Annotated in this window: 55 protein-coding genes (2 of these 55 only partly in view); 39 read left to right on the forward strand and 16 right to left on the reverse strand. The window is 63.1% G+C overall.

The genetic code is table 11. The features are described 5' to 3' along the window. On the reverse strand, nt 1-56 hold the start of the coding sequence (locus FSY59_RS22505) for a ParD-like family protein (RefSeq protein ID WP_003053294.1). It extends 208 nt beyond the left edge of the window; only the first 56 of its 264 coding nucleotides appear in the window; it begins with the start codon at nt 54-56; the stop codon falls past the left edge of the window. Nucleotides 57-442: 386 nt separating this feature from the next. On the opposite strand from FSY59_RS22505, the gene FSY59_RS22510 reads away from it, so the two are divergent. Then, a complete protein-coding gene (locus tag FSY59_RS22510) occupies nt 443-1822 on the forward strand; it encodes an NAD(P)/FAD-dependent oxidoreductase (protein WP_003053296.1) in 1380 nt (459 codons plus the stop codon). 1 nt (nt 1823) lies between these two features. Here the strand turns inward: FSY59_RS22510 and FSY59_RS22515 are convergent, their stop codons facing one another. The 3 genes from FSY59_RS22515 to FSY59_RS22525 form a co-directional block, all read right to left on the reverse strand. After that, nucleotides 1824-3494: a phospholipase D family protein gene (locus tag FSY59_RS22515; RefSeq protein WP_148729724.1), complete on the reverse strand. Its 1671-nt coding sequence runs from the start codon at nt 3492-3494 to the stop codon at nt 1824-1826. Between the two features lie 22 nt (nt 3495-3516). Beyond that, a complete protein-coding gene (locus FSY59_RS22520; protein ID WP_148729725.1) occupies nt 3517-5124 on the reverse strand; it encodes an alkaline phosphatase in 1608 nt (535 codons plus the stop codon). A gap of 85 nt (nt 5125-5209) precedes the next feature. Then, entirely contained in the window at nt 5210-6187 is a 978-nt protein-coding gene (locus FSY59_RS22525) for an NADPH:quinone oxidoreductase family protein (RefSeq protein ID WP_003053302.1), read from the reverse strand. A gap of 123 nt (nt 6188-6310) precedes the next feature. Here FSY59_RS22525 and surE point away from each other — a divergent pair, with 123 nt between their 5' ends. The 32 genes from surE (at nt 6311) to FSY59_RS22685 (ending at nt 40282) form a co-directional block, all read left to right on the forward strand. Then, nucleotides 6311-7096, forward strand: a complete 786-nt coding sequence (surE, locus tag FSY59_RS22530; protein WP_148729726.1) for a 5'/3'-nucleotidase SurE — start codon at nt 6311-6313, stop codon at nt 7094-7096. Further along, nucleotides 7093-7878 (forward strand): protein-L-isoaspartate(D-aspartate) O-methyltransferase, encoded by a 786-nt coding sequence (locus FSY59_RS22535; protein ID WP_003053306.1) that lies wholly within the window; start codon nt 7093-7095, stop codon nt 7876-7878. The genes surE and FSY59_RS22535 overlap by 4 nt, the downstream gene beginning before the upstream one ends. A gap of 13 nt (nt 7879-7891) precedes the next feature. Beyond that, on the forward strand, nt 7892-8758 hold the full coding sequence (locus tag FSY59_RS22540; RefSeq protein WP_148729727.1) for a peptidoglycan DD-metalloendopeptidase family protein: 867 nt from the start codon (nt 7892-7894) through the stop codon (nt 8756-8758). A gap of 2 nt (nt 8759-8760) precedes the next feature. Then, nucleotides 8761-9819, forward strand: coding sequence for an RluA family pseudouridine synthase (locus FSY59_RS22545; RefSeq protein ID WP_148729728.1), 1059 nt, complete (start codon nt 8761-8763; stop codon nt 9817-9819). 99 nt (nt 9820-9918) lie between these two features. Then, entirely contained in the window at nt 9919-11073 is a 1155-nt protein-coding gene (gene scpB / locus FSY59_RS22550) for an SMC-Scp complex subunit ScpB (RefSeq protein ID WP_148729729.1), read from the forward strand. After that, on the forward strand, nt 11070-12653 hold the full coding sequence (locus tag FSY59_RS22555; RefSeq protein ID WP_148729730.1) for a pseudouridine synthase: 1584 nt from the start codon (nt 11070-11072) through the stop codon (nt 12651-12653). The genes scpB and FSY59_RS22555 overlap by 4 nt, the downstream gene beginning before the upstream one ends. 122 nt (nt 12654-12775) lie before the next feature. Then, nucleotides 12776-13201: a nucleoside-diphosphate kinase gene (gene ndk, locus FSY59_RS22560; RefSeq protein WP_003053316.1), complete on the forward strand. Its 426-nt coding sequence runs from the start codon at nt 12776-12778 to the stop codon at nt 13199-13201. 130 nt (nt 13202-13331) lie between these two features. Beyond that, entirely contained in the window at nt 13332-14453 is a 1122-nt protein-coding gene (gene rlmN, locus FSY59_RS22565; protein ID WP_043374006.1) for a 23S rRNA (adenine(2503)-C(2))-methyltransferase RlmN, read from the forward strand. Between the two features lie 25 nt (nt 14454-14478). Then, nucleotides 14479-15330 (forward strand): type IV pilus biogenesis/stability protein PilW, encoded by an 852-nt coding sequence (pilW, locus tag FSY59_RS22570; RefSeq protein WP_370458242.1) that lies wholly within the window; start codon nt 14479-14481, stop codon nt 15328-15330. After that, nucleotides 15323-16306 carry a helix-turn-helix domain-containing protein gene (locus tag FSY59_RS22575; protein ID WP_043374004.1) on the forward strand — a complete coding sequence of 328 codons (984 nt, stop codon included), beginning with the start codon at nt 15323-15325 and terminating at the stop codon, nt 16304-16306. Before pilW ends, FSY59_RS22575 begins: the two co-directional genes overlap by 8 nt. 19 nt (nt 16307-16325) lie before the next feature. Beyond that, entirely contained in the window at nt 16326-17606 is a 1281-nt protein-coding gene (gene ispG, locus FSY59_RS22580; protein WP_003053320.1) for a flavodoxin-dependent (E)-4-hydroxy-3-methylbut-2-enyl-diphosphate synthase, read from the forward strand. 235 nt (nt 17607-17841) lie between these two features. Continuing rightward, complete coding sequence (gene hisS, locus FSY59_RS22585) at nt 17842-19110, forward strand: histidine--tRNA ligase (protein ID WP_216594959.1); 1269 nt, start codon at nt 17842-17844, stop codon at nt 19108-19110. A 49-nt stretch (nt 19111-19159) separates the two neighbouring features. Further along, nucleotides 19160-19837, forward strand: a complete 678-nt coding sequence (locus tag FSY59_RS22590) for a tetratricopeptide repeat protein (protein WP_003053322.1) — start codon at nt 19160-19162, stop codon at nt 19835-19837. A gap of 2 nt (nt 19838-19839) precedes the next feature. Beyond that, a complete protein-coding gene (gene bamB / locus FSY59_RS22595) occupies nt 19840-21015 on the forward strand; it encodes an outer membrane protein assembly factor BamB (RefSeq protein ID WP_148729731.1) in 1176 nt (391 codons plus the stop codon). Nucleotides 21016-21030: 15 nt separating this feature from the next. Next, nucleotides 21031-22371: a ribosome biogenesis GTPase Der gene (gene der, locus FSY59_RS22600; RefSeq protein WP_043373998.1), complete on the forward strand. Its 1341-nt coding sequence runs from the start codon at nt 21031-21033 to the stop codon at nt 22369-22371. 103 nt (nt 22372-22474) lie between these two features. Further along, nucleotides 22475-22729, forward strand: a complete 255-nt coding sequence (hfq, locus tag FSY59_RS22605; protein ID WP_003053328.1) for an RNA chaperone Hfq — start codon at nt 22475-22477, stop codon at nt 22727-22729. Between the two features lie 101 nt (nt 22730-22830). After that, nucleotides 22831-23994 carry a GTPase HflX gene (gene hflX, locus FSY59_RS22610; RefSeq protein ID WP_187427967.1) on the forward strand — a complete coding sequence of 388 codons (1164 nt, stop codon included), beginning with the start codon at nt 22831-22833 and terminating at the stop codon, nt 23992-23994. A 71-nt stretch (nt 23995-24065) separates the two neighbouring features. Continuing rightward, entirely contained in the window at nt 24066-25457 is a 1392-nt protein-coding gene (gene hflK, locus FSY59_RS22615) for an FtsH protease activity modulator HflK (protein WP_003053332.1), read from the forward strand. A gap of 11 nt (nt 25458-25468) precedes the next feature. Continuing rightward, complete coding sequence (hflC, locus tag FSY59_RS22620; protein ID WP_003053333.1) at nt 25469-26359, forward strand: protease modulator HflC; 891 nt, start codon at nt 25469-25471, stop codon at nt 26357-26359. A gap of 150 nt (nt 26360-26509) precedes the next feature. Next, entirely contained in the window at nt 26510-26698 is a 189-nt protein-coding gene (locus tag FSY59_RS22625) for a DUF2065 family protein (RefSeq protein WP_003053334.1), read from the forward strand. A gap of 93 nt (nt 26699-26791) precedes the next feature. Continuing rightward, the gene (locus tag FSY59_RS22630; RefSeq protein ID WP_003053335.1) at nt 26792-27940 is read left to right on the forward strand and encodes an ATP phosphoribosyltransferase regulatory subunit; all 1149 of its coding nucleotides are present in this window, start codon (nt 26792-26794) and stop codon (nt 27938-27940) included. Nucleotides 27941-27977: 37 nt separating this feature from the next. Next, nucleotides 27978-29354, forward strand: coding sequence for an adenylosuccinate synthase (locus tag FSY59_RS22635; protein WP_148729733.1), 1377 nt, complete (start codon nt 27978-27980; stop codon nt 29352-29354). A 40-nt stretch (nt 29355-29394) separates the two neighbouring features. After that, complete coding sequence (locus FSY59_RS22640) at nt 29395-29919, forward strand: phosphoribosyltransferase (protein ID WP_003053337.1); 525 nt, start codon at nt 29395-29397, stop codon at nt 29917-29919. 281 nt (nt 29920-30200) lie between these two features. Beyond that, complete coding sequence (locus FSY59_RS22645) at nt 30201-31382, forward strand: YncE family protein (protein WP_003053338.1); 1182 nt, start codon at nt 30201-30203, stop codon at nt 31380-31382. A gap of 71 nt (nt 31383-31453) precedes the next feature. Then, nucleotides 31454-32299 (forward strand): polysaccharide deacetylase family protein, encoded by an 846-nt coding sequence (locus FSY59_RS22650; protein WP_080990272.1) that lies wholly within the window; start codon nt 31454-31456, stop codon nt 32297-32299. Nucleotides 32300-32302: 3 nt separating this feature from the next. Continuing rightward, entirely contained in the window at nt 32303-33283 is a 981-nt protein-coding gene (locus tag FSY59_RS22655; RefSeq protein ID WP_148729734.1) for a sterol desaturase family protein, read from the forward strand. 14 nt (nt 33284-33297) lie between these two features. Next, nucleotides 33298-34176 carry an EI24 domain-containing protein gene (locus FSY59_RS22660; protein ID WP_003053344.1) on the forward strand — a complete coding sequence of 293 codons (879 nt, stop codon included), beginning with the start codon at nt 33298-33300 and terminating at the stop codon, nt 34174-34176. 320 nt (nt 34177-34496) lie between these two features. Next, a complete protein-coding gene (glnA, locus tag FSY59_RS22665; protein ID WP_003053345.1) occupies nt 34497-35912 on the forward strand; it encodes a type I glutamate--ammonia ligase in 1416 nt (471 codons plus the stop codon). 179 nt (nt 35913-36091) lie between these two features. After that, the gene (locus FSY59_RS22670) at nt 36092-36604 is read left to right on the forward strand and encodes a hypothetical protein (RefSeq protein ID WP_148729735.1); all 513 of its coding nucleotides are present in this window, start codon (nt 36092-36094) and stop codon (nt 36602-36604) included. Between the two features lie 36 nt (nt 36605-36640). Next, entirely contained in the window at nt 36641-37750 is a 1110-nt protein-coding gene (gene glnL / locus FSY59_RS22675; RefSeq protein WP_003053347.1) for a nitrogen regulation protein NR(II), read from the forward strand. Nucleotides 37751-37796: 46 nt separating this feature from the next. Then, complete coding sequence (ntrC, locus tag FSY59_RS22680; RefSeq protein ID WP_003053348.1) at nt 37797-39347, forward strand: nitrogen regulation protein NR(I); 1551 nt, start codon at nt 37797-37799, stop codon at nt 39345-39347. A 185-nt stretch (nt 39348-39532) separates the two neighbouring features. Further along, nucleotides 39533-40282 (forward strand): hypothetical protein, encoded by a 750-nt coding sequence (locus tag FSY59_RS22685; protein ID WP_235214180.1) that lies wholly within the window; start codon nt 39533-39535, stop codon nt 40280-40282. An 11-nt stretch (nt 40283-40293) separates the two neighbouring features. On the opposite strand, the gene xth is transcribed toward FSY59_RS22685, so the two are convergent. After that, the gene (gene xth, locus FSY59_RS22690; protein WP_043376652.1) at nt 40294-41070 is read right to left on the reverse strand and encodes an exodeoxyribonuclease III; all 777 of its coding nucleotides are present in this window, start codon (nt 41068-41070) and stop codon (nt 40294-40296) included. A 273-nt stretch (nt 41071-41343) separates the two neighbouring features. Between xth and FSY59_RS22695 the strand changes: the two genes are divergently transcribed. Next, entirely contained in the window at nt 41344-41550 is a 207-nt protein-coding gene (locus FSY59_RS22695) for a DUF333 domain-containing protein (RefSeq protein WP_043373983.1), read from the forward strand. A gap of 109 nt (nt 41551-41659) precedes the next feature. Here the strand turns inward: FSY59_RS22695 and FSY59_RS22700 are convergent, their stop codons facing one another. From FSY59_RS22700 to FSY59_RS22710, 3 genes are all read right to left on the reverse strand, one after another. Continuing rightward, complete coding sequence (locus FSY59_RS22700; RefSeq protein ID WP_148729736.1) at nt 41660-42742, reverse strand: metallophosphoesterase; 1083 nt, start codon at nt 42740-42742, stop codon at nt 41660-41662. A gap of 198 nt (nt 42743-42940) precedes the next feature. Beyond that, entirely contained in the window at nt 42941-43444 is a 504-nt protein-coding gene (locus FSY59_RS22705; RefSeq protein WP_148729737.1) for a dihydrofolate reductase, read from the reverse strand. A gap of 123 nt (nt 43445-43567) precedes the next feature. Beyond that, the gene (locus FSY59_RS22710; RefSeq protein WP_003053357.1) at nt 43568-44398 is read right to left on the reverse strand and encodes a thymidylate synthase; all 831 of its coding nucleotides are present in this window, start codon (nt 44396-44398) and stop codon (nt 43568-43570) included. Nucleotides 44399-44641: 243 nt separating this feature from the next. On the opposite strand from FSY59_RS22710, the gene FSY59_RS22715 reads away from it, so the two are divergent. Then, on the forward strand, nt 44642-45262 hold the full coding sequence (locus FSY59_RS22715; RefSeq protein WP_148729738.1) for a hypothetical protein: 621 nt from the start codon (nt 44642-44644) through the stop codon (nt 45260-45262). A gap of 66 nt (nt 45263-45328) precedes the next feature. Here the strand turns inward: FSY59_RS22715 and FSY59_RS22720 are convergent, their stop codons facing one another. Beyond that, nucleotides 45329-46759 (reverse strand): FAD-binding oxidoreductase, encoded by a 1431-nt coding sequence (locus FSY59_RS22720; RefSeq protein WP_043373974.1) that lies wholly within the window; start codon nt 46757-46759, stop codon nt 45329-45331. Between the two features lie 143 nt (nt 46760-46902). Between FSY59_RS22720 and FSY59_RS22725 the strand changes: the two genes are divergently transcribed. Further along, a complete protein-coding gene (locus FSY59_RS22725; protein ID WP_019043204.1) occupies nt 46903-47856 on the forward strand; it encodes a LysR family transcriptional regulator in 954 nt (317 codons plus the stop codon). On the opposite strand, the gene FSY59_RS22730 is transcribed toward FSY59_RS22725, so the two are convergent. Next, nucleotides 47843-48358, reverse strand: a complete 516-nt coding sequence (locus FSY59_RS22730) for a DUF2069 domain-containing protein (protein ID WP_003053364.1) — start codon at nt 48356-48358, stop codon at nt 47843-47845. The genes FSY59_RS22725 and FSY59_RS22730 overlap by 14 nt on opposite strands. Before the next feature lie 524 nt (nt 48359-48882). On the opposite strand from FSY59_RS22730, the gene FSY59_RS22735 reads away from it, so the two are divergent. After that, on the forward strand, nt 48883-50166 hold the full coding sequence (locus FSY59_RS22735; protein ID WP_232536356.1) for a YhjD/YihY/BrkB family envelope integrity protein: 1284 nt from the start codon (nt 48883-48885) through the stop codon (nt 50164-50166). Nucleotides 50167-50295: 129 nt separating this feature from the next. Here FSY59_RS22735 and FSY59_RS22740 read toward each other — a convergent pair whose 3' ends face one another. Then, nucleotides 50296-50652 (reverse strand): DUF962 domain-containing protein, encoded by a 357-nt coding sequence (locus tag FSY59_RS22740; protein ID WP_003053368.1) that lies wholly within the window; start codon nt 50650-50652, stop codon nt 50296-50298. Nucleotides 50653-50904: 252 nt separating this feature from the next. Between FSY59_RS22740 and FSY59_RS22745 the strand changes: the two genes are divergently transcribed. Further along, on the forward strand, nt 50905-51717 hold the full coding sequence (locus tag FSY59_RS22745; protein WP_148729740.1) for an alpha/beta fold hydrolase: 813 nt from the start codon (nt 50905-50907) through the stop codon (nt 51715-51717). On the opposite strand, the gene FSY59_RS22750 is transcribed toward FSY59_RS22745, so the two are convergent. The 4 genes from FSY59_RS22750 to FSY59_RS22765 all read right to left on the reverse strand — a co-directional run bounded on the left by FSY59_RS22750 (nt 51703) and on the right by FSY59_RS22765 (nt 55204). Then, nucleotides 51703-52590 (reverse strand): PoNe immunity protein domain-containing protein, encoded by an 888-nt coding sequence (locus FSY59_RS22750; protein WP_148729741.1) that lies wholly within the window; start codon nt 52588-52590, stop codon nt 51703-51705. The genes FSY59_RS22745 and FSY59_RS22750 overlap by 15 nt on opposite strands. A 17-nt stretch (nt 52591-52607) precedes the next feature. Then, complete coding sequence (locus tag FSY59_RS22755; protein ID WP_148729742.1) at nt 52608-53417, reverse strand: alpha/beta fold hydrolase; 810 nt, start codon at nt 53415-53417, stop codon at nt 52608-52610. 66 nt (nt 53418-53483) lie between these two features. Further along, a complete protein-coding gene (locus tag FSY59_RS22760) occupies nt 53484-53906 on the reverse strand; it encodes a GNAT family acetyltransferase (protein WP_019043202.1) in 423 nt (140 codons plus the stop codon). Further along, nucleotides 53906-55204, reverse strand: coding sequence for an O-acetylhomoserine aminocarboxypropyltransferase (locus tag FSY59_RS22765; RefSeq protein WP_003053379.1), 1299 nt, complete (start codon nt 55202-55204; stop codon nt 53906-53908). The genes FSY59_RS22760 and FSY59_RS22765 overlap by 1 nt, the downstream gene beginning before the upstream one ends. Before the next feature lie 254 nt (nt 55205-55458). Between FSY59_RS22765 and FSY59_RS22770 the strand changes: the two genes are divergently transcribed. After that, entirely contained in the window at nt 55459-55911 is a 453-nt protein-coding gene (locus FSY59_RS22770; protein ID WP_003053381.1) for a CBS domain-containing protein, read from the forward strand. Between the two features lie 69 nt (nt 55912-55980). Here the strand turns inward: FSY59_RS22770 and FSY59_RS22775 are convergent, their stop codons facing one another. Next, nucleotides 55981-56161 carry the end of a citrate synthase family protein gene (locus FSY59_RS22775; RefSeq protein ID WP_255439685.1) on the reverse strand. It continues 1100 nt past the right edge of the window, so only the last 181 of its 1281 coding nucleotides appear in the window; its start codon lies off the right edge, out of view; its stop codon occupies nt 55981-55983.

The following is a 56161-nucleotide window of genomic DNA, read 5'->3' on the forward strand; positions in this document are numbered from 1 at the left end:
GCGCTGGAGACACGAATCTGGTCGTGCAACTGGTCTGAAATTTTGACGATTCCCATGGCCGAGCATCATAAGGCCGGTATACGTTTCGTATATTGACAAACTCAAATTGCATGGTTGAAGCAGCGGTTTTGCCGCTGCTTGACAGGCGCGGTTCATCGCTCGGGTTTTCAAGCCTCTGCCGAATGACATGGTGCTCAAGAAGTTGATAGCGCGCCATGCTTGATCGGCATTGCTTGCAGCGAGGGCGGTTCAGAAAACTGAAAGCTTTTAAAACCAGGCTTGCGGCCATGTTGCTCAAGTCTTATAAAAGATATATATCATCAGTATTTGCCTTGTCCATATTGAGTTTCATGCTATAAAAATTGAAGAACAATCAATGCGTGCCAGACATCTTGAGATGTTCTGGCCTCCGGTCACAACAGACGCAGAGTCAGGGTCGTTCATGGAAAACGCAGTCAATCAAGCAGAGCAGGGCGAGCAGCCCGTCACCGAATCCCAGGAGCCGCAAGCTCGAAAGCCTCAGCCTCCACACCATGGACATGGGGCCCGCATCGTGGTCGTGGGCGGTGGCGTGGCGGGGCTGGAGGTGGCCACTGCCCTGGGCAAGCTCAAAAGCGAAAGCATTGACACGGTGACGCTGGTGGATAGCGACTCCGCCCATGTCTGGAAGCCCATGCTGCACACGATTGCCGCGGGCACCCGCGATCTGGCCCAGCAGCAGACCACGTATCTGGCCCAGGCCAGCGATGCCGACTTTGCCTACCAACCCGGCGAAATGTGCGGCCTTGACCGCGAGGCGCGCGAAATTCTGCTGGCCCCCATCTATGCTCCCGATGGTCGCGAGCTCGTGGCGGGACGGCGCCTGGCCTATGACAAGCTGGTGATCGCCGTAGGCAGCGGTGCCAACGACTTCGGCACGCCCGGCGTGCATGAGCATTGCTTCATGATCGACTCGCGCCGCAAGGCCGATGCCTTCAACCAGGAAATCCGGCTGCGCATGGTGCGCTGCATGACCAGCGGCGAGCAGTTGCAGGTCGCGATCGTGGGCGGCGGTGCCACGGGGGTTGAGCTGGCGGCGGAGCTTGTCCAGCTTGCAGAAAGTGCCACGGCCTACGGCGCATTGGGCGAGGCGGCCAAGTTCCGCATCGTGCTGATCGAGGCAGGCTCGCGCCTGCTGCCCAGCTTTCCCGAAGAAATCTCCGAAGCCACGCGCGTGCGGCTGCAGGCCCTGGGCGTTTCCGTAGTCGTCGGCGGCCGTGTCAGCCGTGCGACGGAGCAAGGGTTCGAGCTGGCCAATGGTGAGCTGATTCCCGCCAGCCTGCGTGTCTGGGCTGCCGGGGTCAAGGCGCCGGAATTTCTGATGCAGCTGGGTTTGCAGACAACGCGCAGCAATCAGCTGCTGGTCAATGACGAGATGCAGACCAGCGATCCCGATATCTATGCCCTGGGCGACTGCGCCAGCTATACCTTGCCGGGCAAGCAGGAGGCCTTGCCGCCGACGGCCCAGGTGGCCCACCAGCAGGCCCGCTATCTGATCGAGACCCTGCCCCATGTGCTGGAGCGTCCCGGTGCCAAACCCGTAGGCTTTGCCTACCGCGACTTCGGCGCACTGGTGTCCCTCGCGCATTACGACGCCTATGGCTCGCTGGGAAAGTTCGGCCTGTTCAACGGCGGGGTGATCCGTGGCCGCATGGCCATGCTCAGCCACATCATGCTGTACCGCTCGCACCAGGCACGGCTCTACGGCTTCTGGCGCGGTGGCCTGCTGTGGCTGATCGACCTGATGAATGCGCGGCTGCGTCCCTCCATCCGTCTGGACTGAGCTACAAAAGCCCTTCGATGGGCAGCCAGCTCAGCACCCGCACCATGAAGCGTTGCCACCAACTGGTGCCGGGGTCCGCACTGAAGACCTGGGTTTCATGGGGCGGCTGCGGATTCTGGCCCGTCCAGCTCAGCCTGCCCTGTGCGTCCAGTTGCACCTTGTAGGCCATGCGCGGCAGATGCTGATCCAGGCTGGTGCTGACCTGCTGGCTCAGGGCCGGGTCTTTGATGACCACGCCCATTTCGGTATTGAGCATGGCCGAGCGCGGATCGAAGTTGAAGGAGCCGACAAAGAGCTGCTGGCCGTCCACCGCGAAGGTCTTGGCATGCAGGCTGGCGCCCGAGCTGCCCGTGGTGGCAGAGCTGCCGCTCAGTGCGGCAGGTGACGGGGCTTCGCGCTTGGGCGTCTTTTCGGCAGGCTCGCTCCTTGGCGTCCTGTCCGGCCCGCTGGCTGCGGGCTGGCTGCGCAGATCGATCTGGCGGCGCATCTCGTAGAGTTCCACGCCCATTTTCAGCAGCGGCTTGCGGTATTTCTCGTAGCCTGCGTGCACTACGGCCACATCGGTGGCCTCCAGACTGTTGGTCAGAATGCGCACCCGCACGCCTTGCTGGCGCAGCAGTCCAAAGGCGTCGACTCCGGCCCGGGTGGGCACGAAATAGGGCGATACCACTTCCAGCAACTGCTGCGGCTTGCCAATCACCGGCTGGAGCTGGGACAGCAGCAAGTCCTCGGGCGCGGCTTCGCGCAGGACCTTGGCCGGCTCGTCGCTGACCAGGGTGGTCTCGGCCCATTGCAGCGGCAGTCGACCCGCCAGCAAGTCGGTGCTGAAGCGGCTGCGGCCCACGGCCTGCACATAGGCCTGGGATTCCGGGCGGTTCACATCGGCGTGCAGGCCTGCATAGACCTTGTCCACGGCCTGCTGCGGCATGGCGGGCAGCAGGCTGGCTGCCGGGTAGGCCGAGGGGCTGTTCCAGTAGCGGTCGAATTCCGCTGCCACCTCGCTCACCACCGAGCCTGTGGCCACCACATCGAGGTCGGCGAACAGCACGCCATCGGAGGCGGCAAAGTACTCGTCGCCGATATTGCGTCCGCCCACGATGGTGGCGGCGGAGTCGGCGGTGTAGCTCTTGTTGTGCATGCGCCGCTGGGTGCGCGCGAAGTCCGTCACATAGCCGATCACCTTGGGTGTGCGCAAAGCGAAGGGGTTGAACAGCCTCACCTCGATCTGCGGATGCTGGTCCAGGGCGGCCAGCATGGCGTCCATGCCGCCGGTGCCGCCATCGTCAAGCAGCAGGCGCACGCGCACGCCTCGGTCTGCCGCGAGCAGCAGTTCATCGAGCAGCAAATGGCCTGTGGTGTCGTTGCGCCAGATGTAGTACTGCACATCGAGGGTGCGCTGCGCGGCTCGGGCCAGCAGGGCGCGGGCCGCATAGGCGTCATGGGCATCGGCCAGCATGTAAATGCCGCTTTGCCCCGGATGTGCCTGCTGCAGCGGCTCCAGAGCCTGGCCGAGCCGGGTTTGCAAGGCCTGTTCGGCACTCAGCGCCTGTGTGGCAGTGCGATCCGGCATGGGCGGCAGGCCGCAGCCTGCGAGCAATCCCGCAATCAGCAGGGTTGCCGCCGTACCGCGCCACAGGGGAATTTCGGGTCTCGAGGCCTGTGTGTTTTGCATGACCCGAGTATGCCGCAGCGCATCAGGCGATCTTCACAGGGCCGGGGCGGCGATCTTCCACCACAAAGCGTGCCAGCGTATAGAGACTGCTGTCGGCCTGGAGCGGGTTGCTCACGGCGCGCAGCTCCGTGCTCATGGACTGTGGCGTGATCTCCACGAGGCTGTAGCCGCGCTCCTCGCAGCGTGCGAAAACCACCTGGGGGTTGTGGGCCACGATGGCATCGACCCTGGCCTGTGTCGTGCCGCTGTGCGAGCTGATGGAGGTGCCGCAGAATTCGCTGGCAACCACCGGATTGGCCTTGTCCGGAGCCTGGTCGGCCTGGGCTGCAATGGCGCAGACATAGTTCTGGTGAATGTCTCCGCCGAGCAGCACGCTGTTGCGTGGCTGGCTCTCGGCAATCTGGCGCACCAGGCGCTGGCGGGCCTGAGGGTAGCCGTCCCAGCTGTCGGTCGACTGCCGGCCATTGGGATGCTTGCGGGCCGCGAACAAGGTGGTCTGCACCACGGTGCTCCAGCGGGTGGCCTCGGCTCTCTGGCGAGCATCATCCTGCAACTGCCGGGCCAGCCAGCGCTCCTGATCCCAGCCCAGGAAGCTGCGTGCCGGATCTTGCAGGGCAGGGCATTCGGCCGGATCCACGGTGCCGGTGCTGGCCTTGCCCTCGGGGCGGCAGGCCTGCAGATCGCGATACTGGCGGCCGTCCAGCAGATGCAGCCTGGCCAGCTTGCCCCACTGCAGACTGCGGTACAGCGCCAGGCCTTGAAAGTTGCGCTGCAATGCGCCGTCACGCAGCGGCATGTTTTCGTAAAAAGCCTGCCAGGCCGCCATGCGTCTTGCTAAAAAGTGAGCGCTGTCCCCACGTCCGTACTGGGCCACATAGTCGTTCTCAACCTCGTGATCGTCCCAGATGACCGACCAGTTGCACACGGCATGGGCGGCCTGCAGGTGGGGGTCGCTCTTGTGCAGTGCATAGCGGTCGCGGTAGTCCTGCAAGGTCTGGGCGGTACGCAGCGGCTGCGCACGCGCCAGTCCATCGGGCTTGGCTGGTTGCGCATATTCATAGATGTAGTCGCCGAGAAACAGCACCAGATCGGGCGAGGCCTGGGCGGCATCGGCCCAGGCGCTGTAGAAGCCATGCTCCCAGCGCTGGCAGGAGGCCACGGCCAGGCGCAGCTTGCGCACATCGGCTCCAGCCGCCGGGGCGGTGCGGCAGCGTGCGGTGGTGCTGAAGGCGTCGCCACAGCGGAAGCGGTAGAAATACCAGCGGTCAGGGCTGAGGCCGTTGACCTGCACATGGACGGCATGACCCCATTCGGCCCTGGCCTGGATCTGCCCATGGGCCACGGCCTGGCGGAACTGGGCATCATGGGCCACTTCCCAATGCACGGGCTGTGCTGCCAGGTCTGGCGCGGCCGCTGTGCCCAGATAGTCCAGAGGCGCTGTCAGCCGCGTCCAGATCAGGATGTTGTCGGGCTCCGGATCGCCACTGGCCACCCCCAGGGTGAACGGGTTGTGGGCCAGCGATTCCGTGGCACGGGCCCAGGCTGGCAGGGCGCCCACGGCCGTGGCAAGGCTGGAGGCAATCAGAAAGCGCCGGCGCTCCGGGGCGGGCGTGTAGAGACGAGAAAACATGGCGATGCTGTGGTGTGGGGTTTTGTAGCCAGTGGCTGGAAGTATCTCCCCGACTCCACAGGCATCGCCGCGGTTTACCGCAGCTTTACGCGTTGACCAGCACCAGCTTGCCCTGTACCTGGCGCGAGCCCATGCGCTCGTAGGCGGCGAAGAGCTCGCTCATGGGCATGGTGCGGTCGATCACGGGCTTGATCCTGCCTTGGGCCCACCATTGAGACAGCTCCTGCATCATGGCTGCATTGTTCTGAGGCTCGCGCTTGGCGAAGTCGCCCCAGAACACGCCGACCAGGGAAGCGCCCTTGAGCAAAGGCAGGTTCAGCGGCAGCGAGGGGATGGGGCCGGAGGCAAAGCCGATGATCAGATAGCGGCCGCGCCAGGCAATGGAGCGGAAGGCAGGCTCGGCGAACTCGCCGCCCACGGGATCGTAGATCACGTCGGGACCCTTGCCGTCGGTCGCGGCCTTGATGGCTTCCCGCAGATCGCCCTGGCTGTAGTTGATGGTGAGGTCCGCACCTTGCGCCTTGCACAGCGCGCATTTGTCGTCGGTGGAGGCCGCTGCAATCACCCGTGCACCGGCCGCCTTGGCAATCTGTATGGCTGCCGTGCCAACGCCGCCCGCGGCGCCCAGCACGAGCACGGTCTCGCCGGCCTTGAGCTGGCCGCGGTCGATCAGCGCATGGTGGGAGGTGGCATAGGTCATGATGAAGGCGGCGGCATCGACAAAGGGGAAGTCGACCGGAAGCGGCATGCACATGGCGGCAGGTGCCAGCGTATGCGTGGCGAACCCGCCCGTGCCCGAAAGACAGGCCACATGCTGGCCCACCTTGAGATGTTTGACGCCTTCGCCCACGGCCTGCACCACGCCGGCGTATTCCGAGCCCGGCACAAAGGGCAGGGCCGGCTTGATCTGGTATTTGTTCTGCACGATCAGCAGATCGGGAAAATTCAGGCTGGCAGCCTTGACTTCCAGCAGCACCTGGCCGGGACCGGGCTGCGGTGTGGGCTGTTCGGTCCATTTCAGGGTCTCGACGCCGGTGGGGGTGGTGCAAAGCCATGCGTGCATATCTTGTCTCCTGATCTTCTTGAGGTGAGATTGGGGGGAATCGGCTTGCAGATGATAGAAGTGTGGTACGAATGCCGCGTGTCTCTGTCGTGACCCTGGAGCCGCCTACAATCCGCCTCATCCATGAAGATTCTTATTTGCAATGACGACGGCTTCCAGGCCCCAGGCATCGTGGCTTTGCACGATGCGCTGCGCACCGTGGCAGACGTCGAAGTGGTGGCGCCCGAGCACAACAACAGCGCCAAGTCCAATGCGTTGACGCTGAACGCGCCGCTGTATGTGCACCAGGCCTATAACGGCTTTCGCTACGTGAACGGCACGCCCGCAGACTGCGTGCATATCGCGCTGACCGGCTTGCTGGGCTACCGGCCTGATCTGGTCGTCTCTGGCATCAACAACGGCGCCAATATGGGCGACGACACGATTTACTCGGGCACCGTGGGAGCGGCCATGGAAGGCTATCTGTTCGGCATTCCGTCGATTGCCTTCTCGCAGGTGGACAAGGGCTGGGCACAGCTCGAGGCGGCGGCTGCCACGGCGCGTCAGATGGTCCAGGAGATGCAGTCCCAGCAACTGATTGGTGTCCTGCCATGGCTGCTCAATGTGAACATCCCCAATATGCCGCTCGATGCACTCAAAAGCGTCAAGCTGTGCCGCCTGGGGCGCCGCCATGCGGCCGAGCAGGCCATTCGGCAGCAAAGCCCGCGCGGCGAGACCATGTACTGGATCGGCAGCGCCGGCGCTGCCAAGGATGATTCCGAAGGCACGGATTTTCATGCCACGGCCCATGGCCATGTGTCCATGACGCCGCTCAAGGTCGATCTGACCGATCATGAAAACCTGGGCTATTGGGCGCAGACAGCCAGCAAGCTGGCAGGCTCGTCCACCACACCGACGGCGGCATCGTGAGCGAGCGTCGTCCGCCTCAGGTGCCGGGCTGGATTGCACGTTCCGTGCAGACGGGTGCCAGCGCGGCGCGGCCGCCTGTTGCTCCCAAGCCCCTCAATCCCTTGCGTGTGGCCGCTTCGCCCGTGGGGGTGGGTCTGGATTCCTCCACGGTGCGCTCCCGCATGGCACAGCGCATCGGTGCGGCCGGCGTCAGCAACCCCGCCGTGCTGCAGGCCATGGCCACGGTGGAGCGCCATCGCTTTGTCGACAGTGCTCTGGTCAACCAGGCCTATGAAGACACCAGCCTGCCTATCGGCCTGGGGCAGACCATCTCCAAGCCCAGCATCGTGGCCCGCATGATCGAGCTGCTGCTCGACTCCGACGCGGCCCGCAACGGACAAGGTCGCGTGCTGGAGATCGGCACCGGTTGCGGCTATCAGGCCGCCGTGCTGTCCATGCTCACCAAAGAGGTTTATTCGATAGAGCGGCTGCGTGGCCTGCACGAGAAGGCGCGCAGCCATCTGCGTCCCATGCGCCTGTCCAATGTGCATCTGATCCTCGGTGACGGCATGGTGGGTTTTGCCAGTGGCGCGCCCTATGCGGGCATCATCTCCGCTGCCGGCGGCGATGTGGTGCCGCAGGAGTGGTGCGATCAGCTGGCAGTGGGCGGACGTCTGGTGGCTCCGGTCGTGGTTGGCGCGGGTAAGCAGGCACTGTTGGTGATTGACAAGAGTTCACACGGTTTTACGCAGACAGTTTTGGAAGCAGTCAACTTTGTCCCTCTAAAATCGGGGATCGCCTAGAAGGGAATAGCTTATGTTGGTATCGCGAAGTCTTGGTGCATGGGGAACGGCTGTGCTGGCAGGTGTCATCCTGGCCGGTTGTGCTGCCCAGGCAAACAGGGCTCCTGTGGAGGATCGCGGACAGTCGGCCTCCTCGTCTTCAACTGTGGACGTCAAGTCGCTGCCCGGCGCTGAAAATGCCGGCAAACCCGGTTACTACACCATCAAGCCTGGCGACACTCTGATCAGGATTGGTCTGGAGCACGGCCAGAGCTGGAAGGACATTGCTCGCTGGAGCAATCTGGACAATCCCAACGTGATCGAAGTCGGCCAGGTGGTGCGCGTGGTGCCGCCAGGACGTGACACGCCCGCCGCATCGTCCGGCTCGGGCCGCGGTGTCGCGCCCGTTGTCGTGGGTGGTGGCAGCGCCGCGACGACTGCACCCGTGACTGCCCCGGCGGCGACCGCAACGCCCGTGCCTGCTACACCGCCCACACCTGCAACCAGCCCTGCGCCTGTTGCCAAGGGAGCCGATGATGTGAACTTCATCTGGCCCGCCAGCGGCTCGCTGATTGCCGGCTTTGACGAGCAGCGCAACAAGGGCTACGACATCAGCGGCAAGGCCGGAGATCCCGTGCTGGCTGCGGCCGATGGTCGTGTGGTGTATGCCGGTGCCGGCCTGCGTGGCTATGGCAACCTCATCATCCTCAAGCACAACAACACCTATCTGACCGCTTACGCCCACAACCAGTCGCTGCTGGTCAAGGAAGATCAGGCCGTGAAGAAGGGTCAGAAGATCGCCGAGATGGGCAGCACCGATGCCGATCGTGTCAAGCTGCACTTCGAGGTGCGTCGCCAGGGCAAGCCTGTCGATCCCTCGCGCTATCTGCCCTCGCGTTGAGCATGGCCTCGCAACGCAAGCAAGCCGCACAAGCCCCTGCCCCGCAGGGGCTTGTGCCTTCTGACGCGGTCGAGCAGAGCTGGGACGAGGCAGCCGAAGACGGCATTGCCTCAGCCGAGGTCGAGAACCGCGAACTCACGGTCGCCGCCGAGCATCATGGCCAGCGTGTGGACAAGGTGCTGGCGCTGGGGGTGTCCGAGTTTTCGCGCAGCTATCTGCAGCAGTTGCTGGCCGATGGTGCGGTCACGCTCAACGGCAAGGTTCTGCTCAAGCCCTCGGTCAAGGTGGCCGTGGGCGACCGCCTGCGCGTGGAAATGCGGCCCACCCAGCAGAGCATGGCCTTTCAGCCCGAGGCCATGGATCTGCAGGTGGTCTATGAGGACGAGGATCTGCTGGTCATCAACAAGCCTGCGGGTCTGGTGGTGCATCCGGCGCCCGGCAACTGGACCGGCACACTGCTCAACGGCCTGCTGGCGCGTGACGAGAAAGCGCGTCAGGTGCCGCGTGCCGGCATTGTTCACCGGCTGGACAAGGACACCAGCGGCTTGATGGTGGTGGCGCGCAATCGCAGCACCATGGATGCGCTCATCAAGATGATCGCTGCACGTGAGGTGAGCCGCCAGTATCTGGCGCTTGCCCACAAGCAATGGGGCAGCCGCAAGCGCCGCGAGGTCGATGCGCCGATCGGCCGCGATCCGCGCAACCGCCTGCGCATGGCGGTGGTGGACCTGAATCTGCACCCTGGCAAGCAGGCGCGTACCGATTTCGATCTGCTCGATGGCGATGCCGCGCACAGCCTGGTGCGCTGCACGTTGCACACCGGTCGCACGCACCAGATCCGGGTGCATATGGCTTCGCTAGGCCATCCGCTGATTGCCGATACGCTGTATGGTGGTCAGCCCGAGGGCGGGCTGGAGCGCCAGGCGCTGCATGCCTTCAGACTGGCCTTCGAGCACCCTGTGACGAAAAAGCCGCTGGTCCACCATGCACCGCTGCCACAAGACATGGCCGGTGCACTGGATTTATGGGGTCTGCGTTACAATCTGCCGGAAAGCCTCTGACCATCACTCGCATGGCATCTTTGGGGCGCTTCCCTCTCTTCTTAGAATCAGGCGTCCCACCGCAGTCGGTGCGACAGCCGCTCCCGAAACGCTGCGCCCATGAATACGGTAGATGCCAAGCGGGTTCTTGAAACAGCATTGATTTGTGCCCCACAGCCTGTGACGCTGCGGGAATTGCGCTCACTTTTTGATGATGTGCTGGGCTCGGACACGGTGAAGGATTTGCTGCTGGACCTGCAAAAGGACTGGGCCCTCAAGGGCGTGGAACTGGTGCAGGTGGCTTCTGGCTGGCGTTTTCAGAGCCGGCCCGAAATGCGCGTCTACCTGGACAAGCTTCACCCCGAGAAGCCGCCCAAGTACACGCGGGCGACGCTGGAGACGCTGGCCATCATTGCCTACCGTCAGCCGGTCACGCGGGGTGATATCGAGGATATTCGCGGCGTTACCGTGAACAGCCTGATCATCAAGCAGCTGGAAGACCGGGGCTGGATCGAGGTCATCGGCCACCGTGAAACCGTGGGGCGGCCCGCGCTGTTCGCCACCACGCGCCAGTTTCTCGATGATCTGGGTCTGCAGTCGCTGGATCAGCTGCCCATGCTGGAGGAAACCCAGGCCCAGCAAAGCCTGTTCAAGGCGCTGGATGGGGATGAGGGTGAACCAGCCGCGGTGCCGGAGGCCGGTGCCGAGGAGGCCAAGCTCCAGGAGGGCGTGGAGGCCGCAGAGCCGGCAGACGCGGTGACAGAGTCCGATGCGGCGGAGAGTGAGATCCTGCGTGCCCCGGATGAGGAGGATGGTGCGCAGGAGCTGCCGGATACCGATGTCGACCCCGTGGCGCAAGCGCCTGCAGCGCTTGTGTCGGAGCTTCAGCCCGAGGCTGATGCACCGGAGTTGGAGTCATATCCGGAGCAAACGCAGGTTGGTATTGCGCAAGCTGCTACTGAAGAGATAGCGACTGAGTTGCCGGATTCGGAGCCAGGGCCGACCGAGGAGCCGCCGTCCGTGAGCAAGCCCAAGGCGGCCAGGCCCGCAAGGACTGCCAAGGCGGCAGAGCCGGAGCCCAAACCGGCGGCCAAGAAAGCCGGACGTACCGAGTGGGTGGGCCTGAAGGCGTTTCTCGAGGATGACTACGGCAGCGACGACGACGAGGCCGAGGACGCAAAGACGAAAGCGCGGGCCGACGATGCTGTCGGGTCGGCAGAACAACGAATTGTGGAGGGTGACGATGGCGTCATCCCCGAAGGAAAACTGGAATGAACAACGAGACATCGAACCCGATGCCCGAGTCCGCAGCCGCTTCGCCCGAAGCCGAGCCGGTCAAGAAGACTCGCAAGCCCCGCGCAGCCAAGGCCGATGGTGCCAAGGATGCCGCCGAGGCCAAGAAGCCAGCTGCACCGCGCAAGCGTGCCGGCGTCAAAAAGGACGCTGCTGCCGAGGCCAAGCCAGCGCGCAAGCGTGTGACCAAGCCGCGTGCCGAAGAAGCCGTGGCCGTCGAGGAGCTGGTTCAGCCCGTGGCCGAGCAGGAGGCGCAGTCCCGGGACTATGACCATGACGCAGCAGATGCCGTCGTTGCCGAAGTGGCTGTGGAGAGCGTTGCAACTCCTCATGGGTCCAAGGGGCGCAAGGGTCAGAACATCGACTTTGCCGATGTGATCTCGGGCGACTTCGACGACGAGGAAGAGAACGGCAGCGCCATGCCCGCCAAGCGCGTGCTTGCGCCCCAGGTTGATTCCCCCAAGCTCCACAAGGTGCTGGCCCAGGCCGGCATGGGTTCGCGCCTGGAGATGGAACAGCTGATCCTGGAAGGGCGCATCTCGGTCAACAACGAGCCTGCCCATGTCGGCCAGCGCATTCAGTTCGGCGATATCGTCAAGGTCAATGGCCAGCCCATTCGCTTCCGTATCGACCCGCCTCCCGCACGCGTGATTGCCTATCACAAGCCCGTGGGCGAAGTGGTGACGCATGACGATCCGCAGAACCGCCCCACGGTGTTCCGCAAGCTGCCCAAGCTGCAGCATGGCAAGTGGCAGTCGGTGGGGCGCCTGGACCTGAACACCGAAGGTCTGCTGCTGTTCACCAGCTCGGGAGAGCTGGCGAACTCGCTGATGCACCCCCGCTTCGGCCTGGAGCGTGAATACGCGGCCCGCGTGCTGGGCGCGCTGAGCAAGGAAGAAAAGCAGCGTCTGCTGGACGGCGTGCAGCTCGAGGACGGCGAAGCCAGCTTTGGTGCCGTGGAAGATGGCGGCGGCGAAGGTGCCAACTGCTGGTACCGCGTGACCATCTCCGAAGGTCGCAACCGCGAAGTGCGTCGCATGTTCGAGGCCGTGGGCCATGCCGTCAGCCGTCTGATCCGCATTCGCTATGGCGCCATGATGCTGCCGCGCGGTCTCAAGCGCGGCGCCTGGGTGGAGCTCGATCAGGCCGATATCCAGGCGCTGATGTCGGCAGCCGGCGTCAAGGAGCGTGCTCCCGTCGAGCGCAACAACAGTGGCGCCCGTGGTGCCAACAACCGTGGCGGCCGCAACAGTCGCAGCGGCGGTCGCGGCAATGGCATGAATGCCGATCGCGCACCCCAGGGTCGTCGTGAAGGCGGTGGTCAGCGCCGTGGCGAGTGGGACGGCAATCGTCCGGCACCTAGCGGCATGCTGGGTGACAACCCGCGCAACAAGCCCGGTGGCCGCTCCGGTGGCGCGGGCCGCTCGCAGGGGGGCGGTCAGCCCGACCCCATGCGCACCTCTGTGGGCTATATCGGCAGCGACAGCCTGTCGCGTGCCCGTCAGAACGCCAAGCGTCGCCCTGGTGGCGGCGGTGGTGGTGGCCGCCGCGGCGGCCGCTAAAAAGGCGTCCGTAAGGATTTGAGTGCTGCCTGGACTTCAAGGTCTATGGCGGCACCGCTAAAATCAACTGTTTTGCTTTTTCGGCAAAAACCCATAGTAACCCTGATTAGGAAATAATCATCATGGCTATCGAACGTACCCTCTCCATCATCAAGCCCGACGCAGTTGCCAAGAACGTGATCGGCCAAATCTACGCCCGCTTCGAAGCTGCTGGCCTGAAGATCGTGGCTGCCAAGCTGGTGCACCTGTCGCGTGGCGAAGCCGAGCAGTTCTACGCTGTGCACGCTGCACGTCCTTTCTTCAAGGATCTGGTGGACTTCATGGTCTCCGGCCCCGTGATGATTCAAGCTCTGGAAGGCGAGAACGCCATCCTGAAGAACCGTGAACTGATGGGCGCCACCGACCCCAAGAAGGCCGAGAAGGGCACCATCCGCGCCGACTTCGCCGACAGCATCGACGCCAACGCCGTGCACGGCTCCGACGCTGCTGAAACCGCTGCTGTGGAAGTTGCCTTCTTCTTCCCCGGCATGAACGTGTACTCGCGTTAATCCACGCTAGCTTTACAGCATGCTCTCGCTGACGCCAGCGCTTCGCCTGGGCGAAGCCGGTGTCAGCACTTGAAGATGCTGGCTACGGCGTGGCAAACACCGTTCGCAAGACGCCTCGCCACATGCCGATATGACTACTAATTTGCTTGATTTTGACCTCGAAGGACTGACCGCTTATTGCGAGCAGCTCGGGGAGAAGCGTTTCCGTGCGACGCAGCTGTTCCGCTGGATTCACCAGCGTGGCGCATCCGATTTCGACCAGATGACCGATCTGGCCAAGTCCCTGCGCGAAAAGCTCAAGAGCCGGGCCCACATTACCGCTTTGCCTGTGGTGACCGAGCATGTCTCTGCCGATGGCACCGTGAAGTGGCTGTTCGATGTGGGTGACGGCAATGCCGTCGAATCCGTTTTCATTCCCGAGGACGACCGTGGCACGCTGTGTGTCTCGTCCCAGGCCGGTTGCGCCGTGGGCTGCCGCTTTTGCTCGACGGGGCATCAGGGCTTCAGCCGCAACCTCGATACTGGCGAAATCCTTGCCCAGCTCTGGTATGCCGAGCATTCGCTGCGCAAGCGTTTCGGTACCGAAGATCGCATCATCTCCAACGTGGTGATGATGGGCATGGGCGAGCCGCTGCAGAACTACAGTGCGCTGGTGCCCGCCCTGCGCGTGATGCTGGACGACCATGGCTACGGCCTGTCGCGCCGCCGCGTAACGGTGTCCACCTCCGGCGTGGTGCCCATGATGGACCGCCTGTCGCAGGACTGCGCCGTGGCGCTGGCCGTTTCCCTGCATGCGCCCAACGATCCGCTGCGCGACAACCTGGTGCCGCTGAACAGGAAATACCCGATTGCCGAGCTGCTGGATGCCTGCGAGCGCTATCTGGAGTTTGCACCGCGCGACTTCATCACCTTTGAATATTGCATGCTCGACGGCGTTAATGATCAGCCGGAGCATGCGCGTCAGCTGATAGAGTTGGTGCGCGCGCGCGGCGACGGCAAGAGCTGGTGCAAGTTCAATCTGATTCCATTCAATCCCTTCCCGGCCTCGGGGCTGCTGCGCTCGTCGGCGGCGCGCGTGACCGAATTTGCCGCCATGCTCAGCAATGCCGGCATCGTGACCACGGTGCGCAAGACCCGTGGCGACGATATCGACGCGGCCTGCGGTCAGCTGGCTGGTGACGTCAAGGATAGAACCCGCGCTGCCGAGCGTATGGCCAAGCAGCGCACCATCCCGCTCAAGCAGGTGTCTTGACGGAGCTTTGAATAAAGGACAATCAATGAGGGCAGTGGCACAGCGACCGGTTTGGCGACATTGGGGCTTGTTGGCCCGGTGGGGGGTACCGGTTGCGGTCGCGGCACTTGTGGGCTGTACCTCGACGACGACCACCACCACTTCCTCTACGTCCGTTCCCCAGGCTTCCGTGGTCAGCACGGGCGCAACCCAGGTCGCAGATGCCAATCGCCGTGCGCAGATCCGTCTGGAACTGGCAGCCAACTACTTTCAGGCCGGGCGCCTGGACGTGGCCATGGATGAGGTCGGCCAGGCCTTGGCTGCCAAGCCCGATTACGCCGATGCATACGGTCTGCTGGGCCTGATCCTCATGCAGAACCAGGACTGGGCACAGGCCGAGGTCGCCATGAGCAAGGCCGTGGACCTCAATCCGCGCGACGGCAACCAGATTCACAACTACGGCTGGATGCAATGTCAGCAAAAGCATTTCGATGTAGCCCAGCAATGGTTTGACAGGGCCTTGCAGGCGCCGGGCTATCGCGAGCAGCCCAAGACCCTGCTGGCCAAGGGCATGTGCTACCAGCAGGCAGGCCAGCTGGAGCAGGCCTACCAGAACATGTTCCGCGCCTACGAGATGGACGTGGGCAACGCCGCTACGGGCTACAACCTGGCGAATGTGCTCTGGCTCAAGGGTGATCTGAAAAAAGCGCAGTTCTACATCCGGCGCTTGAATAACAATAGCAATCAGGCCAGCGCAGAAAGCCTCTGGCTGGCAATCAAAATAGACAGGGCATTGCACGACGACATTGGAGCGCGTCAACAGGCCGATCAGCTGCGCGAGCGTTTTCCTCAATCGCGTCAGTGGCTGGCTTATGAGCGCGGAGCTTTCAATGAGTGAGGCTGCGGTGGAAGAGGAAACTATGCAAAGCGAAGAGCAGGCGCCAACTCCGGCACAGACCACGGCGGGGGCCTTGTTGCGTCAGGCGCGGGAAGCGGCCCGCATGCAGCTGCCCGTGATGGCGGCAACATTGAAGGTGCCGCAGCGCAAGCTGGAAGCGCTGGAGGCTGATGACTACGCGGCCTTTCCCGATCATGTGTTCATGCGTGCCCTGGCCATGGGCATGTGCCGGACTTTGCATATCGAGGCCGATCCGGTGCTGGCCCTGCTGCCGCGCACCGAGATCAAAAGCCTGGCCAACACGGGCCCCGGCATCAACGAGGCCGTGAAGGTGCGCAGCAGCTTCAAGGTCACGGGGACATCGCTGGACTCCGGCAACAGCAGCTCGCGCAAGATCGCGGCAGGTGTGTTGATTCTGCTGGCGGCAGCGGCTGCCGTGTACTTTGTTCCCTTTCATCAGGTGATTGACGGCGCCGATACGGCAGACGTCCAGGCCCAGATGCCCGCCCAGGCGGAGTCTGGCGAGGCGGCCGTGATGGGCGCTCCTGTGACGGAGCCCGCGGCCCAGGCCGAGGAGGCTGCGCAAGGCGGATCGGCCGCGACAGCGGCTGCGTCGACCGAGTCCGTGACGGCTGCTGCGACTGCCGGCGTGACGGGCGCGGCTGCCGGGGCCGCCCCTGCCGCTGCGGCCCAGGCAGCCACACCGGCTGCCGAAGCAGCCACGCCCGCATCCGGCGCTGGCGGCCTGCTGGTGCTGAAGGTGAATACCGGCCAGTCCTGGGTCAAGGTCAAGGACGCGGCCGGCAAGGTGGTGCTGGAAAAGACCCTGTCCAAGGATGAATCTGCGACTGCCGAAGGCCAGTTGCCCCTGTCGGTGATTGTGGGCAATGCCAAGGGCACGCAGGTGACGGTTCGTGGCGAACCCTTCGATATCTCGAGCACACGCGACAATGTGGCTCGCTTCGAGGTGAAGTAACCGTTCGAGGTAAACAAGAGTGCAAGATTCTCAAAGTTCGCAGCAGCTCAGCCAGGCGATAGCCATCGCCAGCCCGCTGCCGCGCAAATCTCGCCAGGCCCGTGTGGTGTGGCGCAACAACGTGGTCACCGTGGGGGGCGATGCGCCCGTGCGCGTGCAGTCCATGACCAATACCGACACCGTGGATGCGGTGGAGACTGCCATCCAGGTGCGTCAGCTGGCCCAGGCCGGCTCGGAGATGGTGCGCATCACGGTGAACACGCCCGAGGCGGCGGCAGCCGTGCCCTATATCCGCGAGCAGCTCGATCGCATGGGCGAGTATGTGCCGTTGGTCGGGGACTTCCACTACAACGGCCACCGTCTGCTGACCGACTACCCCGACTGCGCCCAGGCGCTGTCCAAGTACCGCATCAACCCCGGCAACGTGGGCAAGGGCGACAAGAAGGACAAGCAGTTCGGTCAGATGATCGAGATTGCGGCCAAATACGACAAGGCCGTGCGCATCGGCGTGAACTGGGGCTCGCTGGACCAGGAAATCATGGCCGATCTGATGGATCAGAACAGCCGTCGCGAGAGGCCCTGGGAGACGCGCCAGGTCATGTACGAGGCGCTGATCACCTCGGCCATCAGCTCGGCCGAGCTGGCCAGGAATATCGGCCTGAACCCCGACAACATCATCCTGTCCTGCAAGGTCAGCGGTGTGCAGGATCTGATCTCGGTCTATCGCGAGCTGGCGCGCCGCTGCGACTATGCGCTGCATCTGGGCCTGACCGAGGCCGGCATGGGCACCAAGGGCACGGTGGCATCCACCGCTGCGCTGTCGGTGCTGCTGCAGGAGGGCATTGGCGACACGATTCGCGTCTCGCTCACGCCCCAGCCCGGTGAAGCACGCACGCAGGAAGTCGTGGTGGCCTCCGAAATTCTGCAGGCCCTGGGTCTGCGCGTGTTCGTGCCCAGCGTCACTGCCTGCCCGGGCTGCGGCCGCACCACCAGCACCACCTTCCAGGAGCTGGCCAAGAAGATCGACGATTTCCTGCGTGGCGAAATGCCGGTCTGGCGTACCCAGTTCCCCGGCGTGGAAGCCATGAAGGTGGCCGTGATGGGTTGCATCGTCAACGGCCCCGGCGAGAGCAAGCATGCCGATATCGGCATCAGCCTGCCCGGCAATGGCGAAGCGCCTGCGGCGCCGGTGTTCATCGACGGCGAGAAAGCCTTGACGCTGCGCGGCGAACATATCGCCGAGGAGTTCCAGACCCTGGTGCTGGAATATGTGCAGCGCCGCTACGGGCAGAAGGCCTGAGCGGCTCAGGCGCTCGCAGCGTCCCGTCATGCGGGTGGTGATTGCGCTTGCTGGCACAATGCCGGCGAGCCGGTACTTTGGAATTGATAGCTGCTTGCGCACTATCTATATGGATTTGAATTAGGTTTCTAGTTAAAAGGCATAGTTGCCAAGCGCAATTTGCTCTTGTTTTGCTAGTAGCCCAAGTGTGAGACTTCACGTGGCCAAGAACGAAAAACTGACTGCCGTCAAAGGCATGAACGACATCCTCCCTCCCGACTCGGCGCGCTGGGAATGGTTTGAAGCCAAGGTGCGCGATCTGATGGGGCGCTTTGCCTATCGCAATATCCGCACTCCCATCGTCGAGCCCACGGCCTTGTTTGTGCGCGGCCTGGGCGAGGTGACCGATATCGTCGAGAAGGAGATGTACTCCTTCGAAGACAAGCTCAACGGCGAGCACCTGACCCTGCGCCCCGAAGGCACGGCCGGCGTGGTGCGCTCGGTGGTGGAAAACAATCTGCTCTACGAAGGCGGCAAGCGCCTGTTCTACATCGGGCAGATGTTCCGCCACGAACGTCCCCAGCGCGGCCGCTATCGCCAGTTCCATCAGGTCGGTGTGGAAGCCATGGGCTTTGCCGGCCCCGAGCTGGATGCCGAGGTGATTCTGCTGGCTGCGCAGCTGTGGAAGGAGCTGGGCATCGATGGCGTGCGCCTGGAGCTCAACAGCCTGGGCCAGCCCGAGGAACGCAAGGCGCATCGCGCGGCCCTGATCGCCTACTTCGAGCAGCACACCGAGGTGATGGACGAGGAGGCCAAGCGCCGCATGTACAGCAATCCGCTGCGCGTGTTGGATACCAAGAATCCGGCCATGCAGGACATGGTCAACGCAGCGCCCAAGCTGATGGACTATCTCGGGGATGCCTCCAAGGCGCATCTGAAGGCCGTGCAGGAGATTCTGGATGCCAACGGTGTGGCATGGAGCCTGAACCCGCGCCTGGTGCGCGGCATGGACTACTACAACCTCACGGTGTTCGAGTTCATTACCGACAAGCTGGGCTCGCAAGGCACCATCTGCGGCGGCGGTCGCTACGACTACCTGATCGAGGAAATCGGCGGCAAGCCCGCACCGGCCGTGGGCTGGGGCATGGGTGTCGAGCGCGTGCTCGAAGTGCTCAAGGAGGTGGGTGCCGAGATTCCTCAGCCCGCAGCCGATGTCTACGCCATCATTCCCGATGCTTCGGCACTGCCCCAGGTCTTCAAGACCGTGCAGCAGCTGCGCGCCGCCGGTGTGGCGGTGCAGATGCACGCAGCCGCAGGCGGATCTGCCGAAGGCATGGGCTCGATGAAGTCCCAGTTCAAGAAGGCCGATGGCTCGGGTGCGCGCTTCGCCCTGATCTTCGGCGCTGACGAGCTGGCACAGGGCAAGGTGACCGTGAAGTCGCTGCGCGACGGCGAAGGCCAGCAGCTGCAGCAGGCTCTGGCGGACGTGGCCCTGTGGGCCGGCAGCCTAAAATCGGCGGTTTGATTTTCCGCTTCTCGTTTTCTGACCAGCGTTCCACTCAATCTAAGTAGCCATGGCAAACCATCTCGATCTTGAAGAACAAGAGCAAATTGAGCAGCTCAAGCATTTCTGGAATTCCTGGGGGACTCTGATCACCAGCGTGCTGGTCGTGGTCTTTCTCGGACTGGCTGGCTGGAACGGCTGGCAGTACTGGCAAAAGCGTCAGGCGACTCAGGCCTCGGCCCTGGAGTTCGCGGTGGACGAAGCCCTGACGGCCAAGGATGCGGCCCGAGCCGACCAGGCTTTCGGCGAGCTGCGTGACAAGTACGCAGGCACTGCGCAGGCTGCCCAGACGGCTTTGCTGATGGCCAAGGCCTCGGTGGATGCCGGCAAGTTCGATGACGCCAAGGCGCAACTGAGCTGGGTGGCGGAGAAGGGCGATGAAGGCTTCAAGGCCCTGGCCCGCATTCGCCTGTCTTCGGTGCTGGAGCAGCAAAAAAGCTATGACGAAGGCCTGAAGGTGCTGGAAGCGTCCATGCCCGAGTCCTACGCCGGTCTGCAGGCCGACCGCCGCGGCGATCTGTATGGCGCGCTGGGCAAGCCGGCTGAGGCGATTGCCCAGTACCAGGCGGCCTACAAGGCACTGGACAAGGATCTGGACTACCGCCACCTGGTGGAGTTCAAGCTGAACGCGCTGGGTGCGGCTCCTGAAACCGCAACCCTGGTCAAGACAACGCCGTCGGAGAAATAATCTTGAAGACTTTTGCCCATCGAGTGAAGTCCGCTGCTCCCGCAGCGCAATCCGCAGCCCGCGTGCTGGTGCTGACCGCAGTGGCCGCGTCGCTGGCTGCCTGCTCCATGTTCGGCGGCAAGGACAAGCCCAAGCCACAGGATCTGGGGCCCAACCCCGCCAAGATCGCCGTGCACCAGGCCTGGTCCGCCAAGCTGGGCAGCGAAGTGCCTCTGGCCATGCCTGCGCTGGTGCAGGGCAATACCGTCACCGTGGTCACCAAGGACGGCAGCGTCACCACGCTGGACGGCAATACCGGCAGCCAGCTGGGCAAGTTCAGTGCGGGCGAGCCGCTGACCACCGGTGTGGGCAGCGACGGCCAGCGCACGGCGGTGGTCACGCGCAGCAACCAGCTCATGGTGTTTGCCGAAGGCAAGCAGCTGTGGAAGAACAATCTGAACGCCGCCGTCTACACGCCGCCCCTGGTGGCCGGTGGGCGTGTGTTCGTGATGGCCGCTGACCGCTCGCTGGCGGCCTTCGATGCCAACACCGGTCGTGAGCTGTGGTCTGTCGAAGGCCCCAGCAATGAACCGCTTATTCTGCGCCAGCCCGGCGTTTTGCAGGCCGTTGGTAATAATCTGGTGGTGGGCGTGTCCGGACGTCTGGCCGGTGTCGATCCCGACAATGGCTCGGTGCGCTGGATGGCGCCTCTGGCCGCACCGCGCGGCACCAACGATGTGGAGCGACTGGTGGATCTGGTCGGTCCCGTAAGCCGTGTGGACAGCAGCGTCTGCGCACGTGCCTTCCAGGCCTCGGTGGGTTGCGTGGATGTGAGCACGGCCAATGTGCGCTGGACGCAGACCTCCAAGGGCAGCGATGGCGTGGCCGGTGACGAGCAGGCTGTGTTCGGCGCCGAAAGCAATGGCACGGTACAGGCATGGAATCGTGCAGACGGTCAGCGTCTGTGGTCCATCGACAAGCTGCAGTACCGCAAGCTGACGGCACCTCTGGTGCTGGGCCGCTCCGTGGTGCTGGCCGATGATTTGGGGACGGTGCATATGCTCTCGCGTGAAGATGGCTCTGCACTGGCCCGTTTGGAAACTGACAAGGCAGGAGTTGCCACTTCCCCGGTTGTTGCCGCCAATACTCTGGTGGTCGTCAGCCGAAGCGGAACTGTGTATGGCTTCAAGCCGGATTGATAGGTTGTTTTTGGAATGAAGCCAGTTATTGCCCTGGTAGGGCGCCCGAATGTGGGCAAGTCGACGCTGTTCAATCGACTCACGAAGTCGAGGGATGCCATCGTCGCCGACTTTGCAGGGCTGACGCGTGACCGCCATTACGGCCAGGGCCGTCAGGGCAAGCATGAGTACATCGTCATCGACACGGGCGGTTTCGAGCCGGACGCGTCGCGCGGCATCTTCAAGGAGATGGCCAAGCAGACGCAGCAAGCCGTGGCGGAAGCCGATGTCGTGATCTTCGTGCTGGATGCGCGCGCCGGTCTGTCCGGTCAGGATCACGAGATCGGCAACTACCTGCGCCGTCTGGGCAAGCCCACCATGCTGGTGGCCAACAAGGCCGAAGGCATGAAGGATGGTGCGCAGCTGTCCGAGTTCTATGAGCTGGGCCTTGGCGAGGTCGTGCCCGTGTCTGCAGCCCATGGTCAGGGTGTGCGCAGCCTGGTCGATGCAGCCCTGGGTCTGCTGAACCTGCCCGAGCCCGAAGAGGAAGCTTTTGGCGAGGAAGACCAGAAGCCCGTGCGTCTGGCGGTGGCGGGCCGTCCCAACGCCGGCAAGTCCACGCTGATCAACACCTGGCTGGGTGAAGAGCGCCTGGTGGCTTTCGACATGCCCGGCACCACGCGCGATGCGATCACCGTGCCTTTCGAACGCAACGGCCAGAAGTTCGAACTGATCGACACCGCCGGCCTGCGTCGCAAGGGCAAGGTGTTTGAAGCCATCGAGAAGTTCTCGGTGGTCAAGACGCTGCAGGCCATCGAAGGCGCCAACGTGGTGCTGCTGCTGATCGATGCCACGCAGGGCGTGACCGACCAGGACGCCCATATCGCCGGCTATATCCTGGAGAGCGGCCGCTCTGTGGTGCTGGCCATCAACAAATGGGATGCCGTCGATGACTACCAGCGCCAGATGCTGGAGCGCTCCATCGAGACACGCCTGTCCTTTCTGAAGTTCGCGCCGCTGCACTTCATCTCGGCACAGAAGCGCCAGGGTCTCGAGCCGCTGTGGAAATCCATCATCCAGGCCCATCGTGCAGCCACCTGCAAGATGCCTACGCCGGTGCTGACACGCATCCTGATGGAATCGATCCAGTTCCAGACGCCCAAGAAGGTGGGGGCCTATCGTCCCAAGATGCGCTATGCCCACCAGGGCGGCATGAACCCGCCCATCATCGTGATCCACGGCAATTCGCTGGAGCTGGTCACCGATGCCTACAAGCGCTTCCTGGAAGGTCGTTTCCGCAAGGAGTTCAATTTGGTCGGCACCCCGTTGCGCATCGACTTGAAAACCTCTCATAATCCTTACGCCGACAAGGATTAATTGCAGTCTGCTTGCGCCTGGGGAAAACCCTTTTCGCTGTTTTCCCCGGGCTCTGTGGTAATGTGTCGGTTTACAACAACACTCTTCGAACACGGAGAATATCGTGAGCAATAAAGGTCAACTCCTCCAAGATCCGTTCCTGAACGCACTGCGTCGTGAACATGTGCCCGTTTCCATCTACCTGGTCAACGGCATCAAGCTGCAGGGCCAAATCGAGTCGTTCGACCAATACGTGGTGCTTCTGCGCAACACCGTGACCCAGATGGTTTACAAGCACGCCATCTCCACCATCGTTCCCGGCCGTGCCGTGAACTTCTCGGCCGCTACGCCGGCTGACAACGACGCCCCCGCTGCCTAAGCTTTCTTGCGTCAACGCCCGCCGGCCAGCCCGGCGCGGCTCTTACCCTACGGGACAGGTATTTGAGTTCTGAATCCTTTGAACGTTCCGCGTCTGCGCCAGTGCTGCTGGTGGGCGTGGATTTTGGTGTTCCCCATTTCGACGACGAGCTGGAAGAGCTGGGCTTGCTGGCCCAGACCGCTGGCTTGCACCCCGTGGCGCGCTTGACCTGCAAGCGCAAAGCCCCCGATCCCGCGCTGTTCGTGGGCAGCGGCAAGGCGGATGAAATCCGCATGCTGGCCCAGATGCATGGCGCCAAGGAAGTCTGGTTCGACCAGGCCCTGAGCCCGGCGCAGCAGCGCAATCTGGAGCGCCATATCCAGATGCCGGTCAACGACCGGACCATGCTGATTCTCGAAATCTTCGCCCAGCGTGCGCGCAGCCATGAAGGCAAGCTGCAGGTGGAGCTGGCTCGTCTGCAGTACATCAGCACGCGCCTGGTGCGCCGCTGGAGCCACCTGGAGCGTCAGGCCGGCGGTATCGGTGGCCGTGGCGGCCCCGGTGAAAAGCAGATCGAGCTGGATCGCCGCATGATTGATGATGCCATCAAGCGCACCAAGGAGCGCCTGAAAAAGGTCAAGAAGCAGCGTTCCACGCAAAGACGCCAGCGCTCGCGTCGCGAAGTTTTCAATATTTCCCTGGTCGGCTATACCAATGCCGGCAAATCCACGCTGTTCAATGCCATGGTGAAGGCTCGCGCCTATGCCGCAGATCAGCTGTTTGCCACGCTGGATACGACCACCCGGCAGATGTACCTCGCGGAGGCCGAGGAGTCGGTTTCCCTGTCGGATACCGTCGGTTTTATTCGTGACTTGCCGCACGGTCTGGTGGATGCCTTCCAGGCCACCTTGCAGGAGGCGATTGACGCCGATCTGCTGCTGCATGTCGTGGATGCATCGAACCCCGGATTCCCGGAACAAATACAACAAGTCCAAAAAGTTCTGGGTGAAATCGGGGCCGATGATGTGCCCCAGATTCTGGTTTTCAACAAGCTGGATGCCATTGAGCCCGAGCGTCAGCCTGCCGTGCTGCAGGATATGTATGAGCTCGATGGCGTGCCGGTGCCGCGTGTGTTTGTCAGTGCTCGCTCGGGGCAGGGGCTCGCGCAGCTGCGGCAGATGTTGGCTGACCGGGTTTTGCAGGTACGTGAAGAGGCGGCACGCGAAGAAGTCGAGGGGCAGGACGATACGTACTGGATGTCCCCTGATGACGACGCGCAATACTAGGGGCTTGCGTCCCTATTGGGCACAATGCTTGCCATGGTCCATGTCTTTTTGAAAACACAGAGACGTCTCGCATGAATTTTTCACAACGCGTCCATCGCCTGGCGATGCTGCCGCAACGCATTCGCGGGATGTTCAATTTGAACGATCCGCGCTGGGGTCGTGGCGACAACAACAACGAAGATAGCTCCAAGCCGGACAGCTCGGCACCTGAAGGGGAGCGTCCTCCGGTGCCGCCCGCGCCCGAGCAACGTCCCCGTCCTTCCTCTTCCCAGCAAGGCCAGCCGCCTGATCTGGAAGAGGTGTGGCGCGACCTCAACCGCAAGCTTTCCGGCCTGTTCGGCGGCGGCTCCGGCAATGGCCGCGGCGTGCCTCCGAGCCGCAGCGGCGGCCAGCCCGGCGAGCCTTTCAATCCCGGCAAGGGCATTTTCCTGATCGCCGGCGTGGCCGTGCTGATCTGGCTGGGTACGGGCTTCTTCATCGTGCAGGAAGGCCAGCAGGCCGTCATCACGCAGTTCGGCAAGTACAAGGGCACCGTGGGCGCCGGCTTCAACTGGCGTCTGCCTTATCCCATCCAGAAGCATGAGCTGGTCTACGTTTCGCAGATTCGCTCGGCCGAAGTGGGTAGCGACAATATCGTGCGTGGCACGGGATTGCGGGCATCGGCCATGTTGACCGAGGACGAGAACATCGTCGAGATCAAGTTTGCCGTGCAGTACCGCCTGAGCAATGCGCGCGACTGGCTGTTCGAGAGCCGCAATCCCTCCGAGGCCGTGGTTCAGGTGGCGGAGTCCGCCGTGCGCGAAGTCGTCGGCAAGATGAAGATGGATGCGGCCCTGTCCGAGGAGCGCGACCAGATTGCCCCACGCGTGCGTGATCTGATGCAGACCATTCTGGACCGCTACCAGATCGGCGTTGAAGTGGTGGGCATCAATATGCAGCAGGGAGGCGTGCGTCCGCCCGAGCAGGTGCAGGCCTCGTTCGACGATGTGCTCAAGGCCGGTCAGGAGCGCGAGCGCGCCAAGAACGAAGCCCAGGCCTATGCCAACGATGTGGTGCCGCGTGCTGCGGGTGCTGCCGCACGTCTGGGTGAAGAGGCTGCGGGCTACAAGTCCAAGATCGTGGCCCAGGCACAGGGCGATGCAGGGCGCTTCAGCTCGCTGTATTCCGAATACCAGAAGGCCCCTCAGGTCACGCGTGACCGCCTCTACATCGACGCGATGCAGCAGGTCTATACCAATGTGACCAAGGTTCTGGTTGAGTCGCGCCAGGGCTCCAATCTGCTGTATCTGCCGCTGGACAAGATCATGCAGAACGTGACCGGCAATGCGGCTGCTCCTGCTGCGTCGGGTGATGCAGCTGCCGGCGGCGCCGCTTCGGCTCCAGCCAACGTACGTGTAGTTCCCAATCCCGCCGGTGACGCCCGCAGCCGCGATGCGCGCAGCCGTGACCGTGACGCACGCTAGGAGAGAATGCAGTGAATCGAATCGGATTTTTTGTCACCAGCATTCTCGTGGTGCTGGCCTTGCTGAGCTCCACCCTGTTCGTGGTTGATCAGCGTCAGTTCGGTGTGGTCTATGCGCTGGGGCAGATCAAGGAAGTGATCACCGAGCCGGGGCTCAACTTCAAGCTGCCGCCTCCGCTGCAGAACGTGCGCTATATCGACAAGCGTCTGCTGACGCTCGACAGCACCGATACCGAGCCCATGCTCACCGCCGAGAAGCAGCGTGTGGTCATTGACTGGTATGTGCGCTGGCGCATTTCCGAGCCCTCGGAATACATCCGTAACGTGGGCCTGGATGAATCTGCCGGTGCCATGCAGCTCAACCGCGTGGTGCGCAATGCCTTCCAGGAAGAGATCAATCGCCGCACCGTGCGCGAGCTGCTGTCTTCCAAGCGCGAAGGGCTGATGACTGATGTCAAGCGTGAGGTTCTGGAAACCGTGCGCGGCTCCAAGCCCTGGGGCGTGGACATCGTCGATGTGCGTATCACCCGCGTGGACTACGCCGAGACCATCACCGAGTCCGTCTACCGCCGTATGGAGGCAGAGCGCAAGCGCGTGGCCAACGAACTGCGCTCCACGGGCGCCGCCGAAGGTGAGAAGATCCGCGCCGAGGCCGATCGTCAGCGGGACGTCATCATTGCCAATGCTTACCGCGATGCCCAGAAGGTCAAGGGCGAGGGCGATGCCGAAGCCGCACGGGTCTATGCAGAATCCTTTGGCAAGGACCCGCAGTTTGCGCAGTTCTATCGCAGCCTGGACGCTTACAAGGAGAGCTTCTCCAAGAAGAGCGACGTGATGGTGCTTGACCCGTCGCAAAGCGACTTCTTCAAGACCTACCGCAATGGCGGTGCCGCTGGCAAATAAAAGCCCAGGCTTGCGCAGGTTCGGATCAGGCATGGTTTTCTGTCGATAGCAATGCCTGCTGCGCCTCCTCTTTTGCGCAAGTTCCGATAGCTTTGACAACGACGAAAGCAATGGCCCCTCGAGGGCCATTGCCTATTGGGGGGGATGGCAATGGATTGGCTGGAGACACTGGGCCTGGCGCTGGCCCTGTTGCTGGTGCTGGAAGGCTTGCTGCCGCTGTTCGCGCCCGGGTTGTGGCGGCAGCTGTTTACCCAGCTGATGCAGCTCAGGGATGGACAGCTGCGCTTTTGCGGACTGCTCTGTATCGCAGCAGGCGCCATCATGCTGATGCTGCTATGAATACTGCCGATACTGGCTAGGCCTTAGCGGTCAAATTGGGCAGGGCTGGCAAAGCCGGTAGAATCGCATTTTTAACAGCCTCCCCATTTCTCCATGTCTGCTTGGGTCCTGCCGGATCACATTGCCGATGTTTTGCCCTCAGAGGCACGGCACATCGAAGAATTGCGTCGAGGATTGCTCGATACTGCGCGCAGCTATGGCTATGAACTTGTCATGCCACCCATGCTGGAGTATCTGGAGTCCTTGCTGACGGGTACAGGCGAAGCTCTTGCCCTTCAAACCTCCAAACTGATTGACCAGCTCTCCGGTCGCACCATGGGTCTGCGCGCCGACATGACGCAGCAGGTGGCCCGTATCGATGCGCATCTGCTCAATCGCAAGGGCGTGACCCGTCTGTGCTACTGCGGCCCCGTCGTCCATGCACGCCCCGACCGTCCGCGTGCCACGCGTGAGCCGTTCCAGTTCGGTGCCGAGCTCTATGGCCACGAAGGCCTGGAAGCCGACCTCGAAGCCCTGCATCTGGCCCTGGACTGCCTCAAGGGCGCGGGCGTCAAGGACGTCATCGTGGATCTGGCCGACGTGCGCATCGTGCGCAGCCTGCTGGCCGGCGTGATGGTGGACGAGCAGGTGCTGCGAGGCGTGCATGCGGCCCTGGCCTCCAAGGACGCAACCGAGCTGGCCCAGTTGACCCGCGATTTCCCCGAGGCCTCGCGTGAAGGCCTGATGGCGCTGCTGCAGCTGTACGGCGGCATGGAAGTGCTCGATCAAGCTGAAAAGCTGCTGGATCGCACTGCCGGCGTGCGCAATGTGCTGTCACATCTGCGCTGGCTGGTGCAGCGACTCGATGGCGTCAAGGTCAGTTTCGACCTGGCCGATCTGCGTGGCTACTCCTACTACAGCGGTACGCGCTTTGCCATCTATGTGCCCGGCGGCAGCGATGCGCTGGTGCGCGGTGGCCGTTACGACGAAGTCGGTGCAGTGTTCGGGCGCAACCGTCCCGCTGCCGGCTTCAGTCTTGATATCAAACAACTGGTGGCTGTCGTGCCCGAGCGTCCGCTCAAGGCTGCCATTCGCGCTCCCTGGGGCGATGACGTGCAAGTGGCTGCCGCCATTGCCGCATTGCGCCAGCAGGGCGAGACGGTGGTCTGCGTGCTGCCAGGGCATGAAAGCGAAGTGGACGAGTTCCACTGCGACCGTGAGCTTGCCAATGTTGGCGGGCAATGGGTCGTGCAAGCCATTTAAGGCATTTGACTAATTCTTCGATTTATCGGATTGGAATATGAATACATCCAAAGGTCGCAATGTGGTCGTCGTCGGCACCCAGTGGGGTGACGAGGGCAAGGGCAAGCTGGTCGACTGGCTGACCGAAAGCGCCAACGGCGTCGTGCGTTTCCAGGGCGGCCACAACGCGGGTCACACACTGGTCATCAACGGCGTGAAGACGGCTCTGCACCTGATTCCCAGCGGCATCATGCGCCCCGGCGTGAAGTGTTACATCGGCAACGGTGTGGTGCTCTCCGTGGGCAAGCTGTTTGAAGAAATCGAAGGCCTGGAGAAGGCCGGCGTGCAAGTGCGTGACCGCCTGCGCGTGTCCGAAGCCTGCCCGCTGATCCTGCCTTTCCACCAGGCTCTGGACGTGGCCCGTGAAGCGGCCCGTGAAAAGGGTGGCGTGCAGAAGATCGGCACCACCGGCAAGGGCATTGGCCCTTCCTACGAAGACAAGATCGCCCGCCGCGCCCTGCGCGTGCAGGATCTGAAGCACCCCGAGCGCTTTGCCACCAAGCTGCGCGAGCTGCTGAGCCTGCACAACCACATTCTGGTGAATGTGCTGGGTTCCAAGAACTTCGACTTCGGCGCTGGCCTGGCTCCCTACATGAAGGACGGCGAAGTGCAGTTCGACGCCGTGTACGAAGAAGCCATGCGTCATGCCGAGCTGCTGGGGCCCATGATTGCCGATGTCTCGCGCGAGCTCAACGCGGTGCACGCCGAAGGCGGCAACCTGCTGTTCGAAGGCGCGCAAGGCACGCTGCTGGACGTGGATCACGGCACCTACCCCTATGTCACATCGTCCAACTGCGTGGCCGGCAATGCCGCCGCAGGCGCCGGCGTGGGCCCTGGTCTGCTGCACTACATCCTGGGCATCACCAAGGCCTACTGCACCCGTGTGGGCGGCGGTCCTTTCCCTACCGAGCTGGAATGGGAAAAGGAAGGCACTCCCGGCTGGGTCATGTCCACCGTGGGCGCCGAAAAGGGCGTGACCACCGGCCGTTCGCGCCGCTGCGGCTGGTTTGATGCTGCGCTGCTCAAGCGCTCGGCCCAGATCAATGGTCTGTCCGGCCTGTGCATCACCAAGCTGGACGTGCTCGACGGCATCGAAGAGCTACAACTGTGCGTGGGCTACGAACTCGACGGCGAGACGATCGACCTGCTGCCTCTGGGTGCGGACGATATCGAGCGCTGCAAGCCGATCTACGAATCCATTCCCGGCTGGACCGACTCCACCGTGGGTGTGACCGATTACGACAAGCTGCCCGTGAATGCCCGCCGCTATCTGGACCGTATCGCCGAAGTGACCGGTGTGCCCATCGCCATGGTGTCCACCAGCCCCGACCGCGATCACACCATCCTGATGCACAACCCGTACAGCCCCGCCTGATCGGGCTGGGTTTTACTGAACTTTCAAAGGAACTGTGCCCATGCTGACAGAAGACGGTAAGCACCTGTATGTGAGCTACGACGAGTACCACGGTCTCATCGAAAAGCTCGCCATCAAGATCCACCAGTCTGGCTGGGAATTCGACACCATCCTGTGCCTGGCACGCGGTGGTCTGCGTCCCGGCGACATCCTGAGCCGCATTTTCGACAAGCCTCTGGCCATCATGTCCACCAGCTCCTACCGCGCCGAGGCCGGCACGGTGCAGGGCCATCTGGACATCGGTCGTTTCATCGCCACGCCCAAGGGCGATATTTCCGGCCGCGTTCTGCTGGTGGACGATCTGGCGGACTCGGGCGCCACGCTCAAGGCCGTGATCGCCATGCTCAAGACCAACTACGCACCGATTACGGAGCTGCGCAGCGCCGTGATCTGGACTAAGGGCGTGTCGACCTTCGAGCCCGACTACTCGGTGGACTTCCTGGGCACCAATCCCTGGATTCACCAGCCTTTCGAAGGCTATGACACGCTGAATCCTGAAAAGCTGGCGGAGAAGTGGAAGGTCTGAGGACCTGGCACCGATGTTGGCAAAGGAGCCCCGTTTGGGGCTCCTTTTTTTATAGAGCAGTGATGTTCATCAATAGATGAGCAGCATGTGCCTTTATTCCAACGATTTCAGGCTTTTTTAAAGCTGTATCGTAAGAAAAACAGGCGCTAACTGCTCCTGTTTTTGAATTGTTGTCATGATGCGGCCTGCGCCGGTCAGGCAAGGTTCGCGTGGCATTTCAGCAAGCTTTGTAAACCAGAAGGCTTGTGTTGGCAGCGGCTGCATTGGCGCAGCTACACTGCATGGATTCTGAGAAGGTGGTGGTTGTGGGACGTCTTTCTATTGGGCGCACTGGCGCTGCTGTGGCATTGGTCGTGGGTGTGGGCGCCGCGGCATGGTTGGGGGCTTCGGCATTGCCCGGTTTCAAGTCTGCCAAGGCAGCTGCACCGGCGGCCGCTGCCGCTTCTGCGGTCGCTCCGACAGCCACGCCCGCAGCGCCGCTTGCAAGCAGCGCTGCGCCTGCGTCGCCTGCTGCCGTCAAGCCGGCACAGGCAGCGCGTGCCGTGCAAGGCCCCACGCCCATCTTTGTGCTGAACTCCCTGGATGCGTCCATCAGCGTGATCGATCCGCTCAGCTGGAAGGAGCAGTCGCGCATTCCAACGGGCAAGGAGCCTCATCACCTGTACCTGACGCCGGACGAGAGGTCGCTGGTGGTGGCCAATGCACTGGGCGATTCGCTGACCCTGGTGGATCCGCGCACGGGTGCCGTGCAGCGCGTGATCCGCGACATCGTGGACCCGTACCACCTGCGCTTTTCGCCGGACATGAAGTGGTTCGTCACGGCAGCCAACCGCCTCAACCACATCGATTTTTACCGCTGGGACGCGGCCACGCAGACGCCGACACTGGTCAAGCGTGTCTCCACCGGCAAGACGCCCAGCCATCTGTTCATCGACGCGCAGAGCAAGACGCTGTACTCCACCATGCAGGACAGCGATGCCCTGGTGGCCATCGATATCGCCACCCAGACCATCAAGGCTCGCGTGCCCACCGGCCCCATGCCTGCGGACGTCTACGGCAGCCCTGACGGCAAGAAGCTGTTTGTCGGCCTGACCGGCGGCGATGGCGTCGAGGTGTTCGACATCACCGGCGCCGAGCCCCGCAGCCTGGGCCAGATCAAGACGGCTGCCGGTGCACACGCCTTCCGCGCTGCCGGCGATGATCGCCACCTGTACGTGAGCAACCGCGTGGCCAATACCATCAGCAAGATCGATATGCTCAGCAGCCAGGTCGTGGCCAACTACCCGGCACCGGGCGGCCCTGACTGCATGGATGTGTCGGCCGACGGTCGCTACATCTTTGTGGCCTCGCGCTGGGCACGCAAGCTGTCGGTGATCGACACGCTAGAGAAGAAGGTGGTCAATCAGGTCAATGTGGGCAAGTCGCCCCACGGGGTCTGGACGCTGTCCCACGCTGCGCGTTGAAGCGCCTGTCCCGGCCGCACCGGAGTGGCCGGGATGCCCGGTGTTCGTGTTGACCACCTCAAGGAGGGTGGATGCAAAGACGTTGTTTCATGCTCGGCTCGCTGGCCGGCGGCCTGTCTGCCGTTCCTGCCTTCGCTTCCGAAGTTTCAAAAAAGATAGCTTCAGGTACATGCTCCAAGGCGGTTTACCTGACTTTTGACACTGGGCACATGGGCATAGCCCAGTGGGTCGCCCAGGTGCTGCAGAAGCACAAGGTTCCCGTCACCTTCTTTGCGGCCAATGAGGCCACGAAAGAGGGGGGCAGCAGTCTGGGCGACTTCTGGGCACCCTGGTGGAAGGCGCGTGCCGACGAAGGTCACCAGCTCGCGTCCCATACCTTTGACCATATGTACTGGCTGGCCGATATTCGCGACAAGGCCAGCGGGCAGGTCACGCATTTCAGGGTCAGGCCCTCGGCCGGTCCCAGGGCTGGTCAGACCTATGTGGTGTCTGCCGAAGAGTACCGGCAGGAGATTGCGCGCTCCGCCCAGCGGCTGGCCCAGATCACGGGCCGCAAGACCTTGCCGCTCTATCGTGCGCCGGGTGGCAAGACATCGCCGGCGTTGATTGCTGCGGCCCGGCAGGGCGGTTTTCAGCATGTGGGCTGGGCGCCGGCGGGCTTTCTGGGCGACGAGCTGCCCAGCGACAAATATCCGAATGAACGCTTGCTGGCCCAGGCACTCAAAAACATAGGCAGCGGCGATATCTTGCTGGCGCACCTGGGGATCTGGTCGCGTCAGGATCCATGGGCTCCGGCGGTGCTGGAGCCCTTGATTCTGGGCTTGCTGGACAGGGGTTTTTGCTTCCGTACGCTGGCCGAGCACCCGGCGTATCAGGGCTGGATCGCGCAGCAGCGCCGAGTGCTGCAAGAGGAGTGAGTCGTGGATTGGTTGGTACAGATGTTTGGAGAGGCGCAGCAACGCTTGTTTGAAGGCGTGGTGCAGCCTTTTCTGTTTCATTTCGGCATGGCGAATCTGCTGGAGGATGGCTATACCGCCACAGGCTGGCTGCTGGTGGGCTTGCTGCAGATTGCCGTCATGGTCGCGGTGATCGTGCCGCTGCAGCGCTGGAGGCCGGCCGAGCCCGTGGTCGACCGCCAGGCGATCCGTGTGGACATCCTCTATACGCTGATTCATCGGCTGGGACTTTTCCGGCTGGCCCTGTTCTTCACGGTTGACCCGCTGTGGGATTCCCTTTTGGGTACGCTTCATGTCTGGGGCTTGCCGGGCTTTCACCTTGACGACATCTGGCCGGGCGTGACGGACAACGCCTGGGTCAGCCTGCTGATGTATCTGGTCGTCTTCGATCTGGTCGAGTACTGGATTCATCGCGGCCAGCACGGCTTTACCTGGTGGTGGAAGCTGCATGCCGTGCACCACTCGCAACGTCAGATGACAGTGTGGAGCGACAACCGCAATCACCTGCTCGACGATGTGATCCATGACGCCATCATCGTGCTGGTGGCGCAGCTGATCGGCGTGGCTCCCGGGCAGTTCGTGGCCATCGTGGCCCTGACCCAGCTCAGCGAGAGCTTTCAGCACGCCAATGTGCGCATCTGGTTTGGCCAGCTGGGCGAGCGCCTGTGGATCAGCCCGCGCTTTCATCGCCGCCATCACGCCATCGGTATCGGTCACGAGCCCATGGCGCCGGTGCGCAACCAAAAGGTCCACGGCAACAACTTTGGCGTGCTCCTGCCCTGGTGGGACATGTTGTTCGGTACGGCCAATTTCGATCTGCGCTATGACCCTACGGGCATTCGCGATCAGGTGCAGGCCAATGCGAAAGGGCAGCTGCGCGACTATGGCCGCGGCTTCTGGGCGCAACAGTGGCTGGCTGTCCTACGACTGATGGGTCGCGCATAAGCCAATCCTTGAGTATGCTTGCCAGCATGAGCTTGCTACTCGACTCTTTTTGGCGTGCCTTGGCGTATTGCCTGCATAAGCGGGTCATTGTCTGGTCACTCTTGCCGCTGCTGGCCATGGCCTTGATGGCCTGGCTTCTGGGCTACTTCTTCTGGGCCGATGCGGTCCTCAAGGTGCAAAGCCTGCTGGATGGGGTGGGCTGGCTGCACTCCCTGTGGCTGTGGCTGCAGGAGCGTGGCGTGGGCTATGCCTCGGAGGTGGTGGCCTCCATGTTTGTGGTGCTGGGGGCCACGCCGGTTCTCGTGGTGCTTGTTTTGCTGCTGGTGGGCCTGTTCATGGCGCCCGTGCTGACGCAACTGGTGGCCGAGAAGCGCTTTGCCGGGCTGGAGAAAAAGCATGGCGGCTCCACCGTCGCCAGCCTGCTCTGGTCGGGCGGCTCCACGCTGATTGCGCTGCTGGCCCTTTTCGTCACCCTGCCGCTATGGGTGTTTCCGCCGCTAATGCTGGTGGTCGCACCCTTGATCTGGGGTTGGCTCACTTACCGGGTCATGGCGTTTGATGCCTTGTCCGAGCATGCCAGCAAGGATGAGCGCCGGGCCCTGTTTGCCCGCCACCGCATGTCGCTCATTCTCATGGGGGTGATCTGCGGCTATCTGGGCGCAGCGCCCGGTGTGGTCTGGATTTCCGGGCTGCTGTTTCTGGCTGCTTTCTGGATTCTGGTGCCCATTGCCATCTGGATCTATGCGCTGGTGTTTGCCTTCTCTGCGCTGTGGTTCGCTCACTTCTGTCTGGCGGCGCTGGAACAGATGAGGGCGCAAACCATGCCGAGTACTGCCGATCCCCAGGTACCGTTCGCACCTGGTGCAGATGATGCCGCTTCGGTTGCTCGCTGAGAGCGCTTGCCGCCGGGCCAATCGTGCCTCGTGCACCAAAAACAACCCAGTTCATAAAATGCACCACATTGGTGCGTTCATTTTCACCAAGATGGTGCATCTGAGAAATGCGTGCCGGCAGTGAGACAATGCGCGTCGGTTTGGTGCAGTTTGCCGATGCGGCGCTGCTAAATGCTTATGTCTTGTGGCGAGTAGCTTGCTGCAAGAGCTCGATTTCAGTGCACGGATGCTGGGATGAGGTGCTGAAGCAGAGTTGGCACGCAAACTGCTAGATACTATTCATTCTTTATTTGATCAGCCAAGTTGGCAGGAGAGATCTAATGGCGAAGACCGTTGCAGACGTGATGCAGATGGTGCAGGATAACGAGGTCAAATTCGTGGACCTGCGCTTTACCGATACCCGCGGCAAGGAACAGCACGTGACCGTGCCCGTGTCGCACTTCGACGAGGACAAGTTCGCCTCGGGCCATGCTTTCGACGGTTCTTCCGTTGCCGGCTGGAAAGGTATCGAAGCCTCGGACATGCAGCTGGTTCCCGATCCAAACACTGCCAACATCGATCCCTTCTTCGAAGAGACCACCCTGATTCTGCAGTGCGACGTGATCGAACCCGGTGACGGCAAGGCCTACGACCGCGATCCCCGCTCCATCGCCAAGCGCGCAGAAGCCTATCTGAAGGCTTCCGGCCTGGGCGATACCGCCTACTTCGGTCCCGAACCCGAATTCTTCATCTTCGACGGCGTGCGCTGGGGCACCGAGCCTCACAACCCCTTCTTCGAAATCGAGGAATACGAGGCTCCCTGGAACACCGGCACCAAGTTCGAGAGCGGCAACCGCGGTCACCGTCCTCGCGTCAAGGGTGGCTACTTCCCCGTGCCTCCCGTTGACAGCACCCAGGACATGCGCGCAGAGATGTCGCTGCTGCTGGAAGCCGTCGGCATCCCCGTCGAAGTGTTCCACCACGAAGTGGCCGGTGCGGGTCAGAACGAAATCGGCACACGCTTCTCGACCCTGGTCGAGCGTGCCGACTGGACGCAGCTGCAGAAGTACATCATCTGGAACGTGGCCAACACCTACGGCAAGACGGCAACCTTCATGCCCAAGCCCTATGCTGGCGATAACGGCTCCGGCATGCACGTGCACCAGTCCGTGTGGAAGGATGGCAAGAACCTGTTCGCCGGCGACGGCTATGCAGGTCTGTCCGACTTCGCCCTGTACTACATCGGCGGCATCATCAAGCACGCTCGTGCCCTGAACGCCATCACCAACCCCGGCACCAACAGCTACAAGCGTCTGGTTCCCGGCTTCGAAGCGCCCGTGAAGCTGGCTTACTCGGCCAAGAACCGCTCCGCTTCCATCCGTATTCCTTACGTCAGCAACCCCAAGGCACGTCGCGTGGAAGCCCGCTTCCCCGATCCTCTGATGAACCCCTACCTGGGTTTCGCAGCCCTGCTGATGGCCGGTCTGGACGGCGTGGAAAACAAGATCCATCCCGGCGAAGCCGCGACCAAGGATCTCTACCATCTGCCTCCCGAGGAAGACAAGCTGGTGCCTACCGTCTGCCACAGCCTGGATCAGGCTCTGGAAGCCCTGGACGCCGACCGTGCGTTCCTGACCAAGGGCGGTGTGTTCTCCGACAGCATGCTGGATGCCTACATCGAGCTGAAGATGACCGAAGTGACTCGCTATCGCCAGTCGGTGCACCCTGTCGAATATGATATGTACTTCTCGCTGTAAAGCAGAGGTTCTCAAAGGCGGCGCAAGCCGCCTTTTTTATTGCACGGGCGCTGCGCCGGACATGGCAGCAAAGGAACCAAACGGGTTGGTGGCGGTCAAGTAGTCAATAAAAGCTGCAGGCTTGGAGCGATACTCAGGGTATTGCGGACTTGCGGCCGCCGTCTGCCTGAGAGGACCGAATGAAGAAGTTTTATGTGTTGTCGTTGCTGTGTCTTGCATCCGGGCTGGTTTCTGCCCAGGATGTGATCTACCGCTGCGGCAATGAGTACACCAACAATGTTTCGCAGGCCAAGGCCAAGGGGTGCAAGCCGGTCGATGGCAGTGGCGTGACGGTGATTCACGGCACCCGTCCCTCGGGCGGCAATGCTGCTGCGGCGCCGGCCAATCCCAAGCCGGCAGGCAGCTCTGCATCGAGCCAGGCGGCCCCTGCCCGCGCCGACAGTGCCGCGCAGAAGGCGCGCGACTCCGATGCCCGCGCGATTTTGCAAGGCGAGCTGAACAAGGCCCAGGCCAGACTGGCCGAGCTCAAGGCGGAGTACAACGATGGCAATCCCGTGCGTACTGCGCTGGAGCTGCGCAATCCTCAGGGCTACCCGGAGCGGGTGGCCAAGCTCAAGGCCGATATCACCCGCCAGGAAAGTGATATCGCAGGCATCAAGCGAGAGCTGGACCGGCTGCCTGCGGTCAACTAATCCGCCCCCTGGGGCTGGTCATTTTTGGTCAATCGCATGAGTTCCACTGCAGCCCCGATTCCCGATATCTCCACGCCTGATCCGGATCAGGCCAACGGTCATGGCTACCAGTCGCTCGACTGGCTTTGCACCTTGATTGCCGTGCTTGACGAGTACGGCATGGTGCGCTTCGTCAATGCGGCGCTGGAAAATGCCCTGGGCCAGTCGCGCCGCATCATGGTCGGCAGTGACTTCGCCACCTGCTTTGCCGAGCCAGCCCTGCTGGACAAGGCGCTCAGCGGAGCCCGTTCCAACGACTTTGCGGCGCTGCGCTTCGAGGCCAGCCTGCTGCGCCTGGGTCAGGAGCCCCTGCCGATTCACGCTGCCGTCTCGCTGGCCGAGAAGGCCGGCCACGTCATGGTGGAGATGTGGCCGCTGGAACAGCAGGCCCGCCAGGATCGCGAGGAGCGCATCCGCGAACAGGCCCAGGCAAACAAGGAGCTGATTCGCAATCTGGCCCACGAGATCAAGAATCCGCTGGGCGGCATTCGCGGGGCAGCCCAGCTGCTGCAGATGGATCTGGTCATGCCCGAGCTGCTGGAGTACACCACGGTCATCATTCACGAGGCCGATCGCCTGCAGGCACTGGTGGACAGACTGCTGGCCCCGCATCGCCACCCCCACGAGGTCGGCGACGTCAACATCCACGAGGTCTGCGAGCGCGTGCGTTCACTGGTGCTGGTCGAACATCCCCAGGGACTGAGGATCACGCGTGACTATGACATCTCCATACCGGAATTCAGAGGCGACAGCGCGCAGCTGATCCAGGCCCTGCTCAATATCGTTCAGAACGCGGCCCAGGCGCTGGGGCGGCGCATTGCAGAAGGCGATGCCGAGATCATCCTGAGGACGCGTGTGGCCAGACAGGTCACTTTGGGGCGTGAGCGCTACAGATTGGCACTGGAATTGCATGTAATCGACAACGGGTCAGGCGTGCCGGATGCCATCAAGGAGCGAATTTTCTATCCTTTGGTCTCGGGCCGAGATGGTGGATCCGGCCTGGGGCTGACGCTGGCTCAGACCTTTGTGCAGCGTCACCATGGCTTGATCGAATGCGAGAGCCAGCCGGGGAGGACGGATTTCCGGATCCTGATTCCGCTGCCATAAAGCCTGACATTATCAATATGCAGAAGAAGGGAAGGATGTTGCACGAATGAAGCCAATCTGGATTGTGGACGACGACCCTTCCATCCGCTTTGTGCTTGAAAAAGCACTGGGGCGCGAAGGCTGGCCCATTCGCAGCTTTACCCAGCCGCGCGATGTGCTCAAGGCCCTGGCTGATGTGGACAACAGCGATCCCGAGCGTCAGGCTCCTCAGGTGCTGGTCAGCGATATCCGCATGCCCGGCGGCTCGGGCCTTGAGCTGCTGGAGCAGGTCAGGGCGCAGCAGCCCGGCCTGCCGATGATCATCATGACCGCCTATTCCGATCTGGACAGTGCGGTCTCGGCCTTCCAGCGCGGAGCCTTCGAGTATCTGCCCAAGCCCTTCGACGTCCCCAAGGCGGTGGAGTTGATCCGGCGTGCCGTGGAGGAGAGCCAGCGCGAGGAGGTGGCCGATATCCAGGCGCCGGTGCAGGCGGAAATGCTGGGCCAGGCCCCGGCCATGCAGGACGTGTTCCGTGCCATCGGCAGACTCAGCCAGAGTCATGTCACGGTGCTGATCACCGGAGAGTCCGGTGCCGGCAAGGAGCTGGTGGCCCGGGCGCTGCACAAGCATTCTCCCGTTGCCGGCGGACCGTTCGTGGCCATCAATACCGCGGCCATTCCGAAAGACCTGCTGGAGTCCGAACTGTTCGGTCACGAGCGCGGTGCCTTTACCGGCGCGCAGACCCAGCGCCGGGGGCGTTTCGAGCAGGCCGAGGGCGGCACGCTGTTTCTCGATGAGATCGGCGACATGCCGTTCGAGCTGCAGACGCGTCTGCTGCGCGTGCTCTCCGACGGCCACTTCTACAGGGTGGGCGGACACCAGGCCGTCAAGGCCCATGTCCGCGTGATTGCCGCGACCCACCAGGACCTGGAGCTGCGTGTCAAGGATGGCGCTTTCCGCGAGGACTTGTTCCACCGTCTGAATGTGATCCGTCTGCGCCTGCCCGCGCTGCGCGAGCGCAAGGAGGACGTGCCCATGCTGACCCAGCATTTTCTGCAGCAGAGCGCACGCCAGCTGGGGGTGGAGCCCAAGCGGATGAGCACGGCCGCCATGAGCCGCCTGCAGGCCTTCAACTTTCCCGGCAATGTGCGCCAGCTGGAGAACATCTGCCATTGGCTGACCGTCATGGCGCCGGCCCAGCAGATTGCCCTCAAGGACTTGCCGCCAGAAGTGCTGGGCAGCGCGGCACCGGGCAGTGCCGCGATCTTTGCCGGCGCCCTGAGCACCGGCGTGGGCCTGGAGCCGTCCAAGACCAGTCCGCCCGAGCCGGTTGCGCTGTCCTCGCCCGGGACTGCGGCGATGTCTGCGCCCGAGGCCGCAGCGCCTTCCGGAGGCTGGTTGCAGGGGCTGGGCAAGCAGGCCGAGGAGCTGCTGTCGCAAGGCCATCATGACGTCTGGGATCAGCTGTCCCACCAGTTCGAGGCACAGCTGCTGCGAACGGCCCTGGCCGCCACGCATGGCAGGCGTGTGGAAGCGGCCAGCCGGCTCGGGATCGGCCGCAACACCATCACCCGCAAGCTGCAGGAGCTGGGGCTGGAGAACGAAAACTTTGACTGAAGCGCCGCAGTGCCCACTCGCTTTCGGCGCGGGTTTTATTCGTCCTACATGGTGCAATCACGGTTGACGACATGGAGCAGATGACGCAGGGGTAAAAATCAACAGGCTTTTTGTTGATTGGACTGTTTGCGTTGTCTGCCTTGCCCTTATCCATCTCTTTCCCGCCTGAGCCGGGGTCGAACGCCTTGTCGCCCTTGCTGCAGATGCCGGAGGCCGAAGAGGCCTTCTGGCACGAGCGCTACATGTACGAACCTTACTTTGTACCCGGGCGTGGCTTCGATCAGTACTATCCAGCCTATCTGCTGGGCTGGCAGGCTGGCTGCTATCGGCCTCGGCAGGCGGCCAGGAGCTTTGAGTCCCTGGAGCCGGAGCTGCGCCAGCATTGGTCGGCACATTGCGGGGGCAGTCTGCTGGACTGGTCTCAGGTCAGGGCTGCCGTCAAGGCGGCATGGCGCCGGGCGATCGCTCCCCCCTTGGCCAAGCCTGTCGCGGAGGTCGTGCTGGGCCAGAGGGCGAAGAGCAGCCTGGCCCTGGTGCTGCAGGCAGGACAGCGCTTTGCGCAGAGCTCCAGGCAGTTTCTGACGACTGCGGACTCCAGCATGGCGGTCGATGCGCTGCGCCGCTTTTCGAAGGACTCGCACAAGCTGGTCTCCGAGGTGGCGGAGTTGCTCGGCGGCCCTGCCGTGGAAGTGCCACCCGAGGCCGCGGATGACAGCGACAGCGGGCTGCTTGAGCGAGTACGCAAGACATGGCTTGACTATCTGGGCGTGACCTGGCTGGATGTGTTGCGGCGTCTGCAGGCCTGGCTGGAATGCGCCGAGCGCTCGGCGCAGCTGGACCTGCCTGCCAAGGCCGCCAAGCTGCTCAAGCGGCATGTGATGCTGCTGCGCGGTCAGGTGCAGGCCTTGCAGTGGCTCAGCCACGGCGCGGCCTGAGCCGTGCGGCTTCAGTCCAGTGTGACGATCACGGGAGCATGGTCGCTGGGCTGCTTGTTCTTGCGCGGAGCGCGGTCCACGCTGCAGGCGCTGACCTTGCTCCTGAGCGCTTCGCTGACCAGAATATGGTCGATGCGCAGGCCGCGATTCTTCTGAAAGCCCAGCATGCGGTAGTCCCACCAGGAGTAGCTTTTTTCCGGCTGCTCGAACATGCGGAAGGCATCGCTCAAGCCCAGCTGCAGCAGGCGCTGGAAATGGTCACGCTCTTGCACCGTATGGTGGATCGTGTCCTTGAGGCCGACGGGGTCGTAGGAGTCGCGATCTTCGGGGGCCACGTTGAAGTCCCCCACCAGCACCAAACGCGGATGCAAGGCCATCTGTTCCTTGACCCAGTCTTGCAGCGCCTGCAGCCAGCGCATCTTGTAGGCAAATTTTTCCGATCCGGGCTCCTGGCCGTTGACGAAGTAGCCGTTGATGAGGCGAACCTCGCCGGCTGGCGAGTCAATCGTGGTGGCAATGATGCGTGCCTGCTCGTCGTCAAGCCCCGGGATGTTGCGCACCACATCACGGCCCGTCTCGCGCGTGATCCAGGCCACGCCGTTATAGGTCTTTTGTCCATGGCTGACGGCCTTGTAGCCGGCTTCCTGGAAAGCCATGTGCGGGAACTTGTCATCGGTGAGCTTGAGCTCCTGCAGTCCCAGCGCATCGACAGGGTTGGCGGCAAGCCATTCCAGTACCTGCGGCAGTCGCACGGACAAAGAGTTCACATTCCAGGTGGCAATTTTCATCTTCTTCAACTTTCCTTATTTCATGCGGGTTCCAGGGGATGGCTAGCTCTAAAAAGGCCTCCAGCTACCAGCCTGGCTACCCAGGCAGAGCCCCTGGCGGGCATCGTTCTCGCAGTGACTGACAGCATAGCAAGCCTGGCCCTCTCTGAAACCGACAAGGCTGTCCACCGTATCCCTCGTGCGGCGACGCAGGCCTGAAGTCCAATGTTCCTGTGCCGGCGTTCGGGGGTTTGCTACATTGGCCCCATGAAACATGTTTCAAGCTTGGCCGGGATGGTGGTCGTCGTTGCGGCAGTCAGCGGCTGCGCGCAATCTGTTTCCATCAATTTTGGCAATCCTTCGCAAGCCAATTGCAAAAAGCAGGGCGGGGTGCTGCGCACGGAAAAAGGGGCCGTCGCCGACAAGAACACCTGTGTGCTGCCCGACGGATCGGCCTTTGAGGAGTGGGTGCAGCATGGGCGGCAGCCGCCCGCCAAATAGCCAGGGAGGCAGGCCTCGGGCATCGGCAGCGCGCCTTTCAAGCGCAGATTGACCGCAGGGGCTGGGGAGCGGAGCCGCCTGGCCAGCGTGGCCGGTGTGGCGGTCAGCCTCAGTCCCGCAGCACCACGGCCTGCTCGAAATTCTCCGATGCGGCCTGGGTGCCGTCGTCAAAGACCAGCACGCGCTCGGGCCAGCGCATGGCAGCAAGCTTGCTGCGCTGCACGGGGTTGTCGCCGCGCAGGCGGTCCAGCCAGCGGGCACCCACCGAGTAGTCCACGCAGAACACATTGCCGCGCAGACCGTGCCAGGACAGCGGGGGCGTTGCGCCAAACAGGTTTTCAAACTGCGAGCCATGCGCCGGTGCGTCGGCCGGGCGCAGGCGACGCCAGTAGTGGCCGACGATGACGGCGGGCGCTTCCTCATATTCATTCCACCAGCCCACGCGTTCGACAAAACGCCATTTGCCGCCCGCGTAAAAGGGGTTGCGGCACTCGCGCTCCACGCCGGCCGTCAGCACCTTCAGAGGGTTGACCATGGCCTTGTTGAGTTCGTTCTCGCTGTGGGCGGGCAGAAACGGCGGCTCGTGGCGATAGTCTTCCAGGCTGTAGGGCCAGCTCTGTTCTTCCTGGCGCATGCGTTCGGCCACGCATTGGGCCACGGACTGTTCTTCGGCAATCGTCTCGAAGTGGTCGTAGGCAGCGCGTGCGCTGCCGCTGGGCAACTGGCGAATCATGGCAATCTGCTCGGGCCGCCAGGCCGCATGAACAATGCGCAGATCCTCGCGCTCCAGCGCGATCGGCAGCTGGCCGAGCTGCTCGAGCATGGCGGGAGTCTGCTCGGCCGGCATGCGCGCGAAAGGCGCGTACTTGGGCTGATCGGAGTCGATGCGGCTGTCGAAGAACCAGCCCGATCCATCCTTGGCATCTTCGCGCAGCAGATTGATTTCGTGGTTGCCCAGCACCGCATGGGCCGTGCCCGAGGCCAGCATGGCGCCGACCAGCGCGAGCACCGAAGGGCTGTCCGGCCCGCGGTCGCAGAAGTCGCCGACAAACACCAGCCGCCGTCCTTCGGGGTGGTTGCCCTGGAGGTCGTAGCCCAGGTGGCCCAGCAATTGCACCAGCGCGGCGTATTCGCCGTGGATATCGCCAACGATATCGAGGGCGCCAGGAGGCAGGGGCTGGACTAGGCTCATGATGAAGGGCGATAGCTTGCGGGATTGGAGGGCTCAGGCTGCAGCAGGCTGCCTTGCCATTGTCATACGGCAGTCATGCAGTGAAGCTGACAATTGTTGCAACGCAGCACCGCTAGGGCAAGAGAGTTTTGTCTCGTGCCGGACTGCCGGCCGGCCGGTGCCGATGCGATGCCGCACGGCACGCGCCCGGGACAAGGCTCAGCCCCGGCGCTCGAAGCGCACAAAATGGTAGGGCAGGCCATTGGCGGAGACATGCTCGCTGCGGCTCACGGCCTGCCACTGCGCGCCCAGTTCCGGGGCGAAGGCATCACCTTCGAAGTCGCGGCCGATTTCGGTCACTTCCACGGCATCGGCCATTGGCAGGGCCTGGGCATAGATCTGCGCGCCGCCGATGACCCAGACGTCTTGCGAGAGCTTGCGGCCCAGCTCCAGTGCTTCGGGCAGGCTGGCGGCGCGCAGGACTTGGTCGGATGCAGGCTCGGTCTGCCAGTCGGCCTGGCGGGTGACGACGATATTGCTGCGGCCCGGCAGCGGACGGAAGCGCGCAGGCAGCGAGTCCCAGGTCTTGCGGCCCATGATGACGGCGCAGCCCCGGGTCAGCTCCTTGAAATGCGCCATGTCCTCGGGCAGGTGCCAGGGCATGGTGTTGTCCTTGCCGATAACGCCGTTGGCTGCGCGGGCGTAGATGAGTTGAATGGCCATAGCTATCAATAAAGAAGCTGCTGGCGCTTGTCAGATATGAGTTTCAGGTATGAAAATACTTGAAACCCTTTTCAATCAAGCGATAGCAGCTTTGATTTTTATAGTGATTCGAATAGCGGCAGCTTAGACCGCCACCGGCGCCTTGATGCCGGCATGGTGCTGGTAGTCCAGCACTTCGAAGTCTTCGTATTCGTAGCCGAAGATGGAGTCGGGCTTGCGCTTGATGTTCAGCGTCGGATAGGCGAAGGGCTGTCGCGACAGCTGGGTCTGCACCTGCTCGAAGTGGTTGTTGTAGATATGGCAGTCGCCGCCGGTCCAGATGAAGTCGCCCACCTCCAGGCCGCATTGCTGGGCCAGCATATGGGTCAGCAGCGCGTAGCTGGCGATGTTGAAGGGCACGCCCAGGAAGATGTCGGCGCTGCGCTGGTAGAGCTGGCAGCTGAGCTTGCCGTCGGCCACATAGAACTGGAAGAAGGAGTGGCAGGGCATGAGGGCCATCTGGTCCAGCTCGGCCACGTTCCAGGCGCTGACGATGATGCGGCGGCTGTCGGGATTGCTCTGGAGCTGCTTGACGACTTCGGCAATCTGGTCGACATGCGTGCCGTCGGCCTTGGGCCAGCTGCGCCATTGCACGCCGTAGACCGGGCCCAGGTCGCCGGTTTGCTTGTCGGCCCATTCGTCCCAGATGGTGCAGCCGCGCTCCTGCAGCCATTTCACATTGCTGTCGCCGCGCAGAAACCACAGCAGCTCCAGGATGATGGACTTCAGGTGCACCTTCTTGGTGGTGACCAGGGGGAAGCCTTCATTGAGGTTGAAGCGCATCTGGTAGCCGAACACGCTGCGCGTGCCCGTGCCCGTGCGGTCGGTCTTGGATGCGCCGTGCTCGTACACATGGCGCATGAAGGTTTCGTACTGGCAGCGCACGGGGCGCAGGGTGCAGGTGGTGGAGTTCATGGTGCAAAAAGCGGTCAAAGACTTGCAAAGACTGGCTGTGCCGTCAGCGTACACAAGGTGTCGCTGCTCTTGAAGAGGGTGGGCCCGCAGGGGCCACGATAGCCCGAGTGTGCCACGTGCGCGAGCGTGCCGGCTTGGTGGCTGTCAATGACCCGGCCCGAGGCCCTGTCTGTCCCATAGCTGCTGCTGCTGGCTTCACAATGTCATGGAAGACCACCGAGCTGAAACAAGGAGAGCGAGTTCATGTCACGCAAATTTGTGAGCACTGCGGCTTTTGCGCTGGCTGCTGCGGCCTTGCTGGTCGCCTGCGACAAGACCAAGGCCCCATCTCCCAGCACCGCCGCCGTGGATGCCCAGGCCGCCGCTGCGGCCGCGGCCGCCCCGCCCGATGCCTTGGCCCAGACCCAGGAGCCCGCCGCGACGGCACAGATCGAGGAGGCGGCCGCGAACTCCCTGCAGGAAGTGCGCGCCCCGCATGTGGTCAAGGAGGGCGAGAAGAGTCTGGACAGCCTCACGCCACTGCAGGGCAAGTACCGCTGGGACGGCGTGGACTATGTGCAGGACGGCGTGCTGGCCGAGCGGCTGAAGACGCTGATGGGCCATCAGTACGACACGCTGCTCAAGAACCTGCAGACGCTGGGTCCGCTGGAGCCTTCCGCATGCCTGTTGTACGTAATGGGCAACCGCCAGCATCAGGGCGGCGAGGAAATGGCTGCCGTGGTGATAGACCCGGTGCGCAACGGCCTGCGCGTCTGGCTGCTCAGCGAGGGCAAGCAGACCGTGTTCACCGATGTGGACGGTGCAGACATTCCCTGGCCCAGTGCGGTGCAGAGCATGCTGCGCAATATCGTGGCCACTCATTGAAGCCCTGGCTGCAGCCAGAAAAAAGCCCTGCCGGCCATGGCAGGGCTTTTTATCGCGGCGGCGGGATCAGCCGCGCGTCAGCACCACGCCGGGATTCATGATGCCCTGCGGGTCCAGTGCCTGCTTGATGGCGCGCATCATCTGCAGCGCAACGGGGGACTGGTATTTTTCGAGCTTGTCCGTCTTGAGCGCCCCCACGCCATGCTCGGCCGAGAACGAGCCGCCGAAGGCATCCACGGCCTCGTAGACCAGGTGGTTGACCAGGGCCTCCTTGTCGCGCAGAAAGGCCTTGCCGTCCTCGCCTTCGGGTACCTGCACGTTGTAGTGCAGATTGCCGTCGCCCAGATGGCCGAAGTTGACCAGCCGCACGCCGGGAATCTCGCGCTTGAGCACGGCGTCGGCATGCTCGACAAAGGCGGGAATGCGCGATGCGGCGACCGAGATATCGTGCTTGATGTTCAGGCCTTCCTCGGCCTGTGCCAGGGGAATGCTCTCGCGGATATGCCACAGGTCATGGGCCTGGGTCAGGTTCTCCGCCACTACGGCGTTGACTACGCAGCCATCTTCAAAGGCCAGCTCCAGCAGGTGCTCGAAGCGCAGGCGTGCATGCTGTTCGGACTCGCTGTCGCTGTTTTCCAGCAGCACGCAGTAGGGTGCTTCGTCGCCCATGTCGGCAAATGGCACGCGCAGCTGCGGCATGTGCTTGACGACCAGGCTCAGCGCAAACTGGCCCATGACTTCAAAGCCCGTCAGACCCGCGCCCAGATGCTGGTGCGCCAGACCCAGCAGGCGCACGGCAGCCTCCATGGAGGGCACGGCGGCAAAGGCCGTGAGCTGGGCGGCCGGCTGCGGGAACAGCTTCATGGTGGCGGCGGTGATGATGCCCAGCGTGCCTTCGCTGCCGATGAACAGATCGCGCAGGTCATAGCCGGTGTTGTCCTTGCGCAGGCCCTTGAGGCCGTCCCAGATCTCGCCCTGGGGCGTCACCACTTCCAGGCCCAGGCACAGGTCGCGGGTATTGCCATAGCGCACCACCTGCGTGCCGCCGGCGTTGGTGCCCAGATTGCCGCCGATCGTGCAGCTGCCTTCGGCGGCCAGCGACAGCGGGAACAGCAGGCCCTGCTGGTCAGCCAGATCCTGCAGGTTCTGCAAAATGCAGCCGGCTTCGATGGTGAAGGTCAGATTGTCCTTGTCGATATGGCGCACGGCGTTCAGGCGCGTCAGGCTGATCACGACCTGCTGGCCGCTGTCGTCGGGGGTGGAGCCTACGGAAAGCCCGGTATTGCCGCCCTGGGGCACGATCTGCACGCCGGCTGCGGCGCAGGCCTTGACCACGCCGGCCACTTCGGCCGTGTTGCCGGGGCGCACCACGGCCAGGGACTTGCCGTGTACGCGCTTGCGCCAGTCCTGCTCGTAGGCGGTCAGATCGCCGTCGGTCAGCACATGGGTGGCGCCCACAATCTGGCGCAGGGATTCAAGCAAAGCGGTGGAAGTCATGGCAAGCAGGCCGCAGCATGGGCGGCAGAGAGGGAGAACAGACGGAAATCCTAAGCCAGGCACAGGGGCGCAGCCGGAAAACCATGAAGCCGCAAGCGTAGAGCATGGCAGACTACGGGGCAATCGAAATAAATTGCTTGGTTATGCCGGTTTTTCCGAACAATATCAGCCTGCGCCAGCTGCGCGCCTTTGACGAGGTGGCGCGCCAGGGCGCATTTGCCCCGGCGGCCCGCGAGCTGTGCCTGACGCAGTCGGCCCTGTCCGAATCCATTCGCCAGCTGGAAGAGGCCCTGGGCCTGCGGCTGTTTGACCGCACCACGCGCACCGTGGGGCTGACGGCCGCCGGCCAGGCCTTCTTGCTCGATGTGCGCCAGGCCTTCGAGACCCTGGAGCAGGGCTTTCAGAACCTGGGCGATCTGGCCGCGCTGCGCCGCGGCAAGGTGCGCATTGCTGCCGCTCCGTCGGTGCTGGCGGTGTTGCTGCTGCCGGTGCTGCCGGCCTTGCGGGCCAGGCATCCGGGCATCGAGGTGGATCTGATCGAGGACAGCGCCGAAGGCATCGCCCAGCGCGTGCAGGCTGGCAGCGTGGATTTCGGCGTGGGCGCGGCACACCCGGCCGGCGGCGATTTGCTGACCCAGCCGCTGATCAGCGATGCCATGGGGCTGGTGGCCAAGCTCGATGAACCTCTGCTGCAGGCGGGGCGGCTGACGGCGGCCGATCTGGCCCAACTGCCCCATCTGGCTTTTGTGGGCCTGACCACCGACACTGCCATCAGCCAGCTGCTGGCTTCGGCACCGGGCATGCCGCAGAACCTGCTGCAGACACCGCTGCGCCTGTCCAATCCGCAATTGCTGTTCGAGGCCGTGAGCCTGGGTCTGGGAGTCAGCATTGTTCCGGCGCTGACGGCGCGTCACCCTTCGCTGGGCTTGCAGGGCAATCTGCGCTTTCGCCTGCTGGACGAGCCGCGCATCTTGCGCCGTACGCTGCTGATTCAGCGCCCGCGCCGCGCGCTGTCGCCGGCCGCGCAGTTGCTGTTCGATGCGCTGGCGGCGCAGGTGCAGACGCTGGCGCAGTTCGAAGGCATCACGCCTGATTGAGCCGGGCCGCCCTGGCGGCACGCTGGCGCAGGCGCACATGGGCTGCGCAGGCGATGAAGAGCAGCACGCAAAGCGCCACCTCGCCCAGCGCCAGCCAGCGGCTGGGCGCGGCATCGCTCCAGGCCCGCACCACGCCCTCGGTGAAGTAGAGCCACACCAGCAGGCTGAGCCAGCGGTAGGTGTACATGCGGCGCTTGAGCAGGCCGATCACGGCAAAGGCCAGCGGCAGGGCTTTGAGAAACAGCCAGGTGCCGCCTTCGCGCAGCGGGGCCAGCCACAGCTCCCAGGCCACGCACAGCAGCATCAGTGCCAGCAGGCTGCCCACGGCCAACCAGCGCGTGGCGGCCACGTCGGAACCTGGCTGCTGGATTGGTGAAGAAGTGTTTTCGGTGGCTTGGGGCGAGAGGGCGTCGGTCATAGCAGTGGCATCATATCGGTCATGCCAGCCCTGTTTGAATCCGGTCGTTTTGTTTTGCGTTCTGCGCTTGATGTTGCGCAGCACCCGTCCTCCTTTTGCGTTCGAGAAGGAGTGCCGTCATGAAGAAAAACGAGCGTGCCGGCTTCTGGGCCGCGCTGGAAGGCAAGACGCAGCAAGCGAGGCCGTTGACGGAGGATAGGGACCGGTCGGCACAGCCGGCTTCGGCGGACACGCCTGCAGCAGCGCAGGCAGCGGGTGCAGGGCCGCTTGATCAGCGCCAGGAGCCCAGCCTCGATATACCGCTGGAGCCGGTGTTCGAACCCATGGGCGAACCTGGCCGCAGCATGGGCCTGCCCGAGCCCGTTCCAGCTCCGGCGGTATCGCCTGCGGCGGCATTCAGCACGGGAGCTCAGGGCTGGACCAGCTATTCCACACCGAATGCGACGCCAGCCCAGGCTCAGAAAGCGGTGCATGCTTGCGTTTCAGGAGTCGCCGACAGTCCTGACCCGCGCACGGAACGCGTTGCCGAGCGCAGCAGCAGACTCGACAAGGCCAGGGCGCTGGCGGCTGGCTGCAAGGATCTGGCCGGGCGTATCCCAAAGCCCCAGATGCCCAGCCAGCAGGAGCTCAGGACTGCGCTGCGCCGCAGAAGTCGCCGGGCGCAGCAGCGCCTGCGCACCTTCCCCTGGCACAACACGGCCCAGGTGCTGCTGGCACGCTTCAAGGAAGACCGGCTGGGCGTGACTGCCAGCAGCCTGACCTTTACCTCGCTGCTGGCGCTGGTGCCGTTCTTTACCGTGGCGCTGGCCCTGTTCACGGCCTTCCCGATCTTTGGCAAGGCGCAGAAGGTGCTGGAGCGCTGGCTGATGGACAGCCTGATTCCCGAGACCATTGCGCGCCAGGTGCTGGGCTATCTCACCCAGTTCGCTTCCAAGGCCAGCCAGCTGGGCCTGGTCGGCTTCTCCATTCTCATGGTCACCGCGATTGCGCTGATCCTGACCATAGACCGCACGCTCAACAACATCTGGCGCGTGCGCCAGCTCAGGCCGCTGGGCCAGCGGGTGCTGATTTACTGGGCCGCCATCACGCTGGGGCCGCTGCTGCTGGGCCTGAGCCTGGTGCTGTCGTCCTATGTGATGTCGGCATCCAAGGGTCTGGTCAATGCGCTGCCGGGCAGCCTGCGTTTTGTATTTGACTCCATAGAGTTCGTGGTGCTCGCGGCCGGCATGGCCGGGCTCTACCACTATGTGCCCAACACACCGGTGCGCTGGCGCCATGCGCTGGTAGGGGGCGTGTTTGTGGCCGTGTTCATGGAAGTGGCCAAGAAGGTGCTGGGTCTCTATCTGTCGTCCGTGCCGACCTACTCGGTGATCTACGGCGCGTTTGCCACGCTGCCGATCCTGCTGATCTGGATGTATGTGGCCTGGAGCATTGTCTTGCTGGGGGCTCTGGTCACGGCCTATCTGCCCACTGTGCTCACCGGCGTGGAGCGCATGACGGGGCATCGCGGCTGGCAGTTCGAGCTGGCCGTCGAGGTGCTGCAATGTCTGGCCAAGGAGCGCGAGCTGCCGCACAAGGGTCTGTATGTGCACCAGCTGTCGCGGCGCCTGCGTGTGGAAGCCTCCCAGATTCAGCCCGTGCTGCAGGCGCTGGCCAAGCTGGACTGGGTGGGGGCCGTACAGCCGCCCGATGCCTATGTATCGCTGGAGAGCACCGAGCCGCGCTATGTGTTGCTGGTCGATCCGCAGGCCACGCGGGTAGAGCCTCTGGTGCAGAGTCTGTTGCTTGAGCCGTCCGAGGCGGTGCGGCCGCTGTGGCAGCGCGCCCAGCTCGATGCCATGACCGTGGCGGAGCTGATTGCCGTTCCTGGCGGAAATATTCATAGAGTTTGAAGGCTGAAAACGGATATCTATGAATATCTGGGCGGGCGACCAGGCCGCCGATGGGCGGCGATGCGTGATCCCATGCGCAGCGACTGGCTGTCTACAAAAGAGCCCAATGGACGTGCCCGGGGAGGGGCGCTAGATCTTGATGCGGCCCAGGAGGATGTCGCGCCACATCATCCAGTCGCCCAGAAAGCTGTAGAGCGGGCGCTTGAAGCTGGCGGGCTTGTTTTTCTCGAAGCCGAAATGCCCCACCCAGGCAAAGGCATAGCCGCAGATCAGGCCTGCGAGCAAATACCACCAGTCGCCCCTCAGGAACAGCGCCAGCAAAAACACCAGCGACAGGCTGGTGCCTATGAAGTGCAGCCGTCTGCAGGTGGCGTTGCTGTGCTCGCCCAGGTAGAAGGGGTAGAACTCGGCAAAGCTCCTGAACTGGCGCGGATCGACACTGGCTTTGGCAGCGCCGTCCGGTTCTGAGGTCGTGGTCTGTGACATGGCGAACCCCGGTGAAGTGGATGATGTTTTTATACTGCCGACAGCCCGCGCGGGCCAGCGGGTTAGCGAGTGCTGCCAAGTTGCCGCAAGCGCGCTTCGTCACCTGAACGACAGGCTGCATACGGCAAGACTGCGCAAAATCGGCCAGATCCGCCACTTTTGCGGCCACTCTCGCCACCGGTCCAGCGTCTGTCCGCGCACTCTTGCTAAGGTGGCAGCACCGTCCCTAGTTCTTCAACCCAGACACAGCCCATGTTTGACGACACCATGCCGCCCGTTGTGATCAGCTCCAGTGAAACCCGTGTTCAGACGCCCGACGGGCAGTTGCATGTCAAGCGCTGGCAAGCGCAGGGCGGGGCAGCCAAGGCGCCACTGGTGCTGATGCACGACTCGCTGGGCAGTGTCGATCTGTGGCGCGAGTTTCCCGCTCAGCTGGCCGCGGCCACCGGGCGTGAAGTCATTGCCTATGACCGCCTGGGCTTCGGCCATTCGGACCCCAATCCGCACCGGCTTGCACCGAGTTTTGTGGAAAGCGAGGTCGAGGCCGGTTTCGCGCCGCTTCACCGGGCGTTGGGCCTGGGCGATTTCGTGATGCTGGGACACAGCGTGGGCGGCGGCATGGCGGCCATGGTGGCAGCTGCGTATGGACGGCAATGCCAGGCGCTGATTACCGAGTCGGCGCAGAGCTTTGTCGAAGACCGCACGCTGCAGGGCATCCGGGCGGCGCGCGACAACTTTGCCCAGCCCGGCCAGCTGGAACGACTCGCTCGCTACCATGGCGACAAGGCGGCCTGGGTGCTGTCGGCCTGGGTCGACACCTGGCTGAGCCCGCCTTTTGCGCATTACCGGCTGGATGCGGCCTTGAAGCAGGTGCATTGCCCGGTGCTGGCGATCCACGGCGAGCTCGATGAATTCGGCTCGCTGGTGCATCCGGAGAACATCTGTACCTGGGCGCAAGGCCCTTGCGAAGCGGAAATCATTGCCGGCGGCGGCCATGTGCCGCACCGCGAGCTGCCCGATCGCATCAGCGGCCGCATCGCGGCTTTTCTGTCAAGAATCGCCTGACTCTGCTTGAGCCAGGCGCCCGCGGGCGTAATCGACCAGATCGGCCGGGTAGTGGGGGCTGGCGCGCAGGGCGCTGTCCTCCCAGCCGTAGAGCACCGTCAGGGCGGCGACCTCGAGTGCCCAGTAGCCCGTGCCCAGCCATGGAGCGCCTTTTTTCTGCTGCTTGGGCGAGAGCTTGAGGAACTCCTGGTACTGGGTTTGCAGATAGGGCAACAGTGGGTCAGGCAGGGCTTCGAGCTGTTCGAAAAAAGGCTTCATGGCGCCGTAAGGGCGCTTGTGGAAAAGTTCCTCGCTGACCTGCTGCAGCTGCAGACCGCCTGCGCACAGATAATCCAGCAACTGATCGGTATCGAAGGCCAGCACATGCTCATCCAGCGCCGGCACGTCGTCCTGTGCATCCAGCAGTGTGGCCAGTGACAGCAGGGTCACGGCAATGGCGTACTCGTCAGTGCGCGTGTTGATGGGCGCAGCGACGCCATAGTCCGCGCCGGTTTCCTGCGCCATGCTGGCGCGTGCATGCTCGGCCGCCGAGGCAGCATCAATCCACAGCGCGGCCACTTCCTGGTAGATGGGGCGCAGCACATCGCCGCTCAGGCCCAGATCGATGCCGTAGATCAGCAGCCAGCGCGCTTGCGCGCCCACTTCCTTCCATTTCCAGTAGTTTTCCAGCGCGGCATGTGCCTTGAAATCCAGGGGCGCTTGATAGCTATCGCTGTCGGCAAAGCGCCTGAGCGCGCCCAGTGCCTCCTTCCAGTCGGCTTTTTTGTCGCTCAGATGGAGATTGCGCCGGGGCTGCAGGCCGTTCAGTGAAATCTTGGCCCATTCGGCGCAGGCGTCAGCCAGTTGGCCGTGGTGCTGGAAGGTTTGGCTCATGGCCCAAGCTTAATGGCCTACGCAGCCAGAAAATCCCGAATCGCAAACAGCGTCGCGTCGGGTGACTCCGTCATCTGGTTGTGGCCGTTGGGGATGATCTGAACCTTGGTGGTCTTGCCAGCGCCCCTGGCTGCATCTATCAGTCCCTTGGCTGCCTTGGGTGGGGTCATCTGGTCTTGCTCGCCCAGCACAAACAGAAGCGGGCAGCTGACCTGGGTCATCGCGGCTTCGCCGCCGGCATAGCTGTCGCAGGCCTTGAAGCCCGCATGCAGCAGATTCGTGTCCGTGTTGCTGGCCAGCACGCGGCGCCCCAGGGCCATGCCGGCGCCGAATACCCAGCTGCCCGCGCCATTGGGCGGTGCCAGCGTGGCGCGCGAGAAGGTGTTGACCATCTGTATGGCTTTTTCGGGCGTATTCAGCGCCGACTCCAGCAGCGCTGGAGAGACCTTCATGGGAAAGGCCGTGCCCACCAAGACCAGATGGCTGATGCGTTCCCGCAGCCTGGCCGCAGTCTCCATGGCAATCAGGCTGCCCCAGCTATGGCCTATCAGGGCAGCGCTGCGCAATCCGGCCGCATCCATCAGCGCGACCATGGAGCTCGCGGCCTCTTCCACGGTTTGCGGGGCCTGACCGCCGCTTTTGCAATGGCCGGGCAAATCGATGGCCAGGACGTTCCAGCCGTGATTGGCCATATAGCGGCTTTGCAGCGCCCAGACGCTGTGATCGCAGAGCACGCCGTGAATGAAAATGGCCGTGGGCTTGGCCGCGTCGAAGGCCTTGCCGCCGGTGTAGGCGTAGATGGAGGCGTTGTTGACTTCTAAAAACATAGCTGTCTCCGCAGTATGGGTAAGCGCTAGAGGCTGTTTTTTATATGGATTGGTGATGCAAGTGGCTCAAAGATCGGGAATCAGCCGCTTGCCCAGGCTCAGCGTCCGGTCGTCGGCATAGCCCAGGCTTTCGTAGAAGGCGAGCACCGCTTCATTGCCCGCACGCACCTGCAGGTTGAGCTTGGGACAGCCCAGTTCGCTCAGCGCGCGCTCGGCGCGCTGCATCAGCTGGCGTGCATGACCCCGTCGCTGATGCGCGGGGTGAACGGCCAGGTAGTTGATCCAGCCGCGGTGACCGTCATAGCCGACCATGATGCTGGCGATGATGCGGCCATCCGCGTCGCAGCCCAGCCAGAAGAGATCGGGCGAGACGCTGAGCTTGCGTGCAATGTCCTTGTGCGGATCGTTCCAGGGGCGGGTCAGCTCGCAGTCCTGCCATAGCTGGACGACGGCCTCGGTATCTGCCGGCGTGAAGGCTCGAACCTGCATCAGGCGGCTTTCTCGGCCGCCTTGAGCGCACGCCTGAGGTCGTCGATCAGGTCGTCGGCGTCTTCCAGTCCGATCGACAGCCGGATCGTTCCCTGGCCTATGCCGGCCTGGGCCAGCGCTTCGTCGCTCATGCGGAAATGCGTGGTGCTGGCGGGATGGATCACGAGAGAGCGGCAGTCGCCCACATTGGCCAGATGGCTGAAGACCTTCAGCGTTTCGATGAACTTCTTGCCCTGGTTGCGGTTGCCCGCAATGTCAAAGCTGAACACCGAGCCGGCGCCGCGCGGCAGCAGCTTCCTGGCCAGAACGTGCGAGGGGTGGGTCTCCAGCATGGGGTGGCCCACGCGACTGACCAGAGGGTGGCTGGCGAGGAACTGCACCACTTTTTCGGTGTTGCGCATATGGCGCTCCATGCGCAGCGGCAGGGTCTCTATGCCTTGCAGGATCAGCCAGGCACTGTGCGGGCTCATGCAGGCGCCGAAGTCACGCAGGCCTTCGCGGCGGGCGCGCAGCAAGAAGGCGCCGGTGGTGGACTCCTCGCTGAACACCATGTTGTGAAAGCCGTCATAGGGCTGGGTCAGCTCGGGAAAGCGCCCCGATTTTTCCCAGTCGAAGCTGCCGCCATCGACGACGATGCCGCCGATCACCGTGCCGTGGCCGGACAGGAACTTGGTGGCCGAGTGGTAGACGATATCCGCGCCATGCTCGAAAGGCTTGATCAGCCAGGGCGAGGTCAGAGTCGAGTCCACCAGCAGCGGCACGCCGGCTTCGTGGGCGATCTGGCTGACCGTGGGGATGTCCAGCACATCGAGTCCGGGGTTGCCCACGGTTTCGCCGAAGAACAGCTTGGTGTTGGGGCGCACCGCAGCCTTCCAGCCATCGATGTCGCCTGGCTTGACGAAGGTGGTCTCTATGCCAAAGCGCGCCAGCGTGTAGTGCAGCAGGTTCTGCGAACCGCCATACAGGGCCGTGCTGGCCACGATATGGCTGCCCGCACCCATCAGCGTGGCAATCGACAGGTGCAGCGCCGCCTGGCCGCTGGCCACGGCAATCGCGCCCACGCCGCCTTCCAGGGCCGAGACGCGTTGCTCAAGCACCGCATTGGTGGGGTTGGAGATGCGGCTGTAGACATGGCCGGGGCGTTCCAGATTGAACAGGCTGGCCGCGTGGTCGCTGGATTCGAAGACGAAGGACGTCGTCAGATGGATGGGCACGGCGCGTGCGCCGGTGGCAGGGTCGGGCTGGGCGCCTGCATGCAGGCTCAGGGTGTCGAAGCCGGGGTCAGAGTAACCGGGCATGTTGTGTCTCCATGGCTGGTATTGATTGACGCAATGTGTGATTGATCAGGCAATCAAATATCAATTTGGTCGGATAGACGATTAAATATGTAGAAATTCATATGTTTCGTCATTGTTTTAGTTTTTCTGAATGCAAGCCATTGTGGGCTATATTTGTGCACGCACCTGCATTCTGTGCAAAGCGATGCCGCATGTGCTGACACATGCAGGACAAAAGCTGCCACAGCGTGCCAAACAGACTTCGGAGAACAGCAATGAAAGTTAGTGACATCCTGCGCGTCAAAGGCAATACCCTGTACACGGTGTCGCCCGATGAAAGCCTGGCCGCGGCGGTGCAGGTGATGTCGGAGAAGGACATCGGCTCGCTGGTCGTGATGGATCACGGCGATGTGGTGGGCATGCTCACCTTCCGCGAAGTGATCCAGGGCTTTGTGAAGACCGGCGGCGTGGAGAACATTTCCGTGCGCGGCGCCATGGACGACGCGCCCATGACCTGCACCATGGAAACCGATATGGACGAGGTGCGCCGCATGATGCTGGATCGCCATGCGCGCTATATGCCGGTGATGGACAAGCGCATGCTGATGGGCGTGATCTCGCTGTATGACGTGGCCAAGGCCGTGGTGGACAGCCAGAACTTCGAGAACCGCATGCTCAAGGCCTATATCCGCGACTGGCCCGAAGGCGAGCGCCAGGGTGCGGAGTAATGACTGCGCAGCAGTTCTGCATCTGAGTCAGGCGGCCTTCGGGCCGTTTTTTGCGGCCCGGTAAACCGCTTAGAAGCGGATGATGCGGCCGAGCTGTGTGGGCGCGGCCTCCATGTCTGTAGCGGGCTGGGCGCCGGTGTATTGCGCGCGCGGGCGTATCAATTGGCCCGTAGCCTGCTGCTCCAGCGCATGGGCAATCCAGCCCACGGTGCGGCCCAGGGCAAACAGCACAAAGGCCGCACCTGGCGGC

The organism is Comamonas sp. Z3 (genome assembly GCF_008121565.1).
Lineage (GTDB): Bacteria > Pseudomonadota > Gammaproteobacteria > Burkholderiales > Burkholderiaceae_C > Comamonas > Comamonas brasiliensis.

Coding starts and splice junctions, on each gene's coding strand:
- FSY59_RS22630 (WP_003053335.1), top strand. CDS start 26,792: ATGTCTGCTTGGGTCCTGCCGGATCACATTGCCGATGTTTTGCCCTCA.
- surE (WP_148729726.1), top strand. CDS start 6,311: ATGAAGATTCTTATTTGCAATGACGACGGCTTCCAGGCCCCAGGCATC.
- FSY59_RS22590 (WP_003053322.1), top strand. CDS start 19,160: ATGGCAAACCATCTCGATCTTGAAGAACAAGAGCAAATTGAGCAGCTC.
- FSY59_RS22645 (WP_003053338.1), top strand. CDS start 30,201: ATGGATTCTGAGAAGGTGGTGGTTGTGGGACGTCTTTCTATTGGGCGC.
- FSY59_RS22625 (WP_003053334.1), top strand. CDS start 26,510: ATGGATTGGCTGGAGACACTGGGCCTGGCGCTGGCCCTGTTGCTGGTG.
- FSY59_RS22575 (WP_043374004.1), top strand. CDS start 15,323: ATGAGTGAGGCTGCGGTGGAAGAGGAAACTATGCAAAGCGAAGAGCAG.
- FSY59_RS22525 (WP_003053302.1), bottom strand. CDS start 6,187: ATGCACGCATGGCTTTGCACCACCCCCACCGGCGTCGAGACCCTGAAA.
- scpB (WP_148729729.1), top strand. CDS start 9,919: ATGAATACGGTAGATGCCAAGCGGGTTCTTGAAACAGCATTGATTTGT.
- FSY59_RS22740 (WP_003053368.1), bottom strand. CDS start 50,652: ATGTCACAGACCACGACCTCAGAACCGGACGGCGCTGCCAAAGCCAGT.
- FSY59_RS22755 (WP_148729742.1), bottom strand. CDS start 53,417: ATGTTTTTAGAAGTCAACAACGCCTCCATCTACGCCTACACCGGCGGC.
- FSY59_RS22735 (WP_232536356.1), top strand. CDS start 48,883: ATGCCCAGCCAGCAGGAGCTCAGGACTGCGCTGCGCCGCAGAAGTCGC.
- FSY59_RS22515 (WP_148729724.1), bottom strand. CDS start 3,494: ATGCAAAACACACAGGCCTCGAGACCCGAAATTCCCCTGTGGCGCGGT.
- FSY59_RS22715 (WP_148729738.1), top strand. CDS start 44,642: ATGTCACGCAAATTTGTGAGCACTGCGGCTTTTGCGCTGGCTGCTGCG.
- rlmN (WP_043374006.1), top strand. CDS start 13,332: ATGACTACTAATTTGCTTGATTTTGACCTCGAAGGACTGACCGCTTAT.
- FSY59_RS22635 (WP_148729733.1), top strand. CDS start 27,978: ATGAATACATCCAAAGGTCGCAATGTGGTCGTCGTCGGCACCCAGTGG.
- FSY59_RS22520 (WP_148729725.1), bottom strand. CDS start 5,124: ATGTTTTCTCGTCTCTACACGCCCGCCCCGGAGCGCCGGCGCTTTCTG.
- FSY59_RS22705 (WP_148729737.1), bottom strand. CDS start 43,444: ATGGCCATTCAACTCATCTACGCCCGCGCAGCCAACGGCGTTATCGGC.
- FSY59_RS22660 (WP_003053344.1), top strand. CDS start 33,298: ATGCTTGCCAGCATGAGCTTGCTACTCGACTCTTTTTGGCGTGCCTTG.
- FSY59_RS22700 (WP_148729736.1), bottom strand. CDS start 42,742: ATGAGCCTAGTCCAGCCCCTGCCTCCTGGCGCCCTCGATATCGTTGGC.
- FSY59_RS22555 (WP_148729730.1), top strand. CDS start 11,070: ATGAACAACGAGACATCGAACCCGATGCCCGAGTCCGCAGCCGCTTCG.
- FSY59_RS22695 (WP_043373983.1), top strand. CDS start 41,344: ATGGTGGTCGTCGTTGCGGCAGTCAGCGGCTGCGCGCAATCTGTTTCC.
- FSY59_RS22765 (WP_003053379.1), bottom strand. CDS start 55,204: ATGCCCGGTTACTCTGACCCCGGCTTCGACACCCTGAGCCTGCATGCA.
- hisS (WP_216594959.1), top strand. CDS start 17,842: ATGAACGACATCCTCCCTCCCGACTCGGCGCGCTGGGAATGGTTTGAA.
- pilW (WP_370458242.1), top strand. CDS start 14,479: ATGAGGGCAGTGGCACAGCGACCGGTTTGGCGACATTGGGGCTTGTTG.
- FSY59_RS22745 (WP_148729740.1), top strand. CDS start 50,905: ATGTTTGACGACACCATGCCGCCCGTTGTGATCAGCTCCAGTGAAACC.
- FSY59_RS22540 (WP_148729727.1), top strand. CDS start 7,892: ATGTTGGTATCGCGAAGTCTTGGTGCATGGGGAACGGCTGTGCTGGCA.
- der (WP_043373998.1), top strand. CDS start 21,031: ATGAAGCCAGTTATTGCCCTGGTAGGGCGCCCGAATGTGGGCAAGTCG.
- xth (WP_043376652.1), bottom strand. CDS start 41,070: ATGAAAATTGCCACCTGGAATGTGAACTCTTTGTCCGTGCGACTGCCG.
- FSY59_RS22720 (WP_043373974.1), bottom strand. CDS start 46,759: ATGACTTCCACCGCTTTGCTTGAATCCCTGCGCCAGATTGTGGGCGCC.
- FSY59_RS22750 (WP_148729741.1), bottom strand. CDS start 52,590: ATGAGCCAAACCTTCCAGCACCACGGCCAACTGGCTGACGCCTGCGCC.
- ndk (WP_003053316.1), top strand. CDS start 12,776: ATGGCTATCGAACGTACCCTCTCCATCATCAAGCCCGACGCAGTTGCC.
- FSY59_RS22725 (WP_019043204.1), top strand. CDS start 46,903: ATGCCGGTTTTTCCGAACAATATCAGCCTGCGCCAGCTGCGCGCCTTT.
- glnL (WP_003053347.1), top strand. CDS start 36,641: ATGAGTTCCACTGCAGCCCCGATTCCCGATATCTCCACGCCTGATCCG.
- FSY59_RS22650 (WP_080990272.1), top strand. CDS start 31,454: ATGCAAAGACGTTGTTTCATGCTCGGCTCGCTGGCCGGCGGCCTGTCT.
- hflK (WP_003053332.1), top strand. CDS start 24,066: ATGAATTTTTCACAACGCGTCCATCGCCTGGCGATGCTGCCGCAACGC.
- FSY59_RS22760 (WP_019043202.1), bottom strand. CDS start 53,906: ATGCAGGTTCGAGCCTTCACGCCGGCAGATACCGAGGCCGTCGTCCAG.
- FSY59_RS22640 (WP_003053337.1), top strand. CDS start 29,395: ATGCTGACAGAAGACGGTAAGCACCTGTATGTGAGCTACGACGAGTAC.
- FSY59_RS22710 (WP_003053357.1), bottom strand. CDS start 44,398: ATGAACTCCACCACCTGCACCCTGCGCCCCGTGCGCTGCCAGTACGAA.
- glnA (WP_003053345.1), top strand. CDS start 34,497: ATGGCGAAGACCGTTGCAGACGTGATGCAGATGGTGCAGGATAACGAG.
- FSY59_RS22510 (WP_003053296.1), top strand. CDS start 443: ATGGAAAACGCAGTCAATCAAGCAGAGCAGGGCGAGCAGCCCGTCACC.
- FSY59_RS22770 (WP_003053381.1), top strand. CDS start 55,459: ATGAAAGTTAGTGACATCCTGCGCGTCAAAGGCAATACCCTGTACACG.
- FSY59_RS22670 (WP_148729735.1), top strand. CDS start 36,092: ATGAAGAAGTTTTATGTGTTGTCGTTGCTGTGTCTTGCATCCGGGCTG.
- FSY59_RS22545 (WP_148729728.1), top strand. CDS start 8,761: ATGGCCTCGCAACGCAAGCAAGCCGCACAAGCCCCTGCCCCGCAGGGG.
- ntrC (WP_003053348.1), top strand. CDS start 37,797: ATGAAGCCAATCTGGATTGTGGACGACGACCCTTCCATCCGCTTTGTG.